The sequence below is a fragment of the Streptomyces sp. NPDC001515 genome (assembly GCF_053597115.1).
Genome location: NZ_JBSFHN010000019.1, coordinates 115,344 through 171,489, shown reverse-complemented (window position 1 = coordinate 171,489; position 56,146 = coordinate 115,344). Strand labels below are relative to the sequence as shown.

The 56,146-nt window shown below is 72.6% G+C and carries 52 protein-coding genes, 1 tRNA gene and 1 pseudogene (2 of these 54 only partly in view); 27 read left to right on the top strand and 27 right to left on the bottom strand.

Annotation, left to right across the window (positions count from 1 at the left end):
- Positions 1-136, bottom strand: the beginning of a protein-coding gene (locus tag ACWCXC_RS21440; RefSeq protein WP_450890216.1) for a TetR family transcriptional regulator. Its footprint begins 563 nt before the window's first position; the window shows 136 of its 699 coding nt (coding positions 1-136); it begins with the start codon at positions 134-136; its stop codon lies beyond the left edge, outside the window.
- Between the two features lie 117 nt (positions 137-253).
- Between ACWCXC_RS21440 and ACWCXC_RS21435 the strand changes: the two genes are divergently transcribed.
- Both ACWCXC_RS21435 and ACWCXC_RS21430 read left to right on the top strand, forming a co-directional pair.
- Positions 254-1,864, top strand: a complete 1,611-nt coding sequence (locus ACWCXC_RS21435; protein ID WP_450684493.1) for an MFS transporter — start codon at positions 254-256, stop codon at positions 1,862-1,864.
- 175 nt (positions 1,865-2,039) lie between these two features.
- Complete coding sequence (locus tag ACWCXC_RS21430) at positions 2,040-2,408, top strand: peptidase inhibitor family I36 protein (RefSeq protein ID WP_450684494.1); 369 nt, start codon at positions 2,040-2,042, stop codon at positions 2,406-2,408.
- A 73-nt stretch (positions 2,409-2,481) separates the two neighbouring features.
- Here the strand turns inward: ACWCXC_RS21430 and aceE are convergent, their stop codons facing one another.
- The gene (gene aceE / locus ACWCXC_RS21425; RefSeq protein ID WP_450890215.1) at positions 2,482-5,214 is read right to left on the bottom strand and encodes a pyruvate dehydrogenase (acetyl-transferring), homodimeric type; all 2,733 of its coding nucleotides are present in this window, start codon (positions 5,212-5,214) and stop codon (positions 2,482-2,484) included.
- A 464-nt stretch (positions 5,215-5,678) separates the two neighbouring features.
- On the opposite strand from aceE, the gene ACWCXC_RS21420 reads away from it, so the two are divergent.
- The 6 genes from ACWCXC_RS21420 to ACWCXC_RS21395 all read left to right on the top strand — a co-directional run bounded on the left by ACWCXC_RS21420 (position 5,679) and on the right by ACWCXC_RS21395 (position 10,335).
- Complete coding sequence (locus ACWCXC_RS21420) at positions 5,679-6,116, top strand: DUF3052 domain-containing protein (protein ID WP_450684496.1); 438 nt, start codon at positions 5,679-5,681, stop codon at positions 6,114-6,116.
- Between the two features lie 195 nt (positions 6,117-6,311).
- On the top strand, positions 6,312-6,770 hold the full coding sequence (locus ACWCXC_RS21415; protein WP_383632824.1) for a peroxiredoxin: 459 nt from the start codon (positions 6,312-6,314) through the stop codon (positions 6,768-6,770).
- A gap of 148 nt (positions 6,771-6,918) precedes the next feature.
- Positions 6,919-7,494 (top strand): TerD family protein, encoded by a 576-nt coding sequence (locus ACWCXC_RS21410; RefSeq protein WP_450684497.1) that lies wholly within the window; start codon positions 6,919-6,921, stop codon positions 7,492-7,494.
- A 169-nt stretch (positions 7,495-7,663) separates the two neighbouring features.
- Positions 7,664-8,239 carry a TerD family protein gene (locus ACWCXC_RS21405; protein ID WP_450684498.1) on the top strand — a complete coding sequence of 192 codons (576 nt, stop codon included), beginning with the start codon at positions 7,664-7,666 and terminating at the stop codon, positions 8,237-8,239.
- Between the two features lie 68 nt (positions 8,240-8,307).
- A complete protein-coding gene (locus ACWCXC_RS21400; protein WP_450684499.1) occupies positions 8,308-9,441 on the top strand; it encodes a DUF475 domain-containing protein in 1,134 nt (377 codons plus the stop codon).
- Between the two features lie 156 nt (positions 9,442-9,597).
- Entirely contained in the window at positions 9,598-10,335 is a 738-nt protein-coding gene (locus tag ACWCXC_RS21395; RefSeq protein ID WP_450684500.1) for a TerD family protein, read from the top strand.
- A 16-nt stretch (positions 10,336-10,351) separates the two neighbouring features.
- Here ACWCXC_RS21395 and ACWCXC_RS21390 read toward each other — a convergent pair whose 3' ends face one another.
- Positions 10,352-11,194 (bottom strand): TerD family protein, encoded by an 843-nt coding sequence (locus ACWCXC_RS21390; RefSeq protein ID WP_450890214.1) that lies wholly within the window; start codon positions 11,192-11,194, stop codon positions 10,352-10,354.
- A gap of 222 nt (positions 11,195-11,416) precedes the next feature.
- Here ACWCXC_RS21390 and ACWCXC_RS21385 point away from each other — a divergent pair, with 222 nt between their 5' ends.
- The 4 genes from ACWCXC_RS21385 to ACWCXC_RS21370 all read left to right on the top strand — a co-directional run bounded on the left by ACWCXC_RS21385 (position 11,417) and on the right by ACWCXC_RS21370 (position 16,705).
- Positions 11,417-12,580, top strand: a complete 1,164-nt coding sequence (locus tag ACWCXC_RS21385) for an HpcH/HpaI aldolase/citrate lyase family protein (protein WP_450684502.1) — start codon at positions 11,417-11,419, stop codon at positions 12,578-12,580.
- A 110-nt stretch (positions 12,581-12,690) separates the two neighbouring features.
- Positions 12,691-15,171: a phosphoribosyltransferase gene (locus ACWCXC_RS21380; protein WP_450684503.1), complete on the top strand. Its 2,481-nt coding sequence runs from the start codon at positions 12,691-12,693 to the stop codon at positions 15,169-15,171.
- Positions 15,168-16,049, top strand: coding sequence for an HAD family hydrolase (locus ACWCXC_RS21375; protein ID WP_450684504.1), 882 nt, complete (start codon positions 15,168-15,170; stop codon positions 16,047-16,049). Before ACWCXC_RS21380 ends, ACWCXC_RS21375 begins: the two co-directional genes overlap by 4 nt.
- Complete coding sequence (locus ACWCXC_RS21370) at positions 16,046-16,705, top strand: O-methyltransferase (RefSeq protein ID WP_450890213.1); 660 nt, start codon at positions 16,046-16,048, stop codon at positions 16,703-16,705. Before ACWCXC_RS21375 ends, ACWCXC_RS21370 begins: the two co-directional genes overlap by 4 nt.
- Positions 16,706-16,743: 38 nt before the next feature.
- Here the strand turns inward: ACWCXC_RS21370 and ACWCXC_RS21365 are convergent, their stop codons facing one another.
- Together ACWCXC_RS21365 and ACWCXC_RS21360 are read right to left on the bottom strand one after the other, a co-directional pair.
- Positions 16,744-16,965, bottom strand: coding sequence for an FmdB family zinc ribbon protein (locus tag ACWCXC_RS21365; RefSeq protein ID WP_450684506.1), 222 nt, complete (start codon positions 16,963-16,965; stop codon positions 16,744-16,746).
- A gap of 38 nt (positions 16,966-17,003) precedes the next feature.
- On the bottom strand, positions 17,004-17,444 hold the full coding sequence (locus ACWCXC_RS21360; protein ID WP_450684507.1) for a MarR family winged helix-turn-helix transcriptional regulator: 441 nt from the start codon (positions 17,442-17,444) through the stop codon (positions 17,004-17,006).
- A gap of 101 nt (positions 17,445-17,545) precedes the next feature.
- Here ACWCXC_RS21360 and ACWCXC_RS21355 point away from each other — a divergent pair, with 101 nt between their 5' ends.
- The gene (locus ACWCXC_RS21355; protein WP_450890212.1) at positions 17,546-17,986 is read left to right on the top strand and encodes a nuclear transport factor 2 family protein; all 441 of its coding nucleotides are present in this window, start codon (positions 17,546-17,548) and stop codon (positions 17,984-17,986) included.
- Positions 17,987-18,020: 34 nt separating this feature from the next.
- Here the strand turns inward: ACWCXC_RS21355 and ACWCXC_RS21350 are convergent, their stop codons facing one another.
- The 3 genes from ACWCXC_RS21350 to ACWCXC_RS21340 all read right to left on the bottom strand — a co-directional run bounded on the left by ACWCXC_RS21350 (position 18,021) and on the right by ACWCXC_RS21340 (position 21,077).
- Complete coding sequence (locus ACWCXC_RS21350) at positions 18,021-18,659, bottom strand: DUF4383 domain-containing protein (RefSeq protein ID WP_450890211.1); 639 nt, start codon at positions 18,657-18,659, stop codon at positions 18,021-18,023.
- 118 nt (positions 18,660-18,777) lie between these two features.
- Positions 18,778-20,184 carry a hypothetical protein gene (locus ACWCXC_RS21345; protein WP_450684510.1) on the bottom strand — a complete coding sequence of 469 codons (1,407 nt, stop codon included), beginning with the start codon at positions 20,182-20,184 and terminating at the stop codon, positions 18,778-18,780.
- A gap of 71 nt (positions 20,185-20,255) precedes the next feature.
- Positions 20,256-21,077 (bottom strand): DUF4097 family beta strand repeat-containing protein, encoded by an 822-nt coding sequence (locus ACWCXC_RS21340; protein WP_450890210.1) that lies wholly within the window; start codon positions 21,075-21,077, stop codon positions 20,256-20,258.
- A gap of 189 nt (positions 21,078-21,266) precedes the next feature.
- On the opposite strand from ACWCXC_RS21340, the gene ACWCXC_RS21335 reads away from it, so the two are divergent.
- A tRNA-Val gene (locus ACWCXC_RS21335) sits at positions 21,267-21,338 on the top strand.
- Positions 21,339-21,489: 151 nt separating this feature from the next.
- On the top strand, positions 21,490-22,551 hold the full coding sequence (locus ACWCXC_RS21330; protein WP_450890209.1) for an HNH endonuclease: 1,062 nt from the start codon (positions 21,490-21,492) through the stop codon (positions 22,549-22,551).
- A gap of 60 nt (positions 22,552-22,611) precedes the next feature.
- Here ACWCXC_RS21330 and ACWCXC_RS21325 read toward each other — a convergent pair whose 3' ends face one another.
- Positions 22,612-23,142: a hypothetical protein gene (locus ACWCXC_RS21325; protein WP_450684512.1), complete on the bottom strand. Its 531-nt coding sequence runs from the start codon at positions 23,140-23,142 to the stop codon at positions 22,612-22,614.
- Positions 23,143-23,570: 428 nt separating this feature from the next.
- Here ACWCXC_RS21325 and ACWCXC_RS21320 point away from each other — a divergent pair, with 428 nt between their 5' ends.
- From ACWCXC_RS21320 to ACWCXC_RS21310, 3 genes are all read left to right on the top strand, one after another.
- The gene (locus tag ACWCXC_RS21320) at positions 23,571-23,921 is read left to right on the top strand and encodes a beta/gamma crystallin domain-containing protein (RefSeq protein ID WP_450684513.1); all 351 of its coding nucleotides are present in this window, start codon (positions 23,571-23,573) and stop codon (positions 23,919-23,921) included.
- 188 nt (positions 23,922-24,109) lie between these two features.
- Positions 24,110-25,351 carry an MFS transporter gene (locus tag ACWCXC_RS21315; protein ID WP_450890208.1) on the top strand — a complete coding sequence of 414 codons (1,242 nt, stop codon included), beginning with the start codon at positions 24,110-24,112 and terminating at the stop codon, positions 25,349-25,351.
- Positions 25,352-25,496: 145 nt separating this feature from the next.
- Entirely contained in the window at positions 25,497-26,273 is a 777-nt protein-coding gene (locus tag ACWCXC_RS21310; protein ID WP_450890207.1) for a class I SAM-dependent DNA methyltransferase, read from the top strand.
- 89 nt (positions 26,274-26,362) lie between these two features.
- On the opposite strand, the gene ACWCXC_RS21305 is transcribed toward ACWCXC_RS21310, so the two are convergent.
- Positions 26,363-27,262, bottom strand: a complete 900-nt coding sequence (locus ACWCXC_RS21305) for a hypothetical protein (RefSeq protein ID WP_450684516.1) — start codon at positions 27,260-27,262, stop codon at positions 26,363-26,365.
- Entirely contained in the window at positions 27,259-27,597 is a 339-nt protein-coding gene (locus tag ACWCXC_RS21300; RefSeq protein ID WP_450684517.1) for a PadR family transcriptional regulator, read from the bottom strand. The genes ACWCXC_RS21305 and ACWCXC_RS21300 overlap by 4 nt, the downstream gene beginning before the upstream one ends.
- A 221-nt stretch (positions 27,598-27,818) precedes the next feature.
- Here ACWCXC_RS21300 and ACWCXC_RS21295 point away from each other — a divergent pair, with 221 nt between their 5' ends.
- From ACWCXC_RS21295 to ACWCXC_RS21280, 4 genes and pseudogenes are all read left to right on the top strand, one after another.
- The gene (locus tag ACWCXC_RS21295; RefSeq protein WP_450890206.1) at positions 27,819-28,274 is read left to right on the top strand and encodes a DUF7144 family membrane protein; all 456 of its coding nucleotides are present in this window, start codon (positions 27,819-27,821) and stop codon (positions 28,272-28,274) included.
- Positions 28,275-28,403: 129 nt separating this feature from the next.
- A pseudogene (locus tag ACWCXC_RS21290) lies at positions 28,404-28,469 on the top strand (GAP family protein); the annotation flags it as partial.
- 44 nt (positions 28,470-28,513) lie between these two features.
- Entirely contained in the window at positions 28,514-28,720 is a 207-nt protein-coding gene (locus tag ACWCXC_RS21285; protein ID WP_450890205.1) for a GAP family protein, read from the top strand.
- Positions 28,721-28,888: 168 nt separating this feature from the next.
- Positions 28,889-29,113 carry a DUF2277 domain-containing protein gene (locus tag ACWCXC_RS21280; RefSeq protein WP_450890204.1) on the top strand — a complete coding sequence of 75 codons (225 nt, stop codon included), beginning with the start codon at positions 28,889-28,891 and terminating at the stop codon, positions 29,111-29,113.
- On the opposite strand, the gene ACWCXC_RS21275 is transcribed toward ACWCXC_RS21280, so the two are convergent.
- From ACWCXC_RS21275 to ACWCXC_RS21255, 5 genes are all read right to left on the bottom strand, one after another.
- Positions 29,100-29,762, bottom strand: a complete 663-nt coding sequence (locus ACWCXC_RS21275; protein ID WP_383632759.1) for a DedA family protein — start codon at positions 29,760-29,762, stop codon at positions 29,100-29,102. The genes ACWCXC_RS21280 and ACWCXC_RS21275 overlap by 14 nt on opposite strands.
- A 298-nt stretch (positions 29,763-30,060) precedes the next feature.
- Positions 30,061-30,519, bottom strand: coding sequence for a DoxX family protein (locus tag ACWCXC_RS21270; RefSeq protein WP_450684520.1), 459 nt, complete (start codon positions 30,517-30,519; stop codon positions 30,061-30,063).
- A 607-nt stretch (positions 30,520-31,126) separates the two neighbouring features.
- Complete coding sequence (locus ACWCXC_RS21265) at positions 31,127-31,771, bottom strand: HNH endonuclease family protein (protein WP_450890203.1); 645 nt, start codon at positions 31,769-31,771, stop codon at positions 31,127-31,129.
- A gap of 471 nt (positions 31,772-32,242) precedes the next feature.
- Complete coding sequence (locus ACWCXC_RS21260; RefSeq protein ID WP_450684522.1) at positions 32,243-32,905, bottom strand: HAD-IA family hydrolase; 663 nt, start codon at positions 32,903-32,905, stop codon at positions 32,243-32,245.
- Positions 32,906-33,115: 210 nt separating this feature from the next.
- A complete protein-coding gene (locus tag ACWCXC_RS21255) occupies positions 33,116-34,252 on the bottom strand; it encodes a peptidoglycan-binding domain-containing protein (protein ID WP_450890202.1) in 1,137 nt (378 codons plus the stop codon).
- A gap of 135 nt (positions 34,253-34,387) precedes the next feature.
- Between ACWCXC_RS21255 and ACWCXC_RS21250 the strand changes: the two genes are divergently transcribed.
- Positions 34,388-36,454: an MFS transporter gene (locus ACWCXC_RS21250; RefSeq protein WP_450890201.1), complete on the top strand. Its 2,067-nt coding sequence runs from the start codon at positions 34,388-34,390 to the stop codon at positions 36,452-36,454.
- Between the two features lie 17 nt (positions 36,455-36,471).
- Here ACWCXC_RS21250 and ACWCXC_RS21245 read toward each other — a convergent pair whose 3' ends face one another.
- Entirely contained in the window at positions 36,472-36,948 is a 477-nt protein-coding gene (locus ACWCXC_RS21245) for a GNAT family N-acetyltransferase (protein ID WP_450684525.1), read from the bottom strand.
- Positions 36,949-37,043: 95 nt separating this feature from the next.
- Between ACWCXC_RS21245 and ACWCXC_RS21240 the strand changes: the two genes are divergently transcribed.
- On the top strand, positions 37,044-38,123 hold the full coding sequence (locus tag ACWCXC_RS21240) for a serpin family protein (protein WP_450684526.1): 1,080 nt from the start codon (positions 37,044-37,046) through the stop codon (positions 38,121-38,123).
- Positions 38,124-38,260: 137 nt separating this feature from the next.
- Here the strand turns inward: ACWCXC_RS21240 and ACWCXC_RS21235 are convergent, their stop codons facing one another.
- A complete protein-coding gene (locus ACWCXC_RS21235) occupies positions 38,261-39,433 on the bottom strand; it encodes a DUF2330 domain-containing protein (protein ID WP_450890200.1) in 1,173 nt (390 codons plus the stop codon).
- A 304-nt stretch (positions 39,434-39,737) separates the two neighbouring features.
- On the opposite strand from ACWCXC_RS21235, the gene ACWCXC_RS21230 reads away from it, so the two are divergent.
- The gene (locus tag ACWCXC_RS21230; RefSeq protein ID WP_450890222.1) at positions 39,738-41,702 is read left to right on the top strand and encodes a bifunctional glycosyltransferase 87/phosphatase PAP2 family protein; all 1,965 of its coding nucleotides are present in this window, start codon (positions 39,738-39,740) and stop codon (positions 41,700-41,702) included.
- A 149-nt stretch (positions 41,703-41,851) separates the two neighbouring features.
- Here ACWCXC_RS21230 and ACWCXC_RS21225 read toward each other — a convergent pair whose 3' ends face one another.
- Together ACWCXC_RS21225 and ACWCXC_RS21220 are read right to left on the bottom strand one after the other, a co-directional pair.
- Complete coding sequence (locus ACWCXC_RS21225; RefSeq protein ID WP_450890199.1) at positions 41,852-42,796, bottom strand: AEC family transporter; 945 nt, start codon at positions 42,794-42,796, stop codon at positions 41,852-41,854.
- Between the two features lie 70 nt (positions 42,797-42,866).
- Entirely contained in the window at positions 42,867-44,117 is a 1,251-nt protein-coding gene (locus tag ACWCXC_RS21220) for a cytochrome P450 (protein WP_450685848.1), read from the bottom strand.
- Between the two features lie 317 nt (positions 44,118-44,434).
- On the opposite strand from ACWCXC_RS21220, the gene ACWCXC_RS21215 reads away from it, so the two are divergent.
- Entirely contained in the window at positions 44,435-45,604 is a 1,170-nt protein-coding gene (locus ACWCXC_RS21215) for a steroid 3-ketoacyl-CoA thiolase (protein ID WP_450685847.1), read from the top strand.
- 44 nt (positions 45,605-45,648) lie between these two features.
- On the opposite strand, the gene ACWCXC_RS21210 is transcribed toward ACWCXC_RS21215, so the two are convergent.
- On the bottom strand, positions 45,649-48,759 hold the full coding sequence (locus ACWCXC_RS21210) for an alpha-N-acetylglucosaminidase (protein ID WP_450890198.1): 3,111 nt from the start codon (positions 48,757-48,759) through the stop codon (positions 45,649-45,651).
- Between the two features lie 237 nt (positions 48,760-48,996).
- On the opposite strand from ACWCXC_RS21210, the gene ACWCXC_RS21205 reads away from it, so the two are divergent.
- Positions 48,997-50,265: an alpha/beta hydrolase gene (locus tag ACWCXC_RS21205; protein WP_450890197.1), complete on the top strand. Its 1,269-nt coding sequence runs from the start codon at positions 48,997-48,999 to the stop codon at positions 50,263-50,265.
- A 73-nt stretch (positions 50,266-50,338) separates the two neighbouring features.
- Here ACWCXC_RS21205 and ACWCXC_RS21200 read toward each other — a convergent pair whose 3' ends face one another.
- From ACWCXC_RS21200 to ACWCXC_RS21175, 6 genes are all read right to left on the bottom strand, one after another.
- Entirely contained in the window at positions 50,339-50,770 is a 432-nt protein-coding gene (locus ACWCXC_RS21200; RefSeq protein ID WP_450685844.1) for an aggregation-promoting factor C-terminal-like domain-containing protein, read from the bottom strand.
- 305 nt (positions 50,771-51,075) lie between these two features.
- On the bottom strand, positions 51,076-51,894 hold the full coding sequence (locus ACWCXC_RS21195; RefSeq protein ID WP_450685843.1) for an ECF transporter S component: 819 nt from the start codon (positions 51,892-51,894) through the stop codon (positions 51,076-51,078).
- On the bottom strand, positions 51,891-53,612 hold the full coding sequence (locus ACWCXC_RS21190) for an ABC transporter ATP-binding protein (protein ID WP_450890196.1): 1,722 nt from the start codon (positions 53,610-53,612) through the stop codon (positions 51,891-51,893). The genes ACWCXC_RS21195 and ACWCXC_RS21190 overlap by 4 nt, the downstream gene beginning before the upstream one ends.
- Positions 53,609-54,781, bottom strand: coding sequence for an energy-coupling factor transporter transmembrane component T (locus ACWCXC_RS21185; protein WP_450685263.1), 1,173 nt, complete (start codon positions 54,779-54,781; stop codon positions 53,609-53,611). The genes ACWCXC_RS21190 and ACWCXC_RS21185 overlap by 4 nt, the downstream gene beginning before the upstream one ends.
- A complete protein-coding gene (locus tag ACWCXC_RS21180; RefSeq protein ID WP_450685264.1) occupies positions 54,778-55,464 on the bottom strand; it encodes an SCO2322 family protein in 687 nt (228 codons plus the stop codon). The genes ACWCXC_RS21185 and ACWCXC_RS21180 overlap by 4 nt, the downstream gene beginning before the upstream one ends.
- Positions 55,461-56,146 carry the 3' portion of a prenyltransferase/squalene oxidase repeat-containing protein gene (locus ACWCXC_RS21175; RefSeq protein WP_450685265.1) on the bottom strand. The gene runs 571 nt beyond the window's last position, so the window shows 686 of its 1,257 coding nt (coding positions 572-1,257); its start codon lies off the right edge, out of view — the gene reads right to left on this strand; its stop codon occupies positions 55,461-55,463. Before ACWCXC_RS21175 ends, ACWCXC_RS21180 begins: the two co-directional genes overlap by 4 nt.

Sequence of the window (56,146 nt, the reverse complement as noted above, 5' to 3'; positions counted from 1 at the left end):
CGTCGACGGTCGTCTCCTCGTACCCCTGGGTGGTGAAGAGGTCGAGGGCGGTACGGAGCAGCGCGTCCCGGGTGCGTTGCTTCTTGCGTTCGCGCAACCCGGCCGGACGGCCGGTGGCGCGCTGCCCGTCGCTCACTGAACTGGTCCTCTTTTCCCTGCTTTGTCCAGCTCAGCCTACCTGTGAGCTACGTGACAGTTACCGACTTGTGAATTGGTTTGTCAACTGTCAGTGGCTGACAGTAATCTCCCGCGTATGACTAGCCAGCCCACCCTTGAGAAGGCGTCGCGGGACCCCCAGGACCCCGCCGGCCCCGCACCTGCCGGGGGACTGCGCGGCCACCCGTGGCTGACGCTCTTCTCCGTGGCCATCGGCGTGATGATGGTCGCGCTCGACGGCACGATCGTCGCGATCGCCAACCCCGCCATCCAGCAGGACCTCGGCGCCTCGCTCGCCGACGTCCAGTGGATCACCAACGGTTACATGCTCGCCCTCGCGGTCTCCCTGATCACCGCGGGCAAGCTCGGTGACCGGTTCGGCCACCGCCAGACCTTCCTCATAGGCGTGGTCGGGTTCGCCGCCGCGTCGGGGGCCATCGGCTTCTCCAGCAGCGTCGTCCTGGTGATCACGTTCCGCGTGCTCCAGGGCCTGTTCGGGGCGCTGCTGATGCCGGCCGCGCTCGGTCTGCTGCGCGCCACCTTCCCGGCCGAGAAGCTGAACATGGCGATCGGCATCTGGGGCATGGTCATCGGCGCCTCCACCGCCGGCGGCCCGATCCTCGGCGGTGTCCTCGTCGAGCACGTCAACTGGCAGTCGGTCTTCTTCATCAACGTGCCGGTCGGGGTGATCGCCCTCGTCCTGGGCGTGCTGATCCTCAAGGACCACCGCGCCGAGAACGCGCCGCGCTCCTTCGACATCGCCGGCATCGTGCTGCTGTCCGGCGCGATGTTCTGTCTGATCTGGGCGCTCATCAAGGGCGCCGAGTGGGGCTGGGGCGACACCAAGACGGTCGGCTTCCTGGTCGGCGCGGTCGTGCTCTTCGCGGCCTTCGCCGTGGTCCAGCAGCGCGTCCGCGAACCCCTGATCCCGCTCGCCATGTTCCGTTCCGTCCCGCTCTCCGCGGGCACGGTCCTGATGGTGCTGATGGCCTTCGCCTTCATGGGCGGGCTCTTCTTCGTCACCTTCTACCTCCAGAACGTGCACGGTCTGAGCCCGGTCGACAGCGGTCTGCACCTGCTGCCGCTGACCGGCATGATGATCGTCGCCTCGCCGCTGGCCGGCGCCATGATCACCAAGTTCGGCCCCCGGGTCCCGCTGGTCGGCGGCATGGTGTGCACCGCGGTCGCGATGTTCGGCATGTCCCAGCTGGCCGTCGGCACCTCCACGCTGACCATGTCCATCTGGTTCGGCCTGCTCGGCCTCGGCCTCGCCCCCGTCATGGTCGGTGCCACCGAGGTCATCGTCGGCAACGCGCCGATGGAGCTCTCCGGCGTGGCCGGCGGTCTCCAGCAGGCCGCCATGCAGGTCGGCGGCAGCCTCGGCACGGCGGTGCTCGGCGCGGTCATGGCCGCCCGGGTCGACTCCGAACTCTCCGGGAACTGGAAGGAGGCCCAGCTTCCGCCGCTGCCCCCGGCCCAGATGGACCAGGCCGCCTCCGCGATCAAGGTCGGCATGCCGCCGGTCGCCGAGAACACCCCGCCGGAGGTCGCCGGCAAGATCGTCGGCGTCGCCCACGACACCTTCGTCTCCGGCATGAGCACCGCGTTCATGGTCGCCGGCATCGTCGCCGTCGTCGCCGCCCTGGTCGCCACCCTGACCAAGCGCGGGGAGAACGCCGAGGCCGGGGCCGGCGCCGGACACATCTGACCGGTCCCGCCCGACGCCCCACGGCGTCAACCCAGCGCGTCCCACAGCCCCGCCGGAACGTTCCGGCGGGGCTGTCGCCTATCAGGGTGGTCCCGCCCCGGACCCCCTTCCCGTACGGCATCCGCCCCGCTCAGGGTGGGCGTGGAAGATCCACATCAGTCACGGGGGTTTCTTGATGCGTACGACCGTCCTCGCGGCCGCCCTGGCCGCGACCGCCCTGATCCCGACCGCACCCGCACCCGCCGGAGCCGCGCCCGGCAAGCTCGGCGACTGCGCCAGCGGACAGCTCTGCCTCTGGGCGAAACCCGACTTCACGGGAGCCCGGCAGATCCACGAGCTGTCCGGCACCGACATCGAGAGCTGTGTCCCGCTGAAGCCCGGCACCACCGCCCAGGCGCTCGCCAACCGCACCGGCCGGCCCGTCACCACCTACCAGTCCGCCGAATGCGGAGAGACCGGAGAGTTCGAGACCTACCCCGGCGGCGGCACCTGGCTGCCCCGCTCCCCGTACCAGGTACGGGCCTTCAAGGTCTGGGAGAACTGACCGCCCTCCCGGAACGCCGCGGGGCGGCGGGACCGTCCGGTCCCGCCGCCCCGCATCCGTCGTACGCGTGGCGCTACGCGTCGCCGCCCGCCGCTCCCGGGTCGGCCGCCGCCACGTCCAGCAGGTCGTAGCGGTCGAGCGCCTGCTTCAGCACCGCACGGTCGATCTTCCCGTCCCGCGCCAGCTCCGTGAGCACGGCGAGGACGATCGACTGCGCGTCGATGTGGAAGAACCGCCGGGCCGCGCCGCGGGTGTCCGCGAAACCGAAACCGTCCGCGCCCAGCGACTGGTACGTCCCCGGCACCCAGCGCGCGATCTGGTCCGGCACCGAACGCATCCAGTCCGACACCGCCACGAACGGCCCCTGCGCCCCGGAGAGCTTCCGCGTCACGTACGGCACGCGCTGCTCCTCGTCCGGGTGCAGCAGGTTGTACCGCTCCACGTCCACGGCCTCGCGCCGCAGCTCGTTCCAGGAGGTCGCCGACCAGACGTCCGCCTTCACGTTCCACTCGTCGGCGAGGATCCGCTGCGCCTCGACGGCCCAGGGAACCGCCACGCCGGACGCCATGATCTGGGCCGGGATCGCGCCCCGCTCGCCGGCGCTGTAGCGGTAGACCCCCTTCAGGATGCCCTCGACGTCCACGTCCTCCGGCTCGGCCGGGTGCTGGATCGGCTCGTTGTAGACGGTGAGGTAGTAGAAGACGTCCTCGCTGTCCTCCCCGTACATCCGGCGCAGGCCGTCCTGCACGATGTGCGCGATCTCGTAGCCGAACGCCGGGTCGTAGGCGACACAGGCAGGGTTCGTCGAGGCCAGCAGCTGCGAATGGCCGTCGGCGTGCTGGAGCCCCTCACCGGTCAGCGTCGTGCGCCCGGCGGTCGCGCCCAGCACGAAACCGCGCGCGAGCTGGTCGGCCATCTGCCAGAACTGGTCACCGGTCCGCTGGAACCCGAACATCGAGTAGAAGACGTACACCGGGATCAGCGGCTCGCCGTGCGTCGCGTACGCCGAACCCGCGGCGATCAGCGAGGCCGTGCACCCCGCCTCCGAGATGCCGTCGTGCAGCATCTGCCCGGTCGGGGACTCCTTGTACGCGAGCAGCAGATCGCGGTCCACCGACTCGTACTGCTGACCCAGCGGATTGTAGATCTTCGCGCTCGGGAAGAACGCGTCCATACCGAAGGTGCGGTACTCGTCGGGCGCGATCAGCACGAAGCGCTTGCCGATCTCCTTGTCCCGCATGAGGTCCTTCAGGATGCGGACGAACGCCATGGTCGTGGCGATCGACTGCTGACCCGAACCCTTCTTCGCGGTCGCGTACGTCTTGTCCTCCGGCAGGACCAGCGGCTTCGCCCGCACGATCCGGGTCGGGACGTACCCGCCCAGACTCTTGCGGCGGTCGTGCATGTACTGGATCTCCTCCGAGTCGCGGCCCGGGTGGTAGTACGGCGGATTGCCGTCCTCCAGCTCCTTGTCCGCGATCGGGATGTGCAGCCGGTCCCGGAAGCGCTTCAGGTCCTCGGCGGTGAGCTTCTTCATCTGGTGGGTCGCGTTGCGGCCCTCGAAGTTCGGCCCGAGCGTCCAGCCCTTGACCGTCTGCGCCAGGATCACCGTCGGCTGGCCCTTGTGCTCCTTGGCCGCCGCGTACGCCGCGTACACCTTGCGGTGGTCGTGGCCGCCGCGCCCCAGGTGCAGGATCTGCTGGTCGGACATGTCCTTGACCATCTCGCGCAGCCGCGGGTCGTCCCCGAAGAAGTGCTCGCGGATGTACGCGCCCGTCTCGGTCGCGTAGGTCTGGAACTGGCCGTCCGGCGTCGTGTTCAGCTTGTTGACGAGGATGCCCGTGCGGTCCTGCGCCAGCAGCGGGTCCCAGGAGCGGTCCCAGACCAGCTTGATCACGTTCCACCCGGCGCCGCGGAACTGCGACTCCAGCTCCTGGATGACCTTGCCGTTGCCGCGCACCGGGCCGTCGAGCCGCTGGAGGTTGCAGTTGACGACGAAGGTCAGGTTGTCCAGGCCCTCACGGGCGGCGATGGAGAGCTGGCCCAGGGACTCCGGCTCGTCCATCTCGCCGTCGCCGAGATAGGCCCACACGTGCGAGTTCGACGTGTCGGCCAGACCGCGCGCGTGCATGTAGCGGTTCATCCGCGCCTGGTAGATCGCGCCGAGCGGGCCCAGGCCCATCGACACCGTCGGGAACTCCCAGAAGTCCGGCATCAGCCGCGGGTGCGGATAGCTGGACAGCCCGTTCGGCGCCTTCGACTTCTCCTGCCGGAAGGCGTCGAGCTGCGCCTCGCTCAGCCGGTCCAGCAGGAAGGCGCGGGCGTAGATCCCCGGCGAGGCATGGCCCTGGAAGAAGATCTGGTCACCGCCCAGACCGTCGTCCTTGCCCCGGAAGAAATGGTTGAAGCCCACGTCGTACAGCGAGGCCGAGGAGGCGAAGGTCGCGATGTGGCCGCCCACCCCGATCCCCGGGCGCTGCGCGCGCGACACCATCACGGCGGCGTTCCAGCGGGTCGCGTTGAGGACCTTGCGCTCGATCTCCTCGTCGCCGGGGAAGAACGGCTCGTCCTTCGTGGCGATCGTGTTCACGTAGTCCGTGCTGCGCATCTCCGGCACGGCGACGCGCTTCTCCCGCGCGCGCTCGATGAGCCGGAGCATGAGGTAGCGGGCCCGCTCACGGCCGCGCTCGTCGACGGCGGCGTCGAGGGAGTCGAGCCATTCCTGGGTCTCCTCGGGATCGAAATCCGGGACCTGGCTCGGAAGGCCGCCAATGATGATCGGGTTGCGATCGGATCCGGAAGCCACGCTGTTCCTTCGCTGTTCGGTGCTGCACCTACGGGGCCTGGGCCCGGGAGTCGCCCCCCGGTGTGTCTGCGTACGCCATCCCATCGTGTACCGCGGGAACGCAAACGTCATCTCTACCGTGAGGTAACCGCCGGCGGTCCCGGAAACCGGCTCCCGGACGGGCCGGAGCCGCGCCGGAGCGGCGTGCCGGGCCGGACGCCGCGCGTCCGGCAGGATGGCCCGGGAGGGACGAGTGGGGCCGAACCGCAACCATACGCCCAAGGCGTCCACACGTTCCCAAATGCCGTTCGACTCCGTTTGCCGGGCCGAAACCGCATAAGCTGTTCAAGGACGTAACGTCACCGTTTAGGCGGTCTCGTACGCGGGGTACTTGCGCGATCCGCCGCTCCCGTGTGGACTACGGCCAGCGCCACGCGCACGCGCGTGGTGGAAGCATTTTCCGAAACATGATCAGGAGGCAACCCGTGAGCGCGACCGCGGACCACGCGGAGGAGCGGACCAACCCGGCTGTACGCCTGGGGTTCGAGCCCGGACAGGTGGTCCAGGAGATCGGCTACGACGACGACGTCGAGCCGGAGCTCCGTGAGGGCATTGAGGACATCATCGGCCAAGACATCGTGGACGAGGACTACGACGACGTCGCGGACGTCGTGCTGCTCTGGTTCCGTGACGAGGACGGCGACCTTACGGACGCGCTGGTGGATGCCATTGGTCTGCTTGAGGAGGGCGGCTCCGTCTGGCTGATGACGCCGAAGACGGGCCGGGACGGCTACGTCGAGCCGAGCGACATCAACGAGGCCGCCCAGACGGCAGGTCTGACCCAGACCAAGAGCATCAGCGCGGGCAAGGACTGGACGGGCAGCCGTCTCGCCACCCCGAAAGCGGCCAAGGCCAAGCGCTGAACCGCACGCACCCGAAGGCCCCCGCCGGCACCGCGCCGGCCGGGGCCTTCCTGCGTTCCCCCGCGTTCCGGCCCCGTTTCCCGGCCCGTCCGCGCGAAGCTTCCCCGGGTGCCGCGCGCCGGCGCCGCGGCTCTGCGTAGGGTGGGTGTCACCCGGACAGCCCAGCCCGGTGACGTAGCGAAGGGACGCGTTTTCATGGCGATCGAGGTCGGCACCCAGGCCCCGGATTTCGAGCTGAAGGACAACCACGGCCGGACCGTGAAGCTCTCCGACTTCCGCGGCGAGAAGAACGTGGTGCTGCTGTTCTACCCGTTCGCCTTCACCGGCGTCTGCACGGGTGAGCTCTGCGCGCTCCGCGACGAACTGCCCACGTTCGAGAACGACGACACCCAGCTGATCGCCGTCTCCAACGACTCCATCCACACGCTGCGCGTCTTCGCCGAGCAGGAGGGCCTGGAGTACCCGCTGGTCTCGGACTTCTGGCCGCACGGCGCGACCTCGCGCGCGTACGGCGTCTTCGACGAGGAGAAGGGCTGCGCGGTGCGCGGCACCTTCATCATCGACAAGGAGGGCGTGGTGCGCTGGACGGTCGTCAACGGCCTGCCCGACGCGCGCGACCTCAACGACTACATCAAGGCGCTCGGCGCCCTCTGATCGCGGATCGGGTGGATCCGGACGCCGGTCCGCGTCAAAAGCCTGAGGGGGCGGGAACCGGTCACTAGGATCCACTCGTTGATCCGATGCCAACAGACGTGGAGGCGCCGGCCCCGGCCGGCCCCCAAGCAAACCAATGGGAGGACTCGTGGGAGTCAGCCTCAGCAAGGGCGGCAACGTCTCGCTGACCAAGGCCGCGCCCAACCTGACCGCGGTCATCGTGGGTCTGGGCTGGGACGCCCGCACCACCACCGGTGGTGACTTCGACCTGGACGCCAGCGCGCTCCTGACCGACACCTCGGGCAAGGTCGCCAGCGACGGCAACTTCGTCTTCTTCAACAACCTCAAGAGCCCCGACGGCTCCGTCGAGCACACCGGTGACAACCTCACCGGTGAGGGCGAGGGCGACGACGAGGTCATCAAGGTGAACCTGGCCGCCGTCCCGGCCGACGTCGACAAGATCGTCTTCCCGGTCTCGATCTACGAGGCCGAGAGCCGCCAGCAGAGCTTCGGCCAGGTCCGCAACGCGTACATCCGCGTGGTCAACCAGGCCGACAACAGCGAGCTGGCGCGCTACGACCTCAGCGAGGACGCCTCGACCGAGACCGCCATGGTCTTCGGCGAGCTCTACCGCAACGGTGCCGAGTGGAAGTTCCGGGCCATCGGCCAGGGCTACGCCTCGGGCCTGCGGGGCATCGCCCAGGACTTCGGCGTCAACGTCTAGTCAAGGGCCAGTCGGCGGTCCGGGCGCGCTCCCGGACCGCGGCAGTTCATCCGTCCGGCGCCGCACCTCGTGCGGCGCCGGACGTGCTCGGTGGTGCCTTCGCGCGGCCCCGCCGGGGTTTTCGGCGCACGGAACAACAGACGGTTCATCGACTCGGGGAGGACACACCATGGGCGTCACGCTCGCCAAGGGAGGCAATGTCTCCCTCTCCAAGGCCGCACCCAATCTCACCCAGGTGCTGGTCGGGCTCGGCTGGGACGCACGATCCACGACGGGGGCGGACTTCGACCTCGACGCCAGCGCACTGCTGTGCCAGTCGGGCCGGGTGCTCGGCGACGAGTGGTTCGTGTTCTACAACAACCTCACGAGCCCCGACGGCTCCGTGGAGCACACCGGTGACAACCTCACCGGTGAGGGCGACGGCGACGACGAATCCATCATCGTGAACCTCGCCCAGGTCCCGGCCCACTGCGACAAGATCGTCTTTCCGGTCTCCATTCACGAGGCCGACAATCGCGGGCAGACGTTCGGCCAGGTCAGCAATGCGTTCATTCGCGTGGTCAATCAGAACGACGGCCAGGAGCTGGCCCGTTACGACCTCAGCGAGGACGCCTCGACCGAGACCGCGATGATCTTCGGCGAGCTGTACCGGTACAACGGCGAGTGGAAGTTCCGTGCGGTGGGACAGGGGTACGCGTCGGGGCTGCGGGGCATCGCTCTAGACTTCGGGGTCAACGTTTCGTAAAGCCGCGCTCGGCGCGGGGGAGCCCCGGGATTTCGGGGGAGACCCGTTACTACACGATGGGGTAGCCAGTGCTTCTGAAAACCTTCGGCTGGTCGTTCGCGATCACCGTGATCGGCCTGATCGCGGCGTTTCTCTACGGGGGGTGGGAAGCCTTCGGCGTGGTGGCGATCCTCTCCGTTCTGGAGATCTCGCTGTCGTTCGACAACGCGGTGGTCAACGCCGGAATCCTGAAGAAGATGAGTGCCTTCTGGCAGAAGATCTTCCTCACGATCGGCGTGCTCATCGCCGTCTTCGGTATGCGACTGGTCTTCCCCGTCGTGATCGTGGCCATCAGCGCCAAACTGGGGCCGATCGAGGCCATCGACCTTTCCTTCAACGACCCGGACCGCTACAAGGAACTGGTCACCGACGCCCACCCGGCCATCGCCGCCTTCGGCGGGATGTTCCTGCTGATGATCTTCCTCGACTTCATCTTCGAGGACCGGGACATCCAGTGGCTGCGCTGGATCGAGCGCCCGCTCGCCAAGCTCGGCAAGGTCGACATGCTGTCGGTCTGCATCGCGCTCATCGTTCTGCTGATCTCGGCCCTGACCTTCGCCGGCAACGCGCACCAGCACGGCGGCGGACACGCCGACAAGGCCGAGACGGTCCTGCTCGCGGGTGTCGCGGGTCTGATCACGTACCTCATCGTCGGCGGGCTCTCCGGCTACTTCGAGGACAAGCTCGAAGAGGAGGAGGAACGCGAGCACGAGGAGGAGGAAGAGGCCAAGCGGAGCGGCAAGAAGATCTCCGCGATCGCCCTCTCCGGCAAGGCCGCGTTCTTCATGTTCCTCTACCTCGAAGTCCTCGACGCCTCCTTCTCGTTCGACGGGGTCATCGGCGCCTTCGCCATCACCAACGAGATCGTGCTGATGGCCCTCGGCCTCGGCATCGGCGCCATGTACGTCCGTTCGCTGACGGTCTACTTGGTCCGCCAGGGCACCCTGGACGACTACGTCTACCTGGAGCACGGCGCGCACTACGCGATCGGCGCGCTGGCCGTCCTCCTGCTCATCACGATCCAGTACCAGATCAACGAGCTCATCACCGGTCTCGTGGGCGTCGTCCTGATCGCCTGGTCCTTCTGGTCCTCGGTCCGCCGCAACAAGGCGGAGGCCGCGGCCGGCGGCGAGGACGCGCCGGAAGTCACCGCCGGGGTGTGACCCGGCGGTAATTGAGGAACGCTCTCTGCGGGGCGGCTCGTACGGCGACGGATCCGGGAACGCCCGGACCACGGGCCCGGAGCCGTCCCGCAGCGGCGTGTGCGTCGCATGTGCCGCGTGCGACGGGTGCGGGGCCGACATGTGTGGGGGTTGGGGATGGGATTCTGGAACGACCTGTGGCCGCTGGGCCGGGAGGCGCAGTTCGAGCCGGGCAACTCGGCGACCGGCTCCATCGTGCTCTCCCGGAGGCACGCGACGGTCTCCCTGACCAAGCAGGGCGCCCTCAGCGGCAATCTGCGCGTCAACCTCTCCTGGCGGATGCGCACCTCGGACCTGGAGGGCCGCTCCCGCCAGAGCGGCCGGCTGCTGCGCCCGATGAAGCTCTTCCAGCCGGACCCGGTCCAGGCGCACACCCAGGGCGTCGTCAACGTCGACCTGGACCTGGGGTGCATGTACGAACTGACGGACGGCACCAAGGGCGTGGTCCAGCCGCTGGGCAATCTGCTCGGTGACCTGAACGCGCCGCCCTACATCAGGCTCAGCGGCGACGACCGCTTCGGCGCCCCGTCGGGCGAGACGGTCTACGTCAACCTCGACCAGCGCGAGCAGTTCAAGCGGCTGCTGTTCTTCGTCTACATCTACGACCAGACCCCGGCCTTCGACCGCACGCACGCCAAGGTGACGCTCTACCCGGGCAACGGCCCGAGCATCGAGATCGAGCTGGACGAACGGGCCCCGCAGGCGCGTTCCTGCGCGGTGTTCACCGTGGAGAACGTCAAGGGCGAGATGCTCGTGCGGCGCGAGGTGAAGTTCGTGTACGGCTTCCAGTCGGAGCTGGACCGGTTGTACGGCTACGGCATGCAGTGGGGGCGCGGCTACAAATCCCGTGCCTGAGCGGCGGCCCCGGGGGTCAGGGGCGTATGAACTGGGGGCCCTGCGGCGGCAGGACGAAGTTCGGGTCGGGCGCGGGGGCGGCTGCCGGCGCGGGCTGCGGATAGCCGTAGGCGGGCTGTGCGGAGGCCGGCTGGGGGTAGCCGTAGGCGGGCTGCGGCGCGGGGGCCGCGGCGGGCTGCGGATAGCCGTAGGCGGGCTGCTGGTGCTGCACGGTCGCCAGGGCGTCCGGGGCGGGCGACGGCGGGAAGGCGGGCGGCGGCGGTGCGACGGGGGCGGCCGGAGCCGGTGCGGGCTCGGGGTCGGGGGCGGCGGCCTCCGACTCGTCCACCGAGATGCCGAAGGCGGTGGCCAGACCGACGAGTCCGGTCGGGTAGCCCTGGCCCACGGCCCGGAATTTCCAGCCATCGCCGCGCCGGTAGAGCTCGCCGCAGATGATGGCCGTCTCCTCGCCCGTCTCCGGGCGCACGTCGAAGACGGCGAGCGGTTCGGCGCCGGACGCCGCGGCGTCGTAGATCAGGATGCGCAGGTCGTGCACGTGCTCGAACGCGGCCCCGTCGGAGGAGGCGGCGATCACCACCTGCTCGACCGAGGGGTCGAGGGCGTTGAGATCGGCCTCGACGGTGTCGGTCAGCCCCTCGGGCAGGCTCCGCTTCGGCAGGCGTCGCACCAGGCCGGAGGGGTGGCGGGGCTGGTTGTAGAAGACGAAGTCCTCGTCCGAGCGCACGCGGCCGCCGGCACCGAGCAGCAGGGCGGAGGCGTCCACGTCGGGGACCCCGGAGCCCGGGGTCCAGCGCAGCACGGCCCGTACGGCCATGGCGTCGAGAGGGACGTTCGAGCCTTTCACCATCGCGTGCGTCATGCCCGTCATCCTGCCTGCTGGCTGCCCGTCCGGACAACGCGGGGGGCGCGGAAGCGTGTCTTCCGCAGCCGGGGGAAGAAGGGGCCCGGGGGCCCGTCGAACCCTCGCGAAATGGACGAGTTACCCGGAATTCATGCAGGCGGGGAACCGTGGCCATCCGTCCGTACGTACTATTACCGGCCATGTGTTGTCCGGCCGATCAGGGAGTTACGGGGGAATCGAGTGCGTCATTTCGGGCATATCACTGCCGCTGAGCGGGGTGAACTGTTCTTCCGGGAGCCCGTCGAGTTCGACGCCGGCTCACCGGCCCCCGTCCTCGCCGCCGCCCTCGGCGCCACGCTCTACAGCCCCGCGACCCGGCCCAGACTCGCGGACGACGTCCTCAAGCAGGCGGCCCGGGGAGTCGTCTCCATGGTCCTGTGCCTGGAGGATTCCATCGACGACGCCGAGGTGCCGGCCGCCGAGGAGAACCTGGTGCGACAGTTCGCGGACCTCGACGGCCGCGGTGTCGAACCGCCCCTGCTGTTCATCCGGGTCCGCGAGCCGGGCCAGATCACGGATTTGGTGCGGCGCCTCGGTTCCTCCGTCCGGTTGTTGTCCGGTTTTGTGCTTCCCAAATTCACGCAGGCGCGTGGCGTCCCCTTCATGGAGGCGCTCACCAAGGCGGAGTCCCTGGCCGGCCGGCGGCTCTTCGCCATGCCCGTCCTGGAATCCCCCGAGCTGCTGCACCTGGAGACCCGCCAGGACGCCCTGCTGAGGGTCGCCGAGACCGTCGACACCTACCGTGACCGGGTGCTGGCGCTGCGCCTCGGCGTCACCGACTTCTGCTCGGCCTACGGACTGCGCCGGCCCCCCGACATGACCGCGTACGACGTGCACATCGTCGCGGACGTCATCGCCGCCGTGGTCAACGTGCTCGGCCGCGCCGACGGCACGGGCTTCGTCGTCACCGGACCCGTATGGGAGTACTTCCGCCGCCAGGAGCGCATCTTCAAGCCGCAGCTGCGCCGCAGCCCCTTCCTGGAGGGCCGGGTCGACAAGCTGCGCACCGCGCTGATCGAGCACGACCTCGACGGACTGCTGCGCGAGATCGAACTCGACCGGGCCAACGGACTGCTCGGCAAGACCTGCATCCACCCCTCGCACGTGGCCCCCGTGCACGCGCTGTCCGTGGTCAGCCACGAGGAGTACAGCGACGCCCAGGACATCCTGCGGCCCGAACGCGGCGGGGGCGGGGTGCTGCGCTCCTCGTACACGAACAAGATGAACGAGGTGAAGCCGCACCGCGCCTGGGCCGAGCGCACGCTGCGGCGGGCCGAGGCGTTCGGCGTGGCCAACGAGGACATCGGCTTCGTGGACCTGCTGGCGGCGAGTGTCGCGGAATGAGCGGTGGCGCGGCGCTGGTTTCCCCAGGGAACCCGTGACGCGGGACCGGAACGACCCGTTCGCACCGGCGGACGGATGTACGCAGGCCGACAGAAGGAGAGACGGCGGACGTGGTGTGGTCGGGTAGCTGGGTCGCGGAGCGGCTGGGCGTCGAGCTGACGGGCGACGGGGAGCTCCACGAGCTCCTGGGCCTCGCCCTGCGGCGCAACCCCAAGCGGGCGCATCTGCTCGTGTCCAATGTGCTCGGCAAGCACGTGCCGCAGCGCCCCTCCGTGGTCTACGGCGCGGGACACGCCCTCGGCCGCCGGGTGCACGCGCTGCTCGGGGAGGCCGGGGCCCGCCGCGCCGTCGTCCTCGGCTACGCGGAGACCGCCACCGGCCTCGGCCACGCGGTCGCCGACGGCCTGGGCGCCGCGCCCTACCTCCACTCGACCCGCCGCCCCGTCGAGGGCGTCGCCGCGGCCGGCGGCTTCGAGGAGTCCCACTCCCACGCCACCTCGCACCTGCTGCTCCCGGAGGACCCGGAGCTGCTGGCGCGCGGCGCGGACGACCCCGAGGCCGCGCTCGTCCTCGTGGACGACGAGTTCTCCACCGGCAACACCGTGCTCAACACCATCCGTGACCTGCACGCGCGCCACCCCCGCAAGCGGTACGTGATCGTCGCCCTGGTCGACATGCGTGCCCCCGCCGACCGGGAGCGGTTCACCGCCTTCGCCCGGGAGATCGGCGCCCGGATCGACCTGATCGCCCGCGGCACCGGCACCGTCGCCCTCCCGGACGGTGTCCTGGAGAAGGGCCGGGCCCTGGTGGCGGCGCGGGAGGCGGCAGCGCAGCCGGAACCGCCGGCGGGCGCCGGGCGCCCCGCACCGCCCGCCGCCACCCGGGTGGACCTCGGCTGGCCCGCAGGCGTCCCGGACGGCGGCCGGCACGGCTTCACCCCGGCCCACCGCGCCCGCCTGGAGTCCGCGCTCCCCGCCATGGCCGACCGCCTCGCACGGGCGCTCGGCGAGGAGCCGCGCCGGGGCGGCCGGGTGCTGGTCCTGGGCTTCGAGGAGCTGATGTACGCGCCCCTGCGTCTGGGCACCGCCCTGGAGGAGCGCGTCGCCGCCGAGGTCCGCTACTCGACCACGACCCGCTCCCCGGTCCTCGCCGTGGACGACCCCGGCTACGCGATACGCACCCGCCTGGTCTTCCCCTCCCACGACGACCCGGCCGACGGGCCCGGCGACCGCTACGCGTACAACGTGGCGGGCGCCGGCTTCGACGCCGTGGTCCTCGTCGTCGACTCCACCGCCGACACCCCGGCCCTGCACGCCCCCGGCGGCCTGCTGCACCAGCTCGCCGCGCACACCCCGCACGTCCTGCTGGCGGTCGTCCCGTCGTACACGCCCGCCTCCGCCCCGACCACGCCCCCCGAGGAGCCCTCCACGATGCTGCCCGAGCCCCTGCGCGGCCCCGCCTTCTCCTCCTACGCGCCGGACGAGGTCGGGTGGCTGCTCCAGGACCTCTCGGACACCGAGCTGGAGGCGCCCACCGAGGAGCGCGAGGAGGCGATACAGAGCGGTGGCGCGCACTACGCCGAATCGCTGCCCGTGGAGTTCCAGCCGTCCGCGCGCTACCAGGAGCTGTTCACCGAGGCCCTCGACCTGTCGGCGGCCCGTGTCGCCCGCGCCGTCGGCACCGTCACGGAGACGGTCCTCGCCGAACGCGGCCGCCGCCCCGTCCTCGTCTCGCTGGCCAGGGCCGGGACACCCGTCGGCGTCCTGATGCGCCGCTGGGCCCTGCACCGGCACTCCCTCGACCTGCCGCACTACGCCGTGTCGATCGTGCGCGGCCGGGGCATCGACGCCAACGCCCTGCGCTGGCTGGCCGCCCACCACAACCCGGCCGACGTCGTCTTCGTCGACGGCTGGACCGGCAAGGGCGCCATCACCCGCGAACTGGCGGCGGCCCTCGCGGAGTTCGAGGAGGCCGGTGGCACGGAGGGCTTCGACCCGGAGATCGCGGTGCTCGCCGACCCGGGCGGCTGCGTGCGCACCTACGGCACCCGCGAGGACTTCCTGATCCCGTCCGCCTGCCTCAACTCCACCGTGTCCGGGCTCATTTCGCGTACGGTCCTGCGCGCCGACCTGGTGGGTCCCGACGACTTCCACGGCGCGAAGTTCTACCGCGAGCTGGCCGGGGCCGACGTCTCCGGCCACTTCCTCGACACCGTCGCCGCCCGCTTCGACGAGGTCGCCGACGCCGTGGACGCGGACGTCAAGGAACTGCTGACGGCCGACCGCGCGCCGACCTGGGAGGGCTGGGCGGCGGTGGACCGCATCAGCGAGGAGTACGGCATCCACGATGTGAACCTGGTCAAGCCCGGCGTCGGGGAGACCACCCGCGTCCTGCTGCGCCGCGTCCCGTGGAAGATCCTCGCCCGGCGCGGAGCCGGGGCGGACCTGGCCCACATCCGGCTGCTGGCCGACCAGCGCGGCGTCCCGGTCGAGGAGGTCGACGGACTCCCGTACACCTGCGTGGGACTGATCCACCCCCAGTACACCCGGGGCGCGACCGGCGCCGACGGCAAGGCGGTGGGCTCCCGGTGACCACCGCCCCGGTCCCGGCCGCCCCCACCCTGGTCGCCAGCGACCTCGACCGCACCCTGATCTACTCCGCCGCCGCCCTCCAGCTCCCGATGCCGGACCCCGACGCCCCGCGCCTGCTGTGCGTCGAGACGTACGGCGGCAAGCCGCTGTCGTACGTCACCGAGCGGGCCGCCGGACTGCTCACCGAGCTGTCCTCGGACCCGGGCACCGTCTTCGTACCGACCACCACACGCACCCGCGAGCAGTACGGGCGCATCCGGCTCCCCGGCCCGCCCGCCCGGTACGCGATCTGCGCGAACGGCGGCCACCTCCTGGTGGACGGCGTCCCGGACCGGGACTGGCAGCGGCGGGTCGCCGCCCTGCTGGCCGAGGAGTGCGCCCCGCTCACCGAGATCCGCGCGCACCTGATCGCCGCCGCCGACCCGGCCTGGCTGCTCAAGGAGCGGGTCGCCGAGGACCTGTTCGCCTATCTCGTGGTCGACCGGGAGGCCCTGCCCGCGGACTGGACGAAGGAGCTCGCCGCCTGGGCCGGGCCGCGCGGCTGGACCGTCTCCCTCCAGGGCCGCAAGGTCTACGTCGTCCCGCGCCCGCTCACCAAGAGCGCCGCCATGCGCGAGGTCGCCCGCCGCACCGGGGCCGCGCTCACCCTCGCCGCCGGCGACTCCCTCCTCGACGCCGACCTGCTGCTCGCCGCCGATCTCGCCTGGCGCCCCGGCCACGGCGAACTGGCCGACGCGGGCTGGAGCGCCCCCCACGTGGAGGCCACCGCCGAGCGTGGAGTGGCGGCGGGCGAGGAGATCCTGCGACGCTTTCTCGGGGCGTCGGGCGTGCACCGGCCGGCGGCCGAGCAGCCGACCGACCAGGGAGTGGCGCCATGACCAAGGGCAACGAAACGAAGATCACGGACGAGCTGTACGCGTACATGCTCGCCCACAACCCGCCGCTGGACGCCGTCCAGCGCGAGCTGGTGGAGACCACGTACGCCGAACTGCCCGGCCACGCCGGCATGCAGTCCGCCGAGGAACAGGCCCCGCTGCTCGCCTTCCTCGTCCGGCTGACCGGGGCCCGGCACATCGTGGAGGTCGGCACGTTCACCGGCTTCTCCGCGCTCGCCATGGCCCAGGCGCTGCCCGCCGACGGACGGCTGATCGCCTGCGACGTCTCGGAGGAGTGGACGGCGTACGGCCGCGCGGCCTGGGAGAGGGCCGGTGTCGCGGACCGCATCGACCTGCGGATCGCGCCCGCCCTCGACACCCTCCGGGCGATGCCCGGGGAGCCGCACATCGACCTCGCCTACCTGGACGCGGACAAGGGCAACTACATCGCGTACTGGGAGGAGTTGGTGCCCCGGATGCGGCCGGGCGGTCTGATCGCCACGGACAACGTGCTCTTCCACGGCGGCGTGGTGGACCCGGAGGCGACCGGCGCGGCCGCGGCCATCAGGGAGTTCAACGACCACGTGGCCGCCGACCCCCGGATGGACAGCGTACTGCTCACGGTCGCGGACGGGCTGACGCTCTCCCGCAAGCGGTAGCCCCGGCGACTGTCGCCGCCGGGGCGTCGGGCAGGGGGTCAGCCGCAGCAGCCCCCGCCGCAGCAGCCGCCACCGCCCCCTCCGGCCGAGGGGGCGGGCGCGGAACCGGTGGACGATCCGCCCACGGAGACCGTGGACAGCAGCTTCACGGTGTCCTCGTGCCCGGCGGGGCACGAGGCGGGGTCCGAGGACTCGGCCATGGGCCGGCTCAGTTCGAAGGTGTCTCCGCAGGAGCGGCAGCGGTATTCGTATCGAGGCATGGCACCAGGCTAAGGCCCGGCCCGTGATCCCTGGTGGGTCAGCGCGGCTCGTGGTGGGCGAGGACCCGGCCCAGCAGCTCGGTGAGGGTGTGGCGGTCCTCCGGGGAGAGCGGTGCGAGCAGATCGTCCTGCACCCGGTCGAGCAGCGCGTCCATGCGCTGGAGCTGGCGCAGACCGCTTTCGGTGAGCGTCACCCGGTTGCGCCGCCCGTGCTCCGGGTCCGGGGCCCGGTCCACGTACCCCTGCTCGGCGAGCTGCTTGACGGCCGTGACCATGTCCTTGCGGTCGATACGCCCCCGGCGCCCCAGGTCCGCCTGGCTGGCGGGCCCGAACTCCCGCAGCGTGGACAGGATCCGGTAGTGGTACGCGCGCGCGTCGGCGGCGGCGAAGCCCTCGGAGACCATCCGGCGGGCGTGCACGGCCAGTTGTGTGATCAGCCAGCTGGGCTTGGTGGTGAGCCGCTCGGGGATGTCGTCCATGGCCGCATTCTATCGACAGAAGTGTTGGTGTTACCCACACTCGCCCGCTAGTGTGGGTGGCACCAACATTGGGTGCACCCACATAGCTGGAGGGGGTCGTGATGACGGACCGCACCGGGACGACGCACACCGCAACGACGCAGCGCGAGATCGTGGACCGGACGGAGGTGGCCGAACTGTTCGCCCGGTTGGGCCTTCTGCTGGACGAACGCCGGATCGAGGACGCCGGCACGGTCTACCACGAGCAGGTCGTGGTGCGCTCTCCCAAGGGGGAGCTGCACGGCCTCGACGAGGTGACCGCGCTGCTGAAGCGGAGCACCTCCGGCGACGAACGCTCCCAGCACACCTACACCGGCGTCGTCGTCCGGCTCGACGGCGACCGCGCCCGCACCACCGCCAACGGGGTCACGTACTTCTTCCGCGAGGGCGCGGCCCCGCACCGCACGAGCGGGCTGCGCATGACCTGCGAGGCCGTCCGCACCCCGGCGGGCTGGCGGTTCGCCGACGCCCGCATCGAACTGGCCTGGCTGCGGGAGGAGTAGCCGGCGGGGGAGGGTGGACGGGCGGGCGGCGTCGCTACGCGGAGCCGTCGCGGTGGACGCCGGACGGACCCGGCGACGACCGCCGCACGACCGGCATGTCCTCGACCGTCCGCCGCCGCGCCCGCCGCTGCTCGTGCGCGGCCTCCTCGGGGTGCCGGGCGCGCCAGTACGGGTTGTCGTGCGGAAGCCCGCCGCTGACCCGCCCGTACATCCCGAACACCATCAGCAGCAGCCCGACGACAAAGCTGAACAGCACGTTCTGGATCTCGAACGCGAGGAAGTTGAGCCCCGTGTCCAGCAGGGCGAGATTCACGAACCCGCTGAGGACGAAGGCGACGCCGAGCACCATGTTGAGCGTCGAGGCGACGTTGCCGCCGATCACCATGCCGACGAAGAGCAGCACCCCGACCGCGATGGACAGCACGCTCAGCGCGCCGTTGGTGCTCAGTCCGGCGACCGTGTCCCCGCCGGTGTCGAAGAAACCGACCCGGTCGAGCAGCCCGAGAATCCCGAAGACCAGCAGCACCAGCCCCATCACCCCGGCCCCGACGCGGTAGACCTGGCTGAGCCGGTGATCGACGGGCAACTGCTCGTCCAGCCGGGCGGCTCGGCGCCGGCCGGAGGGCGTGGGCCTTCGGGTTCCTTGTACGGGACGCAGTACATGACCGGCCATGGCGGGGGCCTCCTTCACGTACTCCCAGGATCACGCGCGGGGACGGGGCGCGCATGTCAGCGCGGCCAGGGTCCTTCGCCCTCCCCCTCGCCCCCGCCCCTTCCCCGCTCCCCGTCCGTCAGCCGGTCCCCGCGCCGCGCTCCTCGCGGATCTCGGAGACGACACGGGCGGCGGTCTGCCGGATGCCTTCGGTGACGGTCAGGAAGTGCCAGTAGTCGGGGTGGCGGCCTTCGAGGGCGGTGACCGCCCGGTCGAGGCGGGCCACGGCGTCGTCGAGCGGCCGGGCGTGGCGCGGCTCGGGGGTCTGGCGGCCGGCCATGGCGAGGCGCTGGGCGTCACGGACCGCGAAGCGGGTCCGCTGGATCTCCTGCTGCGGGTCCTTGGCGACGGCGTCCAGCCGCTGGAGCCGGTCGCCCGCGGCGGAGACCGCCTCGTCGGTGGCGTTGAGCAGGGCCCGGACCGTACTCAACAGTGAGGTGGCGTCGGCCCAGCGCTGCTCGTCGCGGGCCTTCGCGGCCTCCTTCAGCTTCTCCTCCGCCTGGCGCACGGTGACGGCGGCCTGCTCGGGCACCGGCTGGAGGTCCTGCCAGCAGGCGGCGGAGAACCGGCGGCGCAGCTCGCTGAGGACCGGCTCGACGGAGCCCGCGCGGGTGGTCAGCGCCTGGGCACGGGTCCGCAGCGTGACGAGCCGCTTGTCGATCTCGGCGGCGCGCTCGGGCAGCTTGGCCGCCTCGGCCCGTACGGACTCCGCGTCGCGCACGACCCGGTCGGCGCGCTGGAGCGTCTCGGGGACGCCGTGCTTGCCGGCGCCCTGGTTGAGCTTGGTCAGCTCGGGGGCGAGGGCGGCGAGCCGGGCCGCGAGATCGTCCGCCCGCAGCCCGGAGGCCCGCACCGCGTCGAGCGCGTCGCTCGCGGCGAGGAGGGCCTGGCGGGCCCGCTCGACGGCGGGGGCGAGCCGGGCGAGCTGGGTCTCGGCCGTACCGAGCAGCGGAGCGAGCCCGGCGGCGAAACGGTCGAGCTCGCCCTTGACCCGTACCAGCTCGTCCTTGGCGGCGGACAGCTCGCTCCTGGCCCGGGAGGCGGTGGAGGCTTCCAGATCGTCCCGGTCGAGGTCGTGGGCGTCGACGGCGGTGATGTAGGAGTGGCTGACCTCGTCGATGCGCCGGCCGAGGGCCGCGAAGTCGTCGACGGCCTTGCGCGCGGCGGGTGAGCTGTCCACGGCGGTGATGGTCTCGATGGAGATCTCGAGATCGCGCTGGGCGGTGTCCAACTGGTAGAAGGCCTCCGCGGCGGCGTCCCGCGCGGCCTGGGCCTCGGCCCGCTGGCTCTCGCCGCGCCCGCCGAACCAGCGGCGCGTCCCCCCGCCGGCGAAGGCGGCGGGCAGCGCCGCAGCGAGCAGCGGCACGGGCAGCAGCAGGAGCACGAACGCGTCGCGCACCCCGCGACCCCGCGAACCGGCCGGGACATCACTGACGGCGGACCTCGCACCCGCTCCGGCCTGCGGCTTCGCGTGTGTCGCCGTCACATCCCTCTCCCGTGCCGTTTCGCCCCGCCCGGTACATTCTCCCACCAGGTAAAGACGAACACACGGGTCGGTTAGTTCGCGGTTCGCACCGTGACTTGCCCGTTGTCGCTGTGTGCCTTCACCGCGTGGCGGCTGTCGTCACTGCGGGGAACCTTCACGGAGACGTGGCCGTTGTCGGCCGTGGCGGACACGGCGTACCGCTCGGAGCCCGACGGCAGGTCGATGGTGACGCTCCCGTTGTCGCTCGCGCTGTCGACCAGATCCGGCACCCGGCTGAAGCCGAGCCGCACGCCCCCGTTGTCCGACCGCACCACGACGGAGCCCGCCGCGACCCGCTCGCCCCGCACCGACCCGTTGTCGCTCCTCAGCTCCAGCGGCCCGCTCACGTCCCGCACCACCACCCCGCCGTTGTCCGAGGACAGCTTCAGCGGCGTACGGAACCCCGACGCCGTCACCTTCCCGTTCGCCGCGTCCACGGTCAGCGCGATCCCCCGGGGCACCTTCACGGTGTGCCGCGCCCCGCAGTCACTGATCAGCGCGTCGCACTTCACCCGCAGGGTCAGCGTGTCCCCCTCCAGCTTCCACACCGGATCCGGCCCGCTCCCGAACATGACCCATCCGTCCACCTTCCGGGTCACCTCGATCCCGTCCACATCCGCGGGCACCAGCTCCACCGTCGAGTTCCGCGCGTCGATCGTCAGCGCCTTCCCGCTGTACGCGAACGACGCGTGCTCCGCCTTCGCCCCCTCCACATCCGTACTCCCGCACCCACTCAGCCCCCACACCAGCGCCCCCACCCCGCCGACGGCCACCACCCCCCGCGCCACCCTCCGCCGCGTGGCGGCGCGGCTGACCCTGCTGACGTTCCCGAGGCCGCGACCTGAGCTGCCCATGCGCTTCCATCCCCCTGCTACGTACGACCGGCTGTAGACCCCCAAGCTATGCACCCCCCACCCCCCACACGATCCGGCCCGCTCCCGTCTCCGGGGTGGGGATATCCCCCCTCCCCCCGCCCCACCACCGCCCCACCGAACCGATTGTCGACAGCCCCCGCCCGCCATGTAACCTGTTCCTTCATCCACGGGTGCGTAGCTCAGGGGTAGAGCGCTGCTCTTACAAAGCAGATGTCGGCGGTTCGAAACCGTCCGCGCCCACCGACGCAGAGGCCCCCCGCCGATCTTGGCGGGGGGCCTCATGCTTGTAGGGAAGCAATGATCTTGCCGGCCCCGCGCGCCGGCCGGGTTGACCGTTGGGTTCCGGGGGCGGGGCCGGGTGGTTGTCAGTGGCCGGCTCTATGGTTCGTGTATGCGCAGAGGTGCGATCAGTCGAGACGGTGTCCTCAAGGCTCTGGCGGAGTATGACAAGTTGGGGCAGGACGGCTTTCTGGCCACATACGGATACAAGCCGGCCGCCGGGTATGTCCTCGTGCACGAGGGGCGCACCTACGATTCGAAGGCCATCGCCGGTGTGGCCCACAAGTTCGATCAGGGGCGGGCGCTCGCGTCCGACGAGCTGAGCGGGGGGCGGTCGCACGCCGCCAGGTGGCTGGCACGGCTCGGATTCACCATTCGTTCGTCTCGAAGCCCGGACTGGACCCGTGACGAGATCATCCTTGCCTGCGACTTGGCCATGGCCAACGGGTGGAAACGGCTGGAGTTCAACGATCCTCGGGTGATCGCGTTGTCCGAGTTGCTTCAGGCGATGCCCATCCACCCCGTCGAACTGCGTAGCGAGTTGTTCCGGAATCCCAATGGCGTGGCCCGCAAGACGGTGGACATCACATCGCGGCACCGCGACTACACGGGCAAGCCGACGAACGGAAATGTGCTGGACGTCGAGGTCATGAACGACTTCCTGGCCCGTCCTGACGAGATGAGAGAGGTGGCCCGGCGCATCCGTCAGGGCGTGGGTGCGGGAACGTTTCTGGAACTGCCACCGGAGGCCGGGGAGGAGGACGACTACGACGCGCCGGAGGGGAGGCTTCTGCTGCGTCGCCACCGAAGCCGTGAGCGGAACAAGACCCTGCGCAGGAAGAAGATCGCTTCGGTGCTCGAGCGCGGTGGCGCGCTCGCGTGCGAGGCGTGCGGGTTCGATTTCGAGCGGTTCTACGGCGATCGGGGTGCGGGGTACATCGAGTGCCACCACGTCCTGCCCCTTCACGTGGCGGGGGAAGGGAGAACCAAGCTCTCCGATCTCGCCCTCATCTGTGCCAACTGTCACCGCATGATTCACCGACGGGCGCCGTGGCCCACCCCGGTGGAACTGCGGGCCTCGATAGCGGCGAGGGAAGCGGACGACCGGCGGGCCGCGACGGTGCTGGGGCGCCCGCGTGCGGCGTCCGACGAGCCGAGGCCCGACACCGTCTAGTCCCGGCAGGGTGCGGGAAGGCGCTCGGCGGCGACGGGATTTCTGCAGAGGGGCCGACGGTCAGAACTGGCCGTCGACCGGGATCCAGCCGGACCAGGATTCCGGTTGGTAGAACTTCTTGGTGTCGCCGTCGTAGCGGAGGATGCGGAGGCGGACGTTGCCGGTCTCGCGGTAGTCCTTCTTGCAGATGGCCCAGGTGTGGGCGCCCTGGTTGTTGATGCAGGCGAAGGAGGGGCGTCCGTAGTCGGTGTAGACGCCGACGGCGGCGGACATGCCATCGGCGACGGTGTCGGCGACCCAGGTGGTGTCGCCGTTGTGCTGGAAGCAGCCTTCGGCGCCGTAGGAGGCGGTGGCGCCCAGGCAGGCGCCGGTGGTGGTGGCGGCCTGGGACAGGGTGGTGGGGAAAGGTTCCTTCGGGGTGACGGTGGGGACGTCCTCGACGGTGTCCGCGGTGATCAGGTCGATGGCGGAGACGGGGAAGAGCACTTTGCGGAGGGCGTTCAGGGGTTCTTCGGCCCGGGCCGGTGCGGAGGTCAGCAGGGACGTCGTGAGTGCGGTCACCCCGCCCAGAACGGCCCATCTCCCGCTCATGCGTGCGCGCATACGTCACTGCTCCCGTACCTGGCCGTCAACTGCGGGCAGATTACCCGTCCGTGTGAACAAGGTGTGAGGGTAATGGACCTTACGCGCATGGATGGCGACGTGGCGACGGAGGATTGGGCGCGATTTTCCGCGGGGTGTCGGGAGGACGGGGCAACAGGGCTGGTCAGGGGGCGTGTTGGGGCGTCAACGTGCGGGTGGTGGCTGCTTTTCGTGGGTGTCCTTAGCGGGTGCGTCACTCGTTGGGTGCGTTTCGTCGGTGGGCGGCCGTTGGCGCTATATGTCACCGATAGCGTGGAGAAGCCATCGTTCGGGCTGTCCATGGGGTCTCATGCCGTGTGGGGGAGTTCGTAGGGGAATGCCGATGGCGTATTCGCAAGGGCGGCCCGCGGGCCGTCCTTTTATGTGAGAGGGAATGCGTGATCTCGAAAAGCAAGCGGATCGCTCGCGCCTTGACCGTGTCGCTCGCGGCCGCCACCGCCTTCACGTTCGGCATGAGCGGCAACGCCTCCGCCATCGACCACGTCGAATGCCGCGGCGGTGAGAGCTTCCTGAAGATCTGGTCCCACAACGGGGGGACGCAGAGCGTCGACTGCTACGCCAACGCCGGGCGGACCGGCTTCGGCAACTGGTGGGTCGACAGGATCTCCACGGGGAACAACGACCTGATCTACTACGACGCGAACGGCGATTCCGTACGGATCGACCGGTGGCACGACATCACCTTCCCCAACAACCCGCCGAAGGTGAAGGACATCGAGATCCTGTGATGCCGGTGGCCTGACCGGCCGTCACGGGACAACGGGTGACCGGCCACGTCTCCGAGGGCGTGGCCGGGACCTCGGGAGGGGCGGGGGCAAAGACTCCTCAAAGACGGTGGGCGGGGGGCGTCGCGAGCATCGTGGCCGGTCATCATGGCGACCCATCGGGTTCCCACGGATGCGGAGGCTGCCGGACGATGACCGCCGGACCGAGTGAGTACGTACCGTCCGCCCCCGTCGCGGTCAGGCCCACCCCGCTCCGGATCCCCGCCTTCCGCCGGTTTCTGCTCGCGCACCTGGTCTCCGCGACCGGTTCGGCCATGGCGCCCGTGGCGCTGGCGTTCGCCGTGATCGGGCAGGGCGGGGGAGCGGGGTCGCTCGGGGTCGTGCTCACCGCGAACACCGTGCCGACGCTGGTCTTCCTGCTCGTCGGCGGTGTCCTGGCCGACCGGACGTCCCGCAGCCGCATCCTCTTCGCCGGCAACCTCGGCGCCGGCGCCGCCCAGGCCGCCGTGGCCGTCCTGGTCGCCACCGGGACGGCGACCACGTTCACGATCAGCGTCTGCGCCTGCCTCTCCGGGGTGTCCGCCGCCTTCACCGCGCCCGCCGCCCAGGGCGTCACCGCCCGCCTCGTGGCGCGCGAACAGCTCCAACGGGCCAACGCCCTGGTGCGCGTGCCCGGGAACGCGGTCAAGGTCGTCGGGCCCGTCGTCGGCGGCCTCGTCGTGACGTCCACGGGTCCCGGCTGGGTGCTCGGCTGGGACGCCGCCACCTTCGTCGTCGCGGCCTGCCTCCTGCTGGGGCTCCGGCTGGAGGGCGGCGTCCCCTCGGGCCACGGCGCCCTCACCGACCTGCGGCACGGCTGGTCCGGCTTCCGCGCCCGGAACTGGCTCTGGAGCTACACGGCCGCCGGAACGGCCGTCGTCGCCGCCTGGCTGGCCGGCTTCCAACTGCTCGGCCCGCTCGTCGCGGAGCAGGACTACTCCGGCGCGCGGTCCTGGGGGCTGGTGCAAGGCGCCTTCGCCGCGGGGCTCCTGGGCGGTACGGTCGTCTGCCTCGTCTGGAAGCCCCGGCGGCCCATGGTCGTCTGCGTCGTCGCGAGCGGAGGGATCCTGCTGCCGCTCGCCGCCCTCGGCCAGGGGCTGCCGCTCGCCTGGGTCCTCGCCTCCGCCCTCGTGGCCGGGGCCGGTCTCGACATCGCCATCGTCTCCTGGTCCACCGTTCTCCAGCAGGAGGTCCCCGACGGGGAGCTGGGCCGGCTCGGCGCCTTCAACGCCGTGGGCGAGCGCATCGCCATCCCGCTCGGCTATCTGATCGTCGCGGGTGCCTCGGCGTACTGGAGCACCCGGCCCATCCTGCTCGTTTGCGCCGCGATCATCCTCCTGGCCACCCTCGCCAATCTCTGCGTACGGGACGTCCATCGCATCCGCCGGGCCTGATCCGGGCGGCCGGACGCGGCTATGCCGATGGTTTGTATATGCCGGTCACCGACCTATAGTGAGGGTGCGATCCCCGCCCCGGGGCCGGTCAACGCTGCGGCCGTGCCCCGCCGACGCCGTGCAGCGGAGACGGAACGGAGCAGACATGGCCTCCAAGAAGAACCTCGTCGCCAACCGGGAGAGCCTCGCCCACAAGGTGCGGTACGCGGCCAGCAGGCCGGACCGGATAGCCCCGTACCTCAAGCGGGCCGCGCGGGACCGCTGGCTGGCCTTCAAACACCCGGACCACGTGAACTACTACCGGGCCGTCATGGCGTCCGACACCCGGCGCAACCCCGAGGCGGCCGTCGGCAGCCAGACGCACGAGCGGTGGCTGGCGCTCGGGAAGATGCAGTTCGACTACCTGCGGGAGCACGGGCTCGCCCCCGGGGCCCGCATGCTCGACATCGGCTGCGGCAATCTGCGGGCCGGCTGGCACTTCATCGACTACCTCGAAGCCGGGCACTACTACGGCATCGACATCTCGCCGGACATCCTCATCGCCGCCAAGCGGACGCTGACCACCCAGGGACTCCAGGACAAGGTCCCGCATCTGACCCTCACCAAGGACCTGACGCTGGACTTCCTCCCCGACGCCTACTTCGACGTCGTCCACGCGCACAGCGTCTTCTCGCACTCCCCGATCGGGATCATCGACGAATGCCTCGCCCACGTGGGCCGCGTGCTCGCGCCCGGCGGGCACTTCGACTTCACCTTCGACCGCACCACCGGCACCGAGCACCAGGTCCTGCGCGAGGACTTCTACTACCGGACCGAGACCCTGGTTGACCTCGCCGCCTCGCACGGCCTGACCGCCCGTTTCATGGACGACTGGGAGAAGCTCGGGCACGGACAGTCCAAGATCCGCGTCACCGCCGGCTGAGCCGGGGCCACGCGGACGGGTCGGCGGCCGGTCGGTCAGCGCGGACGGGCGGGACAGCGGGGACCGGCGGGGCGGCGGGGACCGGTCGGTCAGTGCGGACGGGCCGGGTTCGAGCGCCTGCCGTACGCCTGCCACAGCCGGAGCACCGCGGCCGTGCCCGCCAGTACGGCCAGGGACGGCGGCAGGGTGTCCTCGTCGACCACGCCCGCGCAGAACCCGATCGCGAGGAACGGGGCCGCCGCCAGGACGAACCGGCCGGGGGTACGGATACGGGCCAGAGGCCGGCGGCCCGCCAGGGCCAGCGCGGCGGCCACCGGCGCGCCCAGGCGCCAGTGGACCACGGAGCCGAGGCCCCGCGCGTCCGCCAGCGCCACGACGACCACCGCCACCAGCGCCCAGACCGTCAGCGCGATCCGCCCCGCCCCGCTCCGGACCCGGCCGCGCGGACGCAGGTCCGGCGGGCAGGCCAGGGGGAGGGCGGCCACCAGGGGCGGTGCCACGAGGAACAGCACCGCCTGCCACGGCATCGACGCCCGGGCCGGCAGGGTCATCGCGTACAGGACCGCCGCGTACGTCAGCGTGCCCGCGCACGCCCAGCGCGCTCCCGCGGCGAACCGTCCGCCCAGCGCGAGGACGGCGCCGGTCAGCGTGACGAGGGCGCAGCCGCCCATCACATAGCTCAGCGGAACCAAGAAGTCCGGATTACCGCTGACGTACCGGTCCCCGACGAGCGACACCAGCGTGAACGCCGCGTAGGCGGCCGTGGCGGCGAGGGCGAACGGCGCGGCGGCGGCGCACGGCGGTCCGCCGCGCTGGGAGGAACCCAGCCGGAGCCGCAGCCGCAGCGCGTGCGCCACGATGTCGCCGGCCTCCCGGGCGCGGGCCCACCGGCCGGCTCCCTGGACCGCCTCCCGGTAGGACGCGGCGATCTCGTCCCCGAAGTCCCGGCGGAAGCCGGCCGGGTACAGGCGCAGCAGCGGTGTGCTCACGCCGTGGCCGGCTTCCCCGCGGCCTTCAGGCGCCGGGTGGCCTCGCGCGCGGTGGCGGCGATCCGCCGGGCCTCGGCGGCCAGGCTGTCGCGGCCCGCGGCCGTGAGCGTGTACGTACGGCGCAGCCGGCTGTCGACGACCTCCTCCGCGTGCACCTCGATCAGGCCCTCGTTCAGCAGCCGCTCCAGTGCGCCGTACAGCGTGCCCGTACGCATCCTGACCCGGCCGTCCGAGATCTTCTCGACCTCGCGGGCGATCGCGTAGCCGTGACGGGGCTCGTCCGCGAGCGCGGTGAGCAGCAGCAGCGTCGGTTCCTGCATCGCGCGATCACTCATGCCCGCATGATAAGTCACCCATCGGCATATGTCGGTCCGGGAAGCCTCTCCTCTGGCCTGGCCGGGCCGCCGCGCGGACGGGGCGGGTGCGGGCGGTGCGGGAGCGGTCATGGCGTCCCCTTCCCGTCACCCGGACGGACGCGGCCAAGTGGTCGCCTCCCGAGGCAGCGCGCAGGGTCGGTCAGACGTACGGACCCACCGGCCCAGGAGTTGGAGTTCTCATGGCACAGTCCGCGCCCGCACCCGGCAGCCCGTCCCCCGCCGGCCGTTCCGCGCCGCCCTCCTCGCCCGCCGGTCCCAATCCCTGGGCGGCCGGAGGGGTCATGTTCGCCGGCGTGCTGCTGATGGTCGACGGGGTGCTCGGAGCGATCAAGGGCATCGCCGGGATCGCGTCGAACGACGTCTACGCACGGATCAACGACTACGTCTTCAAGTTCGACGCGACCACCTGGGGGTGGATCCACCTCGTCCTCGGCGTGATCATCGCCGTCGTCGGCTGGGGCATCCTCCGGGGCTCGGGCTGGGCGCGCGGCATCGGTGTGGGGCTGGCGGCGCTCAACATGATCGCCAACTTCATGTGGCTGCCCTATCAGCCCATCTGGGCGGTCGTCTCCCTGGCCATCGACACCTTCGTGATCTGGGCGCTGTGCACGGACCGCTCCGAGCCGGTGCTGTGACACACGGCGGCGGTACGGCCGGTCCGGCGGTGGTGGCGGTGGCGGGCGTGCGGACGCCCGCCACCGGGCCGGTCTCCGGGCCGGTCCCCGGGGCGTGGAGGGCGGGTCGTGGGTGATGCCGTCGGGCAGATGCTGGCGTCCGCCGTCGGCATCGCGATCAGCCCGTTGCCGCTGATCGCCGTGATCCTCATGCTCGCCACCCCGCGCGGCCGGTCCAACGGCATCGCGTTCACCGCCGGGTGGACGCTCTCGCTATGGTCGTCGTCGCCTCGCTCTGCGCCACCCTGCCCCTGGCGGTCTACCTCTTCGGCGGTGCGCGGTCCGCCCGGGTGCTGGGCGAGTGGAAGGAGTGGATGGGGCGGCACAACGCCGCGATCATGACGACCGTGCTGGTCGTCCTCGGCGCCACGTACATCGGGGACGCGATCAGCGGACTGGCCGGCTGAGGCGGGACCGGGGCGGGGCAGGGGCGGGACCGAGTCGGGGCGGGGGAGGGGCGGCGGACGAGCGGGAGAGGGGTGGAGCGGGAGTGTCGCGGCAGGTCAGGGGCCGTCCGGCGGTCGCTCGGCCCCGGAGGACGCCGCGTTGTCAGTGGTGCGGGTCACACTGGAGTCATGTGCCGCAGCATCAAGACTCTCCGCCCGCCCTCCCTCCCCGAGGAAGCCACGGAGGAGGACATCCGCGCCGCCGCCCTGCAGTTCGTCCGCAAGGTGTCCGGCTTCCGTGCCCCGGCCGAGCACAACAAGGAAGTGTTCGACCGCGCGGTCGACGAGATCGCCGAGGCGACCGCCCGGCTGCTGGACGGACTGGAAGTGCGGGGTGGTGTCAGGACGCCGTAGGGACCGACGCGGCCGCCGCCGCGGCGGCGGGGCGCTTCATCAGGAACGCGGCGAACGCCCCCGCGACGAACAGGGCAAGGACCGAGACGGCCGTGCCGAGCCAGCTCGCGCCCAGCCACTGCGCGCCGACGTAGCCGAGCCCCACGCTGTAGCCCGCCCAGGCCACACCCGCCACGGCGGACCACGGCAGGAATTCCTTCACGTCGCGGTGCGAGGCCCCGGCGCCCAGCGAGACGACCGACCGGCCGGCCGGGGCGAAGCGCGCGATGACGACGAGGACCCCGCCGCCGCGGCTCAGGGCGGCGCCGAGCCGTTCCTGCGCGGAGGTGAGGCGGCGGGAGCGCGCGATGGCGCGGTCCAGCCGTTCGCCGCCGCGCCAGGCCAGCTTGTACGCGACGAGGTCGCCGAGCACCGAGGCGGTGGCGGCGCAGAGGACCAGGGCAAGGAGCGAGGGCACCTCGGCCACGTGCCGGGCGGCGCCCGCGGCGTCGGCGGCGACGGTCGTGGTGCCCGCGGCGGCGGCCGTGGCGGCGGTGATCACGAGGACCCCGCTCGGCAGGACGGGGAGGAAGACGTCGAGCAGCACGGAGAGGGCGACCACGGCATAGATCCATGGGCTGCCGATCAGCGCGCCCACACTCTCGAACACCTACTACTCCCCGATCCGTAACAACGCCGCGACGTCGCAGGGGAGCGGCAGGAGCGGCAGGGCCAGCTGTACAGCGTACGCCTGCCGTTCTCCCGGTGATCCAGATATATGAGCGATGTTGGGCATCTCACGTGGGTCCCGCAGCCCCCCTCCGCACCCGCGACCCCGCCCGTGCGGATGCCTTGCGGCCTTTGCGGGCATCCGCGTGATTTGGTGCGGGGTGCGGGGGTGGTGCGGAGGTCGGGCGGAACGGACTCGGTCGGTGCGGGTCCGTGGACCGCTGACGGGGGGAGAGGTGTCAGGCGGCGACCGGGGACTTGGCCTCGGAGGTGTGGTCGGTGGTGCTCCGGGCGGCGGTGCGGGCGGCGAAGAGCCGGTCCAGGGCGAAGGCGCCGGGGCCGGTGAAGACGAGGAGCAGGAAGACCCAGCAGTACACGGCGGAAGGTTCACCGCCGTTCTGCAGGGGGAAGAGTGCTTCGGGCTGGTGAACCTTGAAGTACGCGTACGCCATCGAGCCGGACGAGACGAGAGCGGCGATACGGGTGCCGAGGCCCAGGATCACGAGGCTGCCGCCGACGAGCTGGATGACCGCCGCGTACCACCCGGGCCAGGTGCCGGCGGGTATGGTCCCGCCGCCCATGGCGCCGCCGAGCACACCGAAGAGCGACGCCGCACCGTGGCAGGCGAACAGCAGGCCGACGACGATGCGGAAGAGCGCGAGGGCGTAGGGCTGTGCCTGGTTCAGGCGTGTGGACATGGGGGGAGCTCCTTCGGTCTGGGTGGGGACGTGAACCGACTGAGCGCCACAGATTAGGTAGGCCTCACCAATGCTTGCAAGTTCAACATTTTGTCGACCGGCTGAAATTCGATGGACCGTCATCGGTCAGCGCGAGAGTCCATACCCTCTCCAACAGGGGACCTGTGGCTCCTGACTTGGCCTGAACCAATGTCGGCGCAGCTTTCCGGCCATTCAGGCCATGTGTCTTTGGTTGGATGCCGAACCGGAGACCGTTCGAGGTGGGTCACCGTGCCGGATGACCGGCTCGCTCGGCCGTGCCTCGTTGGAGGCAGTGGCGGGCCCCGGAATCCGGGCCCGGCGCCGGGGCGGGCGGAACCCGCGCCGGGTGTGCGGCGACGGCCCCGCCCGTGCCGTACGGGGCGCGAGCGGGCCGTGCCGTCGTCCCGGGCCCCGCCCCGTACTCGGCCGAAAATGCGTCGGTGCCCAAGGGGTGCGGGCAGGGCGAAGCCGCCGCGCCGGACCCTGGTGGGCCGGTGCGGCGGCTTCCACTCGCGACGGACGGTCGGCGGCCGTTGGACACGGACCACGGGCCGACGGCCCTTGGGCGCGGACCGGGTGCGGGTGGTCAGCAGCCGTTGAGCACGGACTGCAGGGCGCTCTTCTCGGCGGAGTCGACGGTCAGGTCGTAGTAGTGCTTCACGTGCACCCAGGCGCGCGCGTAGGTGCAGCGGTAGGCGGTGCGGGGCGGGAGCCAGTCGGCCGGGTCCTTGTCGCCCTTGGCCTGGTTGACGTTGTCGGTGACGGCGATGAGCTGGGGGCGGGTCAGATCGTTGGCGTACGCCTGCCGCTGGGCCGTCGTCCAGCCGGAGGCGCCGGAGCGCCATGCCTCGGCGAGCGGGACCATGTGGTCGATGTCGAGGTCGGACGCGGCGGTCCAGGTCGCGCCGTCGTACTGCGAGTACCAACTTCCGCTGACCGCCGCGCAGCTGGAGTCCTGCTGGACGTTCGTGCCGTCGCGTTCCAGGACGACCTCACGGGTGTTGCAGGCCCCGGACTGGGTGATCCAGTGCGGGAACTTGTCGCGGCTGTAGCCCGTGGACGAGCCCTCCGCCTTCACCGTGAGCTGGCTCAGATAGGTGCGGGCGGTGGACGCCGAGACCGGGGTCGGCATCGCCGCCTGTGCCTGGGGGGCGGTGAGCAGGCCGGTGGTGGCGGCGAGGGCGGCGGATGCGGCGAGGACGGCTATGCGACGCGCGTAGACACCTGACATGCGAACTCCCTTGATGTGGGGGGAAGAAGACCCGGTCGTCGAAACGGCCCGGCCATCGTGGCGGCGCCGGGTTTCCGTGGGGTGGGCGCCAGGTAACAGGGTGGCGACATGGGCACGTCACATCAAGGGATCTGACAGAGGGGTTCGTGGTGCGGGGGGCGTGCGGGACCCGAGTGCGCGGGCGCGGCGCGCCGGGGTGGCGGGTGGTCCACCGTCATGACCTGCGCGGGAGCGCATGCCTACGGCCCCCGCCCGGTGGGGGCGAGGGCCGTACGAAGGTTCGTGGCGCTGGTGTGTGACGGGGCGTGAGGGACCCCGGGGGCGGTGTGGGCGACCGGGTCGGCGACCGGCCGGTGGGCGGTCGACGGATTGCCGATGGACGGTCAGCAGTCGGTCAACAGCCGGTTGGCAGCCGTTCGTCGGGTGGCCGGCGGCCGGTCAGCAGTCGGTCGGGGGACGGGCGCCGCGTGGTCAGCGTACGTCGATGTGCAGGGCGATCGTGCCGTCCGCCACCGCTTCCACGCGGAGCCCGGTCAGATCGTGCACGTGGGCGTCGGGGGAGAGGGCCGCCGCGCGGGGACCCACGCCCACCACGCGCATGCCCGCCGCCCGGCCGGCCGCGATGCCCGCCTCGGAGTCCTCGAAGACCACGCAGTCCGCCGGGTCGAAGCCGAGGCCGGCCGCGCCCTTGAGGAAGCCCTCGGGGTCCGGCTTGCTGGCGCCGACGCTCTCGGCGGTGACCTTGAGGTCGGGCATCCGCAGTCCGGCGGCGCCCATCCGGGCGCGGGCCAGGGCCAGGTCCGCCGAGGTGACCAGGGCGTGCGGCAGGTCCGCGATGGCGTCCATGAACGCGGCGGCGCCGCCGACCGGGACGACGCCGTCGGTGTCGGCGGTCTCCTCGGCGAGCATCACCCGGTTGTCCGCGTAGTTCTGTTCCATCGGGCGGTCGGGGAGGAGCGCCGCCATGGTGGCGTACCCCTGGCGGCCGTGCACCACCTTGAGCGCTTCCTCCGGGTCCAGGCCCATCCGCAGCGCCCAGCGCCGCCAGCACCGCTCCACGACCGCGTCCGAGTTCACCAGGGTGCCGTCCATGTCGAGGAGGAGGGCGTGGGCGGTGAGGACGGTGGCCGGCATGGGCGGGCTCCAAGGGGGGAAACGAGCGCCGCCGTGGGGTGCGCGGCGCGGGGGAGAACAAGCGGCCCCCGCTCGCCGGTCAGGGTGTGCGCGCGGAGGCCACTTTGTTCCTCCACGATACAAAAACGGGGACGGGAAAGCGAATCCCCCGCTCGGAGGGCGAATCCCCGCCCGAAGAGCGAATCCCCCGCCCGGGGGTGGGGGTGCCGGTCAGTCGCGCCCCCGGCCGGTGGTGGCGCCCTCCAGTCGCCGGCGGGTCTCCGGGCCGTAGACGCCCTCGGGGTCGCCCTGGACGCCCCACCAGATCTGGAAGTCGCGTACGGCCTTCTCGACCCGTTTGGTGTAGTCGTCGCCGACCGCGCCGCCGCCCAGGACCCAGACCTCCTGGAGGCGGTGCTGCAGTTCGGTCACCTCGGGGCCCCGGTCCCCGAGGCGGAGCGTGGGGCCGCCGGCCTGGGAGCCGTCCGGCGGGACCAGGGCCGCGGGGGCGCTGCTGGACGCGGTGGCCGAGGGGGACGCGGAGGGCGCCGGCGGGGTGGGGGAGGCGGGCGCGGACCGGGTCGCCGAGGCGGAGGGGCGGGTGGACGCCGACGCGGAGGCCGAGGCGGACGGGGTGGCGGAGGGCGAGCGCGTCGCGGAGGGGGCGGGGGACGCGGAGGCCGGGGCGGTGGGGTCGGCGTCCTCCTCGGGGAGGGTCGCCACGGTGGAGGGCATCGCCTGGTCCAGGTCGGCCTCCTTGTCGGCGCTGCCGTCGAACAGTCCGCCGATGAACGCGGCCGTACCGACCACCGTCACCACGGCCGCCCCGGCCATGAGCGCGGCGAACGGTTTGCGGCGGCGCGGCTGCACCGGGTCGGGGCCCGGTGTCACGAGCGGACCGGCCGGTTCCCCGGCGTCCACCGCGTCCGGCAGCCGGCCGGGGCCGGCCGGTCCCAGGAACAGCGGCATGGTCGTCGCGGCGTCCCCGGACCGGCCGTCATGGGCCGCTCCCGGTGCCCCGTCCGCCGTCGGGGCGGGGTCCGGGCCGCCCAGCGTCACGTACGGCCGGATGCGCAGCGGATCGAAGTCCTCCGCCGCCGCGGCCTCCGCCGTGCGCTCGGCGTGCTGGGCGGCGATGCGCCGCTCCTCGGCGGCGCGGTCCACCTCGCCGGTGGCGTGATCGTCCGTGCCGTACGGAACCGGATCGCCCGTGCCGTACGGAGCCCGGTCGCCCGTGCCGTACGCGACCGGCTCGCCGGCTCCGTACGGACCGGGGCCGGCGTGGGCGCTCCGTGCCGCGCAGGCGCAGCGCGGAGCGCCGCCGGGTCTGCTGTCCGTACCGCACTCCGGGCAGATATGTCCGGTCATGGTGGGTCCCCTCCCCTTGAACTGCCTGCGATTATGCAGCCCGCCGCCGGTAAGCCCAATCGCCCGGTCCCTCGGCAGGCCATAACGGGGCGGAACGGACAGGATGGGGGTGTAGCGGATCCGAGGAGATGTTCCATGGCCCAGCAGCTGAGCCCCGCCCCGGCACCTGGAGCCGAGCGCTCCACCCGCTCCGTCCTGGTGGCGATCGGGGCCCTGCTCCTCGGCATGCTGCTGGCGGCGCTCGACCAGACCATCGTCTCCACGGCGCTGCCGACGATCGTCAGCGACCTCGGCGGTCTGGAACACCTGTCGTGGGTGGTCACCGCCTACCTCCTGGCCTCGACCGCGGCGACGCCGCTCTGGGGCAAGCTCGGCGACCAGTACGGGCGCAAGCGCCTCTTCCAGATCGCGATCGTCATCTTCCTGATCGGCTCGGCGCTCTGCGGCGTCGCCCAGAACATGCCGCAGCTGATCGCCTTCCGCGCCCTCCAGGGGCTCGGCGGCGGCGGGCTGATGGTGCTGTCGATGGCGATCGTCGGGGACATCGTCGCCCCGCGCGAACGCGGCAAGTACCAGGGGCTGTTCGGTGCGGTGTTCGGCGCGACCAGCGTCCTCGGCCCGCTGCTCGGCGGCTTCTTCACGGAACACCTCAGCTGGCGCTGGGTCTTCTACATCAACCTGCCGATCGGGGTGGTCGCCCTCGTCGTCATCGCCGCCGTGCTCCACATCCCGGTCCGCCGCACCCCGCACACCATCGACTACCTCGGCACCTTCCTCATCGCCTCGGTCGCCACCTGCCTGGTCCTCGTCGCCTCCCTCGGCGGGACGACCTGGGCCTGGGGCTCCCCGCAGATCATCGCGCTCGCCGCGCTCAGCGTGGTGCTGCTGATCGCCTTCGTGTACGTGGAACGGCGCGCGGCGGAGCCCGTACTGCCGCTGAAGCTGTTCCGGATCAGGACCTTCAGCCTCGTCGCGGTGATCAGCTTCGTCGTCGGCTTCGCGATGTTCGGCGCGATGACCTATCTGCCGACGTTCCTCCAGGTGGTGCACGGCATCACGCCGACCATGTCCGGCGTGCACATGCTCCCCATGGTGTTCGGGCTGCTGATCACCTCCACCGCGTCCGGGCAGGTCGTCAGCCGCACCGGCCGCTGGAAGGTCTTCCCGGTCGTCGGCACCGGCCTCACCGCGGTCGGGCTGGTCCTGCTGCACCGGCTCACGGAGACCAGTCCCACGTGGGAGATGAGCATCTACTTCTTCGTCTTCGGCGCGGGACTCGGCCTGGTCATGCAGGTCCTCGTCCTCGTGGTGCAGAACGCCGTGGCGTACCGGGACCTCGGCGTCGCCACCTCCGGGGCGACCTTCTTCCGGTCCATCGGCGCCTCGTTCGGCGTCGCCGTCTTCGGCACCATCTTCACCAACCGGCTCACCGACAAACTCGGCACCGCCCTCGCCGGCCGCACCCTTCCGCCCGGTGTCAGCGCGGACAGCCTCGCCGCCGATCCCCGGGCCATCGGCCAGCTCCCGCCGTCGCTCCGGCAGCCGGTCCTGCACGCGTACTCCACCTCGATCACCGATGTGTTCCTGTACGCCGCCCCTGTCGTCCTGGTCGCCTTCCTCTTCGCCTGGCTGCTCAAGGAGGACAAGCTGCGCGGTTCGGTGACCGCCCCGGACCCCAGCGAGACGCTGGCCTCCAACCCGGTCGAGCGCTCCTCGTACGACGAATGCGCCCGCGCGCTCTCCGTCCTGGCCACCCGGGAGGGGCGCCGCGAGATCTATGTGAAGATCACCGAGCGGGCCGGATACGACCTGCTGCCCGCCGCCGGGTGGATGCTGCTGCGCATCAAGCGCCACGGGACTGTGGAGCCCTCCCGGCTCGCCGACATCGCCCCCGTACCGCTCCGGGTGATCAGCGACGCGGCCCGGCAGCTGGAGGAGCGGGGGCTGGCCCGCCGGATCGGGGTGCAGCTGGTCCTCACCGAGCCGGGCGCCGAGGCCGTGGTGAAGCTCGCCCGCGCCCGGGAGGAGTCGCTGGCCGAACTGCTGGGCGACTGGTGGGGGCCGGACCGGCCGACGGACCTGGTGGCCCTGGTGGCCGAGCTGACCGAGGAGACCAACGGGTCGAGCAAGGAGCGCCCGCACAGCCCCGAACCCCGGCGGGACCACGCGGCCGGCCACCCCCACGAGCCGCCGTCCGACTGAGCCCGGCCGGGAGCGGCCTACAGCTCCTTGGCGAACCAGTGCTCGGCGTACTGCCGGTGGTGGAAGGGCGGGACCTCGCGGTAGCCGTGCTTGGCGTACAGCCCTCGGGCCTCGACGAGGTCGGCGCGGGTGTCCAGGCGCAGCAGGCGTACGCCGGCGGTCCGGGCCAGCTCCTCGACCGCCGCGAGCAGCAGTCCGCCGCCGCCCGTGCCCCGGGCCCCGGGGCGGACGAAGACCCGGGTCAGCTCCGCCGTCCCCGCGTCCCCCAGGACCAGGCCGGCGCACGCCTGCGCCCGGCCGCCGAGACGGCCGACGACGAAAGCCCCGGTGGGCGGCGCGAGGAGGTCCGCGCCGTCGTCGGCGAGCCCCTCGTCGATCTCGCGCGCGGTCGCGGGACGCCCCCAGTACCGGCTCGCCACCTCGTCGTAGTAGTCCCGGCGCAGCAGCGCGGCATCGGGCGAATCGAAGCGTTCGGGGGTCACGGTCCACGTCATCGGGTCATTCTGTCCTCGCGTACACATGTACGGAAAACGGGTTTGTGCCCGAACGACGGAGCGGCAGGGGGCCGGACGTGCCGGAGGCGGAACGGATGACCAGGGGGGAGGCCGTGCGCGGTCTCGCCGAGCGGTGGATCGGGGTGCTGGCCGCGCGGCCGGAGGCGGGTTTCGTCTGCTCGCCCGCCGGGCTGTGGCTGGCCCTCTCCGCCGTCGCCGCCGGGGCGCGGGGCACCACGGCGGACGAACTGCGCGCCGCGCTCGGGGCCGCCGGGGCGGAGGCCGCCGAGGCGGTGACGGCCGCCTCCCGGGAACTGGCCGCGACCGACGCGCTGAAGGTGGCGACCCGGGTCTGGAGCCGGGTGCCGGTGCGTCCGGAGTACGGGGCGGCGCTCGCGGACGTCCCCATCGGGCCCATGGACCCCGCGGGGGCCGACGCCTGGGTGCGGGAGGCGACCGACGGGCTCATCGGCCGGCTGCCCGTGCGGATCGACGCCTCGATGCTGCTCGTCCTCGTCAACGTGCTCGCGCTCAAGGCCCGCTGGGAGGTGCCGTTCGAGCCGGACGAGACCGAGGACCTGCCGTTCACCGCCGCCGACGGCACGAGCCGCCCGGTGCCGACGATGTACGGCGAACCCGAGCCGTGGGAGACGTGGACCGTCGGGTCCGTGCGGGTCGTCGAACTGCTGTGCCGGGCCGGTGAGGGCGGCGGGGCGCCGGCCAGGGTCCGGCTGGTGCTGGGCGGACCGGGCGCGGGCGCGGCCGAGGTGCTGCCCGCCGCGTGGGCCCCGGCGGACCGGCGCACCCCCGTGGAGGCGGACTATGTGAGCATGACCGTCCCGCGATTCACCCTCCGTACACGCGTTCAGGTCACCGACCAGTTGGCGGCCCTCGGCATCCGGGAGGCGGCGTCCGGAGCGGCCGACTTCTCCGGCATCTCGCCGGAGCGGTTGATGATCTCCGAAATCGCCCAGGAAGCCGTGGTGAAGGTGGCCGAGGAAGGCGTGGAGGCGGCGGCCGTGACCACGGTCGCCATGGCCGGAGCCGCGCCGGCCGAGCCGCTGCGCCACCTCCACATCGCCTTCGACCGGCCCTTCGGCATCGTGGTCCTGGACGGCGGCGGCGAGGTCCCGCTCTTCACCGGCTGGCAGGCGGGCATCCCGGAAGAGGAATGACCCCGGGCGCCGGATCCCGGGCCGGGGCCAGGGCGCAAGCCCCGGGCCCGGCCCGGCCCCAGGCGCGGGCACCGGCCCCCGCCCCAGGTCGCAGGCGCGGGCCCTCGGCCCCACCGCCCCGCCACCCAGCCCCCCGCTCAGCCCAGCGGCGGCGGGACCGTCACCGGCGGCGGGGGCACCACCGGGCGCCGCCGCCGGGCCCGCAGCGCCCAGAACAGCGCGCCGGCCACCGCCGCCGCCCCGCCGAAGACGGTCAGCGCCCAGACCGGGACGCCGCCCACCGTCAGCAGCGTGTCCCGGTAGGTCACCCGCTGGTACGGGGTGTCCGCGCCGGCGGCCCGCAGGACGTGGTCCCCGTCGATCAGCTCCGGACGCGGGAAGGACTGCTCGATCGCCGTCACGAAGACCGGCTTCCGGCCCGCCAGCACGCTCATCGCCGGGTAGCGGCTGTGCTCGGCGACGGTGTCCACCCGCCCGGCGTACGTCACCTCGGGCCGCTGCCCGCCGATCGTGCCGCTCGGCTCCATCCGGTGCGCGGCCAGCACGTAGAGCCCCAGCGACTGCGGGGTCGCGGCCAGTTCGGACAGGCGCATCGGATAGACGAGGCGGTCGCTGGCGAAGCGCAGCCGCAGCGGGTCCAGCGTGCCGCTCAGCGCGGCCCCGCTCCTGCTCGGGGCCAGCCGCACCGCCACGTACTCCCACTTCTGCTCGACGTACGGGCGCAGGGCCGTCGCCAGCCGGTCCGGGAGCTCGAAGCCGTTCAGCTTCAGCCAGTCCTCCAGCGCCCGCGGGTCCGTCGCCGCCAGCCGCGCCACGTCGAAGGGACCGAGCCGCTCCCGGCCGACGACCTCGACCGGGCGGGCCGCGCCGGGTGCCGGGGCGGCGTCCCCGACGGCGTGCCCGGAACCGCCGAACGGCCAGTCGTCCGAGCGCGGCCAGAAGTAGGAACGCTCACGGCGCACCGGGGCGGTCAGGGACTCCAGCTCGGAGAAGAGAGAAGGCTCACCCAGCTCGACCGTCGCCCGGTGCGGCACCGGCATGATCCAGGCGGCCTCGGGGGCGTCCCCGCGCACGGTGAGCCGCATCACGATCTGCTCGGTGGTCCCGTCCCAGCTCACCACGGACGTCTCCCGGCCCACGGCCACCCGGTGCCCGGGATCCACGACCATCGCCCCGCAGCCGCAGGCGTACGCCGGTGCCACCAGCGACCCCAGCTGCACTGAGAACACCAGCAGCACCAGGGACAGCGCCCGTGCCGCCCAGGCGCGCCGCCGGTGCCGCTCCCCCCGCCCGCTCCCCGTACCGCGCATCTCTTCTGGCCTCCCCGTGATCGCCGATCAGGGGCTCAGACGTGCCGCCGCTCCCCCCGGTTCCCGCGCGTCCGGCCCGCCGCCACGCCACCGCCGGGCATTCTTTCGGACAGAAGCCGGATGACAGTCAGGCGAAGAGGGGGTTGATTGGGTCTTCCCCAGAGCGCAATGCGAAGGTTTCAGAGCATGACGGACAGGCACAAACGGTGGCGGATGTCGGGAGGGTCGGCGCAACGTGGCGAATGCGGAGCACAGGGTGCACGGGGACGCGGTGACGGGAGCGAGGACCGGGGCGGCCCGCGCCGTGCTCTGGCTGGTCGTGGCCGTCCTGGCGGTACGGCAGATGGCGGTGGTGCTGCGGCAGCCGCCCGGCGAACGGCTCACCGACCTGGAGACCTGGATCGGTGACAACGGTGTGCTCCATGTGACGGGGTCCCTTTACGACACCGACCGCTTCACCGGCACCCCGTTCGCCGGCCTCGTCCTCAAGCCGCTCACCCGCCTCGCGGAACAGAACCTCGGCGTCGTCTGGACCTTCGGCTCGCTGCTCCTCGTCGCCGCGCTCGGCGTCGTCGCCGCCCGCGCCCTGCCCGCCCCCGTCGGCCGCCGCACCGCGCTGCTCGCCGCCCCCGTCGCGATCAGCCTGCTGATGCTCTCGCTGCCGGTGCGCAACGCCCTCCACCTCGGCCAGACCAGCATCCTGCCGGTCCTCCTGGTCCTCGTCGGCTGTTTCGCGGTCCGGGGCGAACGGGCCTCCGGCGTGCTGGTCGGGATCGCCGCCGCCCTCCAGCCGGCCGTGCTCCTGTTCGCCGTGCTGTTCTGGCTGACCGGCAGACGGACCGCCGCCCTCACCGGCGGCGCCGCCTTCGCCGTCTGCACCGCGCTCGCCTGGGCCGCGATGCCGCACGACTCCTGGACGTACTGGGTGCACCATGTCGCCGGCGCCGGCCTCGGCGACCAGGCCGACAGCCTCGCCAACCAGTCCCTGCACGGCGCGCTGCTCCGGTTCGGCCTGACCGGACCGCTGGAGATCACCCTCTTCGTGGTCCTGGCCGCCACCGTCTGCCTGCTCGGGCTGCGCCGCGCGGTGCGGTACGCCCGGGACGGGCAGTTGCTGCTCGCCGTCGCCGTGACCGGCTGCGTCGCGGTCGCCGTCTCCCCGACGGCCTGGCAGCACCAGCTGCTGTGGGTGCTGCTGGCCGTGGTGGGCCGGGTCGGGAAGCGGGCCTCCGACCGGCTGGTGTGGCCGGCCGTTGTCGTCCTCGTCCTGACCCTGCCCGGCAAGATGCTGCTGCCGAACATCGAGGCGGTGTTCCCGGTCCGCGACAACGTGCTGCTGATCGCGGCGCTCGGGGCCGCCGTCGCCGCGCCCTTCCTGCCCCGCACCTCGCCGTACTGGCAGCACCCGGTGCCCACCGACTACCGGGCCCCGGCCGCCTCCCGCTGGAGCCGGGTGCCGCTGCTGCCGTTCTGGCGGCGGGTGACGAGCCGGCCCAACCTGCTGCTCGAACTCCTGCTGATCCGGGTCGTCTACTCCGCCTACCAGCACGTGCGCCTCGCCGCGACGGCCGGCCGCGCCACCGCCGAGCACCACGGCCGGCAGATCCACTCCCTGGAGCAGTGGCTGCACATCGACATCGAGCACTGGGCCAACCACGCGGTCGTGAAGGTGGACTGGCTGCGGGACTTTTTCGACTACTACTACTCGACGTTCCACTTCATCGTGCCGCTCACCATCCTCGGCGTGCTGTACGTCCGCCGACCCGCCGACTACCGCTGGGTGCGCAGCTCCATCGGCTTCGCCACGGTGCTGGCGCTGGTCGGCTTCTGGCTCTACCCGCTCGCCCCGCCCCGGCTGATGCCGGGCCTCGGCTTCATCGACACGGTCCACGGCGTCCAGGACTTCGCCAAGCCGGACTACGGCACGCTGACCGGGGTGACCAACCAGTACGCCGCGATGCCCTCGCTGCACTTCGGCTGGTCGCTGTGGTGCGGGGTGGTGATCGTGATGATCGCCCCGAAGGTGTGGATGAAGGCGCTGGGCGTGCTGCACCCGCTGTTCACGGTCTCCACGATCATCGCGACCGGCAACCACTGGGTGCTCGACGCGGTGGGCGGGGCCCTGGTCGTCGCCCTCGGCTTCGGGCTCACCCATGTGCTGTGCGGTCCGCGCCGGCTGCGCGCCCCGGTGGCGGAGGCGGTGGCGAAGGACCCCGGCCCGGACCCGGACCCGCTGACGCCGCCGGCCCGGGTGCCCGAGAGCGCCTGACCGGGCGCGCGGGCGCCGGGGCGGGGCGGAGGGCGAGGACAAGGGCGAGGGGGCGTCGGACGGGCCGTGGCCGTCCCGACGCCCCCTCGCCGGTGGATCGTCGCCCCTCCAGCATCCGCCCCGGGGCCCGCGACCGCCATTCGGGCGGATCAGCCCGCCGTCGCCCAGGCGGCGAGGGAGAGCGTCACCATCGACACCAGCGTGGAGGCGATCACGGCGTCCCGGGCCCCGGCGGTGCCCAGGCCGTACTCGCGGGCGTAGACGAAGGCGTTCTGCGCGGTCGGCAGGGCCGAGCAGACCACCACGGCCGCCAGCTGGTGGCCGGGCAGGCCCATCAGCGGCCCCGCGACGAGATACGCGGCCAGCGGCTGCGCCAGCGTCTTCAGCGCGACCGCCACCGCGGTCTCCGCCCGGCGCGGGGCCGGGCCGGTGGCGTCCTCGGGCCCCCGGTGCAGCGACAGCCCCAGCGCGATCAACGCGGTGGGCACGGCGGCGGCGCCGAGCACGTCCAGGGGGCGGGTGAGCGCGGCGGGCGGGTGCAGCCCCGTCGCGGAGACGGCCACCCCGAGCAGCGAGGCCAGGATGATCGGGTTGCGGAAGGGCAGGGTCGCCAGGCGCCGCAGCCCGTCGCGGCGCCGTCCGCCGCGCCCGCGGGTGCCCGAGTCCAGCAGGGTCAGGATCACCGGCGAGACCAGCAGCACCTGGAACAGGATGACCTGGGCGACGAACGAGGCGTCCCCCAGCACCTGGACGGCCACCGGGATGCCCAGGTTGGCGGAGTTGACGTAGCCGCAGGACATGGCGCCGATCGCCGCCCCGGCCCGGTCCCGGCCGAAGCACCGCCGGTGGACCGCGTAGCCCAGCGCGGACACGGCGGCCGTGCCCGCGCCGAAGGCCACCAGCGGCGGATGCGCGAACGTGCCGGGACGCGCCCCGGACACCATCGTGAACAGGGCGGCGGGCATGGCCACATGGAAGACGAAGCGGCCGAGGACGGACTCCGCCTGCGCTCCCAGGAGTCCGCCCCGGCCGACCGCGTAACCGATCCCGGTGAGCAGCCAGATCGGGGTGAAGGCGGAGAGCACGGCGGACATCCCGCCATGATCTCCGCACGGATGTGCGCCCCCGGCACGGGGGTGCGAGCGCGGCCCCCGGGCCGGGTGCTCACCCCGCCGAGGTGCTGACCCGCAGTTCCTTGATGCCGTTGAGCCAGGCCGAGCGCAGCCGGCGGGGTTCGCCGATCAGCCGCAGGTCCGGCAGGGTGTCCGCGACGGCGTTGAAGATCAGGTCGATCTCCATCACGGCGAGCGACTTGCCCAGGCAGAAGTGCGGTCCGCCGCCGCCGAAGCCGAGGTGCGGGTTGGGGTCGCGGGTGATGTCGAAGGCTTCCGGGTTCTCGAAGACCTCGGGGTCGTTGTTGGCGGAGGAGTAGAACAGCCCGACCCGGTCGCCCTTCCTGATCCGCTGCCCGCCCAGTTCCGTGTCCTGGGTCGCGGTGCGCTGGAAGGAGACGACGGGGGTCGCCCAGCGGACGATCTCCTCGGCGGTCGTCGCGGGGCGCTCGCGCTTGTACAGCTCCCACTGCTCGGGGTGGGTGAGGAAGGCGTGCATGCCGTGGCTGATGGCGTTGCGGGTGGTCTCGTTGCCGGCCACGGCGAGCAGGATCACGAAGAAGCCGAACTCGTCGGAGGAGAGGTTGCCCTCGCCTTCGGCCGCGACCAGCCGCGTCACGATGTCCTCGGCCGGGCACTCCTTGCGGGCCGCCGCGAGGTTCATCGAGTACGAGACGATCTCCATGGCCGCCTCGGCGCCGATCTCCTCGGTGATCGCGTACTCCGGGTCGTCGTACGCGGCCATCTTGTTCGACCAGTCGAAGATCCGGGCGCGGTCCTCCTGGGGGACGCCGATCAGCTCCGCGATGGCCTGGAGCGGCAGCTCCACCGCGATGTTGGTGACGAAGTCGAACGCTCCGCCGTCGTCGGCCGAGGCGAGCGCCGCGTCCACGATCGAGCGGGCGCGCCGGCGCAGCGTCTCCTCCAGGGACCGGACGGCACGGGGGGTGAAACCGCGCTGGATGATCTGGCGGACCCGGGTGTGTTCGGGCGGGTCCATGTTGAGCATGATGAGCTTCTGCACGTCGATCTGGTCGCGGTTGATCGACTCGTTGAAGCGGATCACGGCGGTGTTGGTGTTCGACGAGAACAGCTCGGGGTGGGTGGAGACGTACTTGACGTCGGCGTGCCGGGTCACGACCCAGTAGCCGGAGTCGTCGAAGCCCGAGATGCCGGTGGGCTGGGTGCACCACCAGACCGGGGCCGTCTCCCGCATGAGGGCGAACTCGGGGTGGGGTACACGGGCTTGGAGCAGGTCGGGGTCGGTGAAGTCGAACCCTTCGGGCAGATGGGGGCAGGGCATCAGCGGCTCCAGGTCGAGAACTCCGGGTCGGTCCGAGAGCCGTCGGGCGTTGTCTGACGACCCATCAGAAGTTGCCGGGAAAGGTAGTAACGAGTTCTACAACTGACAAGGCCCATGGCCCGATCTGTTGCGCGGAGCCGTGCCGAACCGGACAAGTTCGCGGTGGGGAGGTGTGGCTGAAGGCCGCAAGGTCGGTGCACGCCCCTTGCGTACCGGGGGTAAGGCTCATAAGACTGCTGAAAGAACTAGAACGCGTACTAGTTCCTTCCGCCGGCGCCGGGACGCCCCTGCGGAAGAGCGATGGAGAGGACGAGCTCATGGCCGCGGAACCCGTCATCGTCGAAGCCGTACGCACCCCGATCGGCAAGCGCGGAGGCGCGCTCGCCAATCTGCACCCGGCCTATCTGCTGGGTGAGACCTACCGAGAACTCCTCGGGCGCACCGGCATCCAGGCCGACTGCGTCGAGCAGATCGTCGGCGGCACCGTCACCCACGCCGGCGAACAGTCCATGAACCCGGCGCGCAACGCCTGGCTCACCGTCGGACTCCCGTACGAGACGGCCGCGACGACCGTGGACTGCCAGTGCGGCTCCTCGCAGCAGGCATCCCACATGGTCGCCAACATGGTCGCCGCCGGGGTCATCGACGTCGGCATCAGCTGCGGGGTCGAGGCCATGTCGCGGGTCCCGCTGGGCAGCGGCTCCAAGCACGGACCGGGCAAGCCCTGGCCCGACGAGTGGAACGTGGACCTGCCCAACCAGTTCGAGGCCGCCGAGCGCATCGCCCGCAACCGCGGCCTCACCCGGGAGGACGTCGACGCCCTCGGCCTCCTCTCGCAGCAGCGGGCCGCCGCCGCCTGGGCCGAGGAGCGCTTCAAGCGCGAGACGTACGCCGTGCAGGTCCCCACCACCGAGGAGGAGCAGGCCGCCGGCCAGGGGATGTGGCGGCTGGTCGACCGGGACGAGGGGCTGCGCGACACCACGATGGAGGGCCTGGCCCGGCTCAAGCCCGTCATGCCCACCGCCGTCCACACCGCGGGCAACGCCTCGCAGATCTCCGACGGCGCCTGCGCGATCATGTGGTCCTCCAAGCGGATGGCGCGGGCGCTCAAGCTCAAGCCGCGCGCCCGGATCGTCGCCCAGGCCCTGGTCGGCTCCGATCCGCACTTCCACCTCGACGGTCCCATCGACGCCACCCGCGCCGTGCTCGGCAAGGCCGGGATGTCGCTCAAGGACATCGACCTGGTGGAGATCAATGAGGCCTTCGCCTCCGTCGTCCTCAGCTGGGCCCGGGTCTTCGACCAGGACCTGGAGAAGGTCAACGTCAACGGCGGCGCGATCGCGCTCGGCCACCCGGTCGGTGCCACCGGCGCCCGGCTGATCACCACCGCCCTGCACGAACTGGAGCGCAGGGACAAGGAGTTCGCTCTGATCACCATGTGCGCCGGCGGCGCGCTGGCCACCGGCACCATCATCCAGCGCCTGTGACCCGCGTGCGGCCGGGGCCCCGCCGGCCCCGGCCGCACCCGCGCTCAGCCCGTCAGCGACCAGCCGCCGAAATCGGCCCGGCCGCGCCGGCCCGAACCGCCGTTCGCCGCCGTCATGAAGAAGCCGGCGTCCTGGACCTCGGCCGCGCCCGGCACCGTCACCGCGCCCAGGACGTGCCAGGTGGCGCCCCCGTCCGTGGAGCAGGAGCCCGTGAACGTGCCACCGCCCCGGGTCAGCCGGAGCAGGACGGGGCCGGTGACCCCGGGCACCGAGGCCCGCTTCTCCAGGGTGCCGTCACCGTTGCCGTCGTAGGACAGCACCACCCCGTTCACCGGGGTCAGCGCCAGATTCAGGAAGCCGCGCGAGCCCTTGGTGCCCATCGCGTTGCGGACGATCAGCCCGGCCCGCGCCCAGTTCCCGGTGTTCTCCTGCGCGTCCACCCGAACGGTCGCGGTCGAACCGTCCCGGAACGCCCCGGCCCGGAACACCGCGCCGAACTCGGCCGTCGCGCCCCACAGATCGCGCCCGGCCCCGTCGATCGCGAAGCGGTCGCCCGCCTGGCCGAACGACGCCTCGTTGGCGTCGACGGTCCGCCAGCCGGAGTCCAGCGGCCCGGCCACATAGATCCGCCCCTCGGTCACCGCCGTCACCGGCGACTCCCCGAGCGGTCCGTAACGCGCCCGCAGCGCGAAGGGGTGCGGCTCCAGGGGGTCCTTCGGGGCGCCCGCCGGGGCGGTGACCCGCCAGCTGGTCCGGGCGCCGCCGCCCGGCGCCACCCCCGGCAGCTCGACCGGCTCCCGCGCCTCGGGGTCCAGACCGGGGACGGAGAGCGAGAAGGAGACGGTCCCGGTCGCGCGCAGCCCGTTGACGTTGCGGAACGCGGCCTCGACCAGGGCCGAGCCGCCCGGCGCCACCGCCGCCCGGTCCGCCGCGACGGTGACGGTGCCCTGGTAGGGGGCGGCCGCCAGCACGTCGTGCACCCGCAGTGCGGTGCGGTGCACGGCCGCGGCGGTCAGCTCGCGCAGCGGATACCTCCGGCGTTCGCGCGTCCACGGCTCCTCCACCGCGTACCAGTCGAAGGTCCGCGGTGCCCGGTCGTGGGCGAGCGCGTCCGCCATCTCGTCCAGATACGTCTGCCACTGCGGCAGGTGGAAGTCGCCGATCAGCCCCTGCCAGTCGCGGTTGGCGTAGTTGGCGAGCAGCCCGCCGTCGGCGGCCGGGCGGTCGGCCCAGGTCGTGATCAGCGCGCGGGCGCTGTGCTCCAGCTGGGCCGCCTCGTCCGGCGAGGACGCGGCCCGCCGGGCCTCGTCCAGCCACGGCCCGAGCATGAACGCCCGGTGCCCGCCCGTCATCTCCTCGCTCAGCCGCATCAGCCTCAGCCAGAGCGCGGAGAGCACGCCGAACGCCTCGCGGTCCTTGCGGAGGTACGCGGCGCGCAACTGCGGCAGCAACTGCCGGGACCGGTTGGCGAGCGCCTGACGGGCGAAGTCGGTGAGGTCGAAGCGGTACGCCTCCGAGCGCCGCAGCGGCTCCTTCACGCCGAGCAGCGCCGCGAAGGCGGTGTCGAAACCGGCCGAGTCGAACGACAGCTGGGTGGTGCCCCAGTAGGTCGCGTTCACGGCCGCCAGATCGGGCCGGGCCGCGAACAGCGAGTCGTGCGGGCGGCCGTCGGCGCTCTGCACGTCGTAGGCGGTGTCGCGCAGCGCCGCGAACGTCTCGGTGGCCCGCGCGTCCGGACCGCCGTAGCGGAAGCGCGCGTACCGCGCGAACCACTCGGCCCGGTCCACCGGCTCCGGGCGCCAGGCCAGCTCCGTGAACAGCTCGAACGCGGCCGGATCGCGGTCGGTGGACTCCGGCAGATACGCCGTCCCGGTCAGCGCGCTGCCCGGCTTGTCGCGCCACGCCGGGAACTTCGAGGTCCACGCCGGGGCCATCGCGCCCAGCGTGGTCCGGCCGCCGAAGTTCGGGATGGCCCCGAAGGCGTACGGGGTGTTCCCCCACTCCTTCTCCCGGTCGGTGGCCTCGTCCAGCTCCGAGCGCCCGTCCACGATCAGCACATGGGTCCTGTCCAACGCGGCCAGCAGCTCGGGGCGCGGATTGCCGGTCCACCCCATGATCACCCAGGTCGCCCCGGGCCGGGCGGTCTGCAACGCCCGCTCGATCCCGCGCGCCGCCTCGGGGATGTCCACCCCGCCCGCGCTGCCGCCCTCGTGCAGGATGTCCATCTTGTACGAGGGGACGTCGCCGAACAGCTCCCGCTGGTGGCGGTAGAACGCGGCGGCGACCCGGGCGAAGGCGTCCGTGCGCGGATCCAGCCAGTCCGGGCGCCGGAATCCGGACCACTGGCCCTGCGGGACGACGGACGCGCCCGGATTGCGGTCCGCGAAGCCCTCCGGGACCGTGCCGAAGTAGCCCGGCAGCACCGGGGACATGCCCAGCTCGCGCATCCGGTCGGCGGCCCGCCGGCCCAGCGCGGCCCGCCGGGCCATCAGCTCCGGGCCCACCGGACCCCCGTACCCGCTCATGTTCTGGAGCAGCCACCACGGCTGGTGGGTCGGCGCCGGGATCCAGGCCCTGGCCTCCGCGTCGCCGTAGCCGAACTCCCGCATCGTCCGGTGGTACACGGCCTCCTGACCGACAGTCAGATAGACCTCGTTGCAGCCGTGCAGGGCCAGCACGTCCAGCGTGCGCTCCCAGCGGTCCCAGTCGGCGTACGGGGCGGTGTAGCCGTCGTAGGTGTCGTTGAACGTGAACCGGTGCGGGACCGTCGCCCGGCGCTCCAGCACCTCCCGGGGCGCCGGCAGCACGGCCGGCAGGTCCAGCTGGCTGCCCGCCCAGGAGATCACCGCGTCGCACGTGTACTTCAGATACCAGTGAACCCCGGTCAGGATCACCGCCGGAGTCGTCCCGGCGACCTCCACGCGGCCCCGCCGGCCACCGACCCGGAAGCGGTCCCCGCCCGCCGGGTCGAGCAGCGTGAGCCGGAACTGCGCGGCGTGCCCGCCCAGCAGGCGCTTCAGCGCCGCCTGCGCGGGCGCCGTGCCGGCCGTGTCGGGGGCGGGTCCGGCGACCGCCGGGATCTGCGTGCCGAGCGCGGCGGACACGCCCACCGCTCCGGCCGAGGTCAGTAGCGTACGTCTCGACAACTGCGTCACGGCACTCCTTGGGCAGGGCCTCGGATGGTGCGTCAGGTGTGAACCGGATTCTGCGGTGCGCACGTTAATGGCGGCCCGCAGGCGCGACAACGGGTCCCCAACTTCTTTCGGACAGGCCCCGGACGGCCCACCGGGCGGCCGGGGGAACGCCCCGTCGGCGGGGTTCACTCAGGTGCACCTCCGGGCGGGTGTCCACGCCGATGGTCCGCCCCCGGGGCCCCGCATACCGTCGTGGCCATGGAGAACGACACGGTCAACCCAGCCCCGACGCACCGCACCCGACGCCTCGTCGCCGCCGCCGCGGCCGTGGTCCTCGTCGCCCTGGGAACCCTTCCCGCCACCGCCGCGGACGCCCGGCCGGCCCCCGCGCGCCACACCGGGGAACACACCGCCGCCCGGGGCGCCCTGCTCGCGGTCACCCCCGTCGCCGCCCACGACCGGGCCGGGGTCACGGACTTCCTCGCCTCGGCGGGCATGGACACGGGCACCGTCCGCCACGGCGTGCGCGGCTACCGCCTCACCTACCGCACGGTCACCCCGCAGGGCGCCCCCACCACCGCCACCGGACTGCTGGTGCTCCCGACCGGCGGCCCGCACCGCCTGGACCTCGTCGCCGACACCCACGGCACGATGGTCCACCGCGACTACGCGCCCTCCGTCGGCGAGGACTTCGGACGCTACGCCCCCTATCTGCACGCCTCCGCCGGACGCGCGGTGGCCGCCCCGGACTACCTGGGCCTGGGCAGGGGCCCCGGGCCCCACCCGTACATGGACACCGCCTCGTCCGTCAGCGCCTCGCTCGACATGCTGCGCGCCGCCCGCACCGCCGCCGCGCGGCTGGGCAGACCGCTGACCGGCGACGTGTACGCGAGCGGATTCTCGCAGGGCGGGCAGGTCGCCATGGCGCTCGGCCGGGCGCTGGCCGAGGGCGCCGACCGGCGGTTCACGCTGAAGGCCCTGGCACCCGTCTCCGGTCCCTACGCCATCGAGGACGCCGAAATGCCCGCGCTCTTCGACGGGCGGGTCAACGACACCAGCGGCATCTTCTACCTGACGTACTTCCTCACCGCGCAGAACCGGCTCCACCCGCTCTACCGGGACCCGGCAGAGGCGTTCCGCGAGCCGTACGCCCGGGTCGTGGAGGAGCTGTTCGACACCCACCACACCGAGGAGGAGATCTTCCCGTCGCTCCCCGCCACGGTGAAGGAGCTGCTCACCGACCGCTTCTACGAGAAGGTCCAGCACCCGACGGGCGCGCTGCTGGCGGCGGTCCGGGCGCAGGACGGCACCTGCGCCTGGAAGCCCCGGGTGCCGGTGCGGCTGTACACCTCGTCCGGCGACACCGATGTGCCGATCGCCAACGCCCGCGACTGCGCCGCCGATCTGGCCCGGCGCGGCGTGCGGGCCCCGGTCGTCGACCAGGGCGACACCGACCACAACGGCACCTATCTGGCCTCCGGCCCGCAGATCGTGCGCTGGTTCGACGCGCTGGGGGCGCGCCGCTGACCCCGGGAACGCCGAGGCCCCCGACCGCGTCGCGGTCGGGGGCCTCGGATTCACCGGTCGGTGCCGGGCCGGATCAGTACCAGCTGTTGGCCTGCCAGAACGACCAGGCGCCGCACGGGCTGCCGTAGCGGGAGTTCATGTAGTCCATGCCCCACTTGATCTGGGTGGCCGGGTTGGTCTGCCAGTCGGAGCCGGCGGAGGCCATCTTCGAACCCGGCAGCGCCTGGACCAGGCCGTAGGCGCCGGAGGAGGCGTTGGTGGCGGTGGGGTTCCAGCCGCTCTCGTGGCTGACGATGTTGCTGAAGCACTGGAACTGGGCCTCGTCACCGATCATCTGCCGGGCCGTGTCCTGCGCGCTGCCGGAGGACGCGGACGTCGGCGCGGCGGCGGGGGTGGCCGCCATGGCCGGGGTGACGCCCAGCGCCACACCGGAGGCTCCCATGAGGAGAGCGGCGCCGGCGACGGCGGACTTGCGACGGGCGAGGATGTTGCGGGCGAACGACACAGGGAACCTAACGTCGGGTACGGGGGAGTCGCGTGCTCCGGTCCGGATCCTGCGTGAACCAGTGCTCGTTGACCGCGTTTCGTGTCCGGTGGACGCTGCGGTGCTCGGCGACGTGTCCAGTCTTAGCGGCGGCTTTCCACCGCCGCAACGACCCCCGGTACGACCCCGCCTCGCACCCCGGTCCGAAGGTCCCGAACCACCCCAAAGTGCTCTATAGCAGGTCACAGCTGGGGTAAGTGGGGTGTACGGCCCCGTACCGGGACCCCTAAGCGGCTTCGTACAGGACCAAGGTCCTGTGGGTGCCCTCACTCCCCGGACGGCCCGAATGTGACCTGGGCCTCGAAGGCGGCGCGGCGGGTGGCCCGGCGCAGCGCCTTCAGCAGCGCGGCGCCGACGGTCAGCGTCAGCACCACGGTGAGCACCGCGCGGCCCAGGTCCCAGCCGAGCGAGGTGGCCGCGCAGTACGCCAGAAAACGGGCCAGGTTCTCGCCCAGCGGGTCACCGGCCCGGAAGGAGACTCCCGAGCCGAGCCCCGGCACGATCGTCCAGCCGTACAGATTCATGACCGTGCCGTACGCGAACGAGGCCGCCGCCCCGTAGACCGCCAGCATCAGCAGCTCGGCCCGGCCGCGCAGCCGCTCCGGCCCCGGCAGCAGTCCGGCGCCCATCGTGAACCAGCCCATGGACAGCATCTGGAACGGCATCCACGGCCCGACCCCGCCGGTCAGCAGCGCGGAGGCGAACATCGTCACCGCCCCGAGCACGAAGCCGAACCCCGGCCCCAGCACCCGCCCGCTCAGCACCATCAGGAAGAACATCGGCTCCAGACCGGCGGTCCCGGCCCCCAGCGGACGCAGCGCGGCCCCGACCGCCGCCAGCACCCCCAGCATCGCCACGGCCTTCGCGTCCAGACCGGAGTCCGCGATCATCGCGACCACCACCCCGACCAGCAGCGGCAGCAGCGCGGCGAACAGCCACGGAGCGTCCTCGGAGTGCGCGAGCCCCGAATCCGGCCCGGCCAGCAGCGGCCAGCCGAAGGCCGCCACCCCGATCAGGCTGATCAGCACCAGCGCGGCCACCGCGCGCGGCCCGAGCCGCACCGGCCGCGTCCTTCGCCCGCTCACGCCGCACCGCCCAGCGCCGCGCGCACCTGCGCCACCGTGAGCCACCGCTGCGGTGCCAGCACCTTCGCGATCTGCGGGGCGAACGCCGGCGAGGCCACCACGACCTCGGCCGTCGGCCCGTCCGCGACGACCTCCCCGTCGGCCAGGATCACCACCCGGTGCGCCAGCTCGGCGGCCAGCTCCACGTCATGGGTCGCCAGCACGATCGCGTGCCCCTCGGCCGCCAGCCCGCGCAGGACCCCCACCAGCCGGGACTTCGCGGCGTAGTCGAGACCCCGGGTCGGCTCGTCCAGCAACAGCAGCGGCGGCCGGGCGGTGAGCACCAGGGCCAGGGCCAGGGCGAGCCGCTGCCCCTCGGACAGATCACGGGGATGGGTGGCGTCCGCCACGTCCGGCAGCAGCCGGGAGACCAGGGCCCGGCAGCTGCCGGGCTCGGCGCCCGCGTCCGCGTCCGCCGCCGCGCACTCGGCGGCGACCGTGTCCGCGTACAGCAGATCGCGCGGCTCCTGCGGGACGAGACCGACCCGGCGCACCATCTCGGGCGGCGGGGTGCGGTGCGGGGCGAGGCCCCCCACCAGCACGGTGCCGGACGTCGGGGCGACCATGCCGACCAGGGCCGAGAGCAGGGTGGACTTGCCCGCGCCGTTGCGCCCCATCAGGGCCACGGTCTCGCCGGGGGCCACATCGAGCGTCACCCCGCGCAGCGCCTCGATCCGGCCGCGCCGCACCGCCAGCCGCTCCACCCGGGCGAGCGCCCCGCCGGTCTCCCGGGGCGCGGGCGCGCCGGCCGCCCCCCGGCCCAGCAGCCGGGCCAGGGCCGAGCGCCGGGGCGCGGGGCGCGGCGGGGGCGGGGCGGGGGCACCGGCCGGCGCGGCGGGCGCACCGGCCGGGCCCGGTTCGCTGCCCGCCAGCCGCTCGCGCAGTCCGGCGGCCCGCCGCCGGGCGTCCCGGACCGACAGCGGCAGCGGCTCCCAGCCGGCCGCCCGGCCCAGCGCCACCACCGGCGGATGCACCGGGGAGAGGGCCATCACCTCGGCGGGCGCGCCCGTCACCGGGGCGGCGCCCGGCGAGGGCAGCAGGACGACCTGGTCCGCGTACTGCACCACGCGCTCCAGCCGGTGCTCCGCCATCAGGACCGTCGTGCCCAGATCGTGGACCAGCCGTTGCAGCACCGCCAGGACCTCCTCGGCCGCCGCCGGGTCCAGCGCCGAGGTCGGCTCGTCCAGCACCAGGACCCGGGGGTGCGGGGTGAGCACGGAACCGATGGCGACGCGCTGCCGCTGGCCGCCGGAGAGGGTGGCGATCGGCCGGTCGCGCAGGTCCGCGAGCCCCAGCAGGTCGAGGGTCTCCTCCACCCGCCGCCGCATCACGTCCGGGGCCAGGCCCAGCGACTCCATCCCGTACGCCAGCTCGTCCTCGACCGTGTCCGTCACGAAGTGCGCGAGCGGGTCCTGGCCCACGGTGCCGACCAGATCGGCCAGCTCCCGGGGCTTGTGGGTCCGGGTGTCGCGCCCGTCCACGGTGACCCGGCCGGTCAGCCGGCCGCCGGTGAAGTGCGGGACGAGCCCCGACACCGCGCCCAGCAGCGTCGACTTGCCGACCCCGGACGGCCCGACCAGGAGCACCAGCTCGCCCTCGGGCACGGTCAGGTCGATCCCCGACAGGGTGGGCCGCTCGGCCCCCTCGTACCGCACCGAAACATCGTCGAACCGGATCACAGCGGCACCTCGGAACGTGTGGGGGAGGGCGGGACGGGCGCCACGAACGCCGGCACCAGGCCGATCAGCACGGCGGCGGCCGGCCACAGCGGCAGCACGGGGGCGGTGAGCGGGACGACACCGGGGCGCAGCGCCGCCGGATCGGCTCCGGCGGCCCAGATCATCGCCACCGCGACCGCCGCGCCGGACCCCGCGACGAGCCAGGCCCGCACCCCCCAGCGGTCGGGCCGGTAGCGGGTGCGCACCGACCGCGCCCCGCCCAGCCGCAGCCCGGCCACGGCGGCGAGCAGCCCGGCGGCCAGCAGCGGGGTCCCGTACCCCGCGCCCTCGGCGGCGAGCAGTCCGTAGGTGCCCGCGCACACCCCGAGCAGCCCGCCCAGGGTGAGGACGTTCGTGGTGTGACGGACGGCGGCGGGGACCCGGGCGGTGCGGCCGTAGCCGCGGGCGTCCATCGAGGCCGCCACCGCGACCGAACGCTCCAGCGCGCCCTCCAGCACCGGCAGCCCGATCTGGAGGACGGCCCGCACCCCGCCGGTCGGCCGGCCGCGCAGCCGCCGGGCGGTGCGCAGCCGCACGACGTCGGCCACCAGGTTCGGCGCGAAGGTCATCGCGACGACGACCGCGACCCCCGCCTCGTACAGCGCGCCGGGCAGCGACTTCAGCAGCCGGGCCGGGTTGGCGAGGGAGTTCGCCGCGCCGACGCAGATCAGCAGTGCGGCCAGCTTCGCCCCGTCGTACAGCGCGAACACCAGTTGCTCGGTGGTGACCCGGCCGCCGATCCGGACGCCCTTCGCCCAGCCCGGCAGCGGTACCTCGGGCAGCGTGAACACGGTGTGCGTGCCCGGGATCGGGGAGCCGAGGAAGACCGAGAACAGCAGCCGCACCCCGATCACGAAGAGCCCGATCCGGATGAACGCCCCGTACGACCGGGCCCACGGGGCGTCCGTGCGGCGCGCGGCCACGACATAGCCGGCCACGCCGACCAGCAGCCCGAGCAGCAGCGGATTCGTCGTCCGGGACGAGGCGGTGGCCAGACCCAGCGCCCACAGCCACCAGGCCCCGGCCGGCAGCGCGTTGCTCCGGGTCGCGGCGGGCGCCCGCCAGGCCGGCGGCCGCACCGGGGGCGCGTCCGGCCCGGCGACGGGGGCGCCGGTCGTCCGCCCGGTCATCCGCGGCGGCGGCGGGCCTGGGCGACGGCGGCGATGCCGAGGAGCAGGACGGCGCCGATCCCGACGAGCACCCCGGCGGAGGGGCCGCCGGAGTCGCCGCCGCCCGCGGAGGCGTCCGCGGTGGCGGGCTTCGGGGCGGGGGCGGACTCCTCGCCGGTGTCCCCGCTGCCGGAGACCTGCTCGCCGCAGCCCGAGGCCGGGTATCCGGTGATCGCGCAGAGCAGGGCGTCGCCGTTGTAGCGCAGTGGCTTGGCGACCGAGGCGAGGGCCTCGGCGGCGCTCGCGTCCCCGGGCACCCGGGCGCACGCGGTGCGCGGGGCGGGCGGGGTCTCCCCGGAGGGGGCGTCGGCGGCGGTGCCGGGGTCGATGACGAGGGCGATGCGCTTGGTGCCGTCCTTGGCCGGCGTGTCCGCGCAGATCGCCGCGAAGTCGGGGGCGTGACGGGGGGTGGCCGCGTCCTGCGAGTCGGCGCTCACGGCGAACCGGAAGCCCTGCACCGAGCCGTCCTCCGGGCGCGTCAGCGAGGGCCCCTGGGTGGCGTACGTCCACGTGGTGCCGGAGCTCTCCCAGAACGACCAGTAGCGGTACCCGGCGGCCTGGGCCGTGCCCGGGGCGAGCACGGCCAGGACGGCGCCCAGGACCACCAGGAGCGCGGTGGTCCGTGCGGCGCGGCGGCCGCTCACAGCTGCTGGTTCTTGCGGCGGCCGCTGATCAGGAAGCCGGCGCCGGCGCCGACCGCGAGCCCGATCCCGACGAACCACCAGACGCCGCCGATGCCGTCGCCGTCGCCGCTGTCCTTCTTCTCCTCGTCCTTGGAGGCGGAGGCGTCGGGCCGCTTGACGGCGGCGGGCTCGGGGCCGGTCGCGTTCAGCTGGGCGACGAGGTCGGCGCCGCCGAAGTCGTGCACGTCGGAGCCGGTGGCGTGGGCGGCCATGACGAGCTGGGCGTAGGCGGCCGGACCGTTCTCCTTCGCCCAGGCGGCCGAGTTGGCCTTCAGCCACTTCAGGGCGGGCTTCGCCTTGTCCTTGTGGCCGGAGGCGGAGAGCGCGACGACCGCGTCGGCCGTGTTGCCGTAGTCGGGCCGCGGGGCGCTGTCCTCGGCGCCGGGCATCGGCGGGGCGTCGAGGTGACCGGTCTTCGCGAGCGCTCCGGCCAGATAGAAGGCGCCGTTCTGCGCGGCCTGCTCGGGCTCGGTCACGGCGCCGGCCGTGCAGGTGGGGTCCTTCACCGCGGCGTTGTTGCCGACGACGAGCCCCTTGCCGAGGGAGCCGAGCACCGCGGCGGCGGTGGCGTCGCCGTTGGCGGCGAGCTTGCCGGCCTTGTCGGGCTGGTAGGCGAACGCGCCGCCGTCCTTGCCGCCGCACG

Coding starts and splice junctions, on each gene's coding strand:
- ACWCXC_RS21430 (WP_450684494.1), top strand. CDS start 2,040: ATGCGTACGACCGTCCTCGCGGCCGCCCTGGCCGCGACCGCCCTGATC.
- ACWCXC_RS21220 (WP_450685848.1), bottom strand. CDS start 44,117: ATGCCCTGCCCCCATCTGCCCGAAGGGTTCGACTTCACCGACCCCGAC.
- ACWCXC_RS21350 (WP_450890211.1), bottom strand. CDS start 18,659: ATGGCCGGTCATGTACTGCGTCCCGTACAAGGAACCCGAAGGCCCACG.
- ACWCXC_RS21235 (WP_450890200.1), bottom strand. CDS start 39,433: ATGCGCGGTACGGGGAGCGGGCGGGGGGAGCGGCACCGGCGGCGCGCC.
- ACWCXC_RS21340 (WP_450890210.1), bottom strand. CDS start 21,077: ATGGGCAGCTCAGGTCGCGGCCTCGGGAACGTCAGCAGGGTCAGCCGC.
- ACWCXC_RS21255 (WP_450890202.1), bottom strand. CDS start 34,252: ATGACCGGACATATCTGCCCGGAGTGCGGTACGGACAGCAGACCCGGC.
- ACWCXC_RS21310 (WP_450890207.1), top strand. CDS start 25,497: ATGGCCTCCAAGAAGAACCTCGTCGCCAACCGGGAGAGCCTCGCCCAC.
- ACWCXC_RS21300 (WP_450684517.1), bottom strand. CDS start 27,597: ATGAGTGATCGCGCGATGCAGGAACCGACGCTGCTGCTGCTCACCGCG.
- ACWCXC_RS21365 (WP_450684506.1), bottom strand. CDS start 16,965: ATGCCTCGATACGAATACCGCTGCCGCTCCTGCGGAGACACCTTCGAA.
- ACWCXC_RS21215 (WP_450685847.1), top strand. CDS start 44,435: ATGGCCGCGGAACCCGTCATCGTCGAAGCCGTACGCACCCCGATCGGC.
- ACWCXC_RS21185 (WP_450685263.1), bottom strand. CDS start 54,781: ATGACCGGGCGGACGACCGGCGCCCCCGTCGCCGGGCCGGACGCGCCC.
- ACWCXC_RS21260 (WP_450684522.1), bottom strand. CDS start 32,905: ATGCCGGCCACCGTCCTCACCGCCCACGCCCTCCTCCTCGACATGGAC.
- ACWCXC_RS21280 (WP_450890204.1), top strand. CDS start 28,889: ATGTGCCGCAGCATCAAGACTCTCCGCCCGCCCTCCCTCCCCGAGGAA.
- ACWCXC_RS21395 (WP_450684500.1), top strand. CDS start 9,598: ATGGGATTCTGGAACGACCTGTGGCCGCTGGGCCGGGAGGCGCAGTTC.
- ACWCXC_RS21435 (WP_450684493.1), top strand. CDS start 254: ATGACTAGCCAGCCCACCCTTGAGAAGGCGTCGCGGGACCCCCAGGAC.
- ACWCXC_RS21245 (WP_450684525.1), bottom strand. CDS start 36,948: ATGACGTGGACCGTGACCCCCGAACGCTTCGATTCGCCCGATGCCGCG.
- ACWCXC_RS21325 (WP_450684512.1), bottom strand. CDS start 23,142: ATGAGCGGGAGATGGGCCGTTCTGGGCGGGGTGACCGCACTCACGACG.
- ACWCXC_RS21360 (WP_450684507.1), bottom strand. CDS start 17,444: ATGGACGACATCCCCGAGCGGCTCACCACCAAGCCCAGCTGGCTGATC.
- ACWCXC_RS21390 (WP_450890214.1), bottom strand. CDS start 11,194: ATGACGCACGCGATGGTGAAAGGCTCGAACGTCCCTCTCGACGCCATG.
- ACWCXC_RS21225 (WP_450890199.1), bottom strand. CDS start 42,796: ATGTCCGCCGTGCTCTCCGCCTTCACCCCGATCTGGCTGCTCACCGGG.
- ACWCXC_RS21240 (WP_450684526.1), top strand. CDS start 37,044: ATGACCAGGGGGGAGGCCGTGCGCGGTCTCGCCGAGCGGTGGATCGGG.
- ACWCXC_RS21295 (WP_450890206.1), top strand. CDS start 27,819: ATGGCACAGTCCGCGCCCGCACCCGGCAGCCCGTCCCCCGCCGGCCGT.
- ACWCXC_RS21250 (WP_450890201.1), top strand. CDS start 34,388: ATGGCCCAGCAGCTGAGCCCCGCCCCGGCACCTGGAGCCGAGCGCTCC.
- ACWCXC_RS21415 (WP_383632824.1), top strand. CDS start 6,312: ATGGCGATCGAGGTCGGCACCCAGGCCCCGGATTTCGAGCTGAAGGAC.
- ACWCXC_RS21370 (WP_450890213.1), top strand. CDS start 16,046: ATGACCAAGGGCAACGAAACGAAGATCACGGACGAGCTGTACGCGTAC.
- ACWCXC_RS21315 (WP_450890208.1), top strand. CDS start 24,110: ATGACCGCCGGACCGAGTGAGTACGTACCGTCCGCCCCCGTCGCGGTC.
- ACWCXC_RS21330 (WP_450890209.1), top strand. CDS start 21,490: ATGCGCAGAGGTGCGATCAGTCGAGACGGTGTCCTCAAGGCTCTGGCG.
- ACWCXC_RS21270 (WP_450684520.1), bottom strand. CDS start 30,519: ATGTCCACACGCCTGAACCAGGCACAGCCCTACGCCCTCGCGCTCTTC.
- ACWCXC_RS21205 (WP_450890197.1), top strand. CDS start 48,997: ATGGAGAACGACACGGTCAACCCAGCCCCGACGCACCGCACCCGACGC.
- ACWCXC_RS21405 (WP_450684498.1), top strand. CDS start 7,664: ATGGGCGTCACGCTCGCCAAGGGAGGCAATGTCTCCCTCTCCAAGGCC.
- ACWCXC_RS21265 (WP_450890203.1), bottom strand. CDS start 31,771: ATGTCAGGTGTCTACGCGCGTCGCATAGCCGTCCTCGCCGCATCCGCC.
- ACWCXC_RS21355 (WP_450890212.1), top strand. CDS start 17,546: ATGACGGACCGCACCGGGACGACGCACACCGCAACGACGCAGCGCGAG.